Source organism: Acidiphilium sp. JA12-A1, assembly GCF_000724705.2.
Lineage (GTDB): Bacteria > Pseudomonadota > Alphaproteobacteria > Acetobacterales > Acetobacteraceae > Acidiphilium > Acidiphilium multivorum.
In genome coordinates, this window is the sequence record NZ_JFHO01000048.1 from 1 (window position 1) to 56985 (window position 56985).

General features: G+C 66.6%; 50 protein-coding genes, 1 tRNA gene, 1 other RNA gene and 1 pseudogene (1 of these 53 only partly in view). 30 read left to right on the forward strand and 23 right to left on the reverse strand.

Annotated elements, in window-relative coordinates; all coding sequences use genetic code 11:
- Positions 1-469: pseudogene (locus RT91_RS22525) on the reverse strand (helix-turn-helix domain-containing protein); the annotation flags it as partial.
- 336 nt (positions 470-805) lie between these two features.
- Here RT91_RS22525 and RT91_RS09575 point away from each other — a divergent pair.
- The 6 genes from RT91_RS09575 (at position 806) to ssb (ending at position 6453) form a co-directional block, all read left to right on the forward strand.
- A complete protein-coding gene (locus RT91_RS09575; protein ID WP_007424563.1) occupies positions 806-1738 on the forward strand; it encodes a LysR family transcriptional regulator in 933 nt (310 codons plus the stop codon).
- A gap of 38 nt (positions 1739-1776) precedes the next feature.
- Positions 1777-2688, forward strand: a complete 912-nt coding sequence (locus RT91_RS09580) for a bestrophin family protein (RefSeq protein ID WP_012039770.1) — start codon at positions 1777-1779, stop codon at positions 2686-2688.
- Positions 2689-2754: 66 nt separating this feature from the next.
- Complete coding sequence (locus tag RT91_RS09585) at positions 2755-3396, forward strand: GbsR/MarR family transcriptional regulator (protein WP_012039769.1); 642 nt, start codon at positions 2755-2757, stop codon at positions 3394-3396.
- Positions 3393-4811, forward strand: a complete 1419-nt coding sequence (locus RT91_RS09590; RefSeq protein ID WP_013640504.1) for a cytochrome ubiquinol oxidase subunit I — start codon at positions 3393-3395, stop codon at positions 4809-4811. The genes RT91_RS09585 and RT91_RS09590 overlap by 4 nt, the downstream gene beginning before the upstream one ends.
- A gap of 5 nt (positions 4812-4816) precedes the next feature.
- Positions 4817-5842, forward strand: a complete 1026-nt coding sequence (cydB, locus tag RT91_RS09595; protein ID WP_013640503.1) for a cytochrome d ubiquinol oxidase subunit II — start codon at positions 4817-4819, stop codon at positions 5840-5842.
- A gap of 125 nt (positions 5843-5967) precedes the next feature.
- Positions 5968-6453 (forward strand): single-stranded DNA-binding protein, encoded by a 486-nt coding sequence (ssb, locus tag RT91_RS09600; RefSeq protein WP_012039766.1) that lies wholly within the window; start codon positions 5968-5970, stop codon positions 6451-6453.
- Positions 6454-6892: 439 nt separating this feature from the next.
- On the opposite strand, the gene RT91_RS09605 is transcribed toward ssb, so the two are convergent.
- The 6 genes from RT91_RS09605 to dusB form a co-directional block, all read right to left on the reverse strand.
- Positions 6893-9370 (reverse strand): TonB-dependent receptor, encoded by a 2478-nt coding sequence (locus RT91_RS09605; protein WP_035187046.1) that lies wholly within the window; start codon positions 9368-9370, stop codon positions 6893-6895.
- Positions 9371-9560: 190 nt separating this feature from the next.
- Complete coding sequence (locus RT91_RS09610; RefSeq protein WP_007424570.1) at positions 9561-10958, reverse strand: sigma-54 dependent transcriptional regulator; 1398 nt, start codon at positions 10956-10958, stop codon at positions 9561-9563.
- 7 nt (positions 10959-10965) lie between these two features.
- Entirely contained in the window at positions 10966-13188 is a 2223-nt protein-coding gene (locus RT91_RS09615; RefSeq protein WP_035187049.1) for a PAS domain-containing sensor histidine kinase, read from the reverse strand.
- Between the two features lie 7 nt (positions 13189-13195).
- Entirely contained in the window at positions 13196-14659 is a 1464-nt protein-coding gene (gene ntrC / locus RT91_RS09620) for a nitrogen regulation protein NR(I) (protein WP_013640501.1), read from the reverse strand.
- Complete coding sequence (locus tag RT91_RS09625) at positions 14656-15801, reverse strand: nitrogen regulation protein NR(II) (RefSeq protein WP_007424574.1); 1146 nt, start codon at positions 15799-15801, stop codon at positions 14656-14658. Before RT91_RS09625 ends, ntrC begins: the two co-directional genes overlap by 4 nt.
- Entirely contained in the window at positions 15798-16847 is a 1050-nt protein-coding gene (gene dusB / locus RT91_RS09630; protein WP_240314251.1) for a tRNA dihydrouridine synthase DusB, read from the reverse strand. The genes RT91_RS09625 and dusB overlap by 4 nt, the downstream gene beginning before the upstream one ends.
- A gap of 118 nt (positions 16848-16965) precedes the next feature.
- On the opposite strand from dusB, the gene ispF reads away from it, so the two are divergent.
- Positions 16966-17484 carry a 2-C-methyl-D-erythritol 2,4-cyclodiphosphate synthase gene (gene ispF, locus RT91_RS09635; RefSeq protein ID WP_007424575.1) on the forward strand — a complete coding sequence of 173 codons (519 nt, stop codon included), beginning with the start codon at positions 16966-16968 and terminating at the stop codon, positions 17482-17484.
- 19 nt (positions 17485-17503) lie between these two features.
- Here the strand turns inward: ispF and RT91_RS09640 are convergent, their stop codons facing one another.
- Positions 17504-18973 carry a DHA2 family efflux MFS transporter permease subunit gene (locus tag RT91_RS09640; protein ID WP_231295419.1) on the reverse strand — a complete coding sequence of 490 codons (1470 nt, stop codon included), beginning with the start codon at positions 18971-18973 and terminating at the stop codon, positions 17504-17506.
- Between the two features lie 298 nt (positions 18974-19271).
- Between RT91_RS09640 and RT91_RS09645 the strand changes: the two genes are divergently transcribed.
- Positions 19272-20735 carry an NADP-dependent isocitrate dehydrogenase gene (locus tag RT91_RS09645; RefSeq protein WP_007424577.1) on the forward strand — a complete coding sequence of 488 codons (1464 nt, stop codon included), beginning with the start codon at positions 19272-19274 and terminating at the stop codon, positions 20733-20735.
- Positions 20736-20741: 6 nt separating this feature from the next.
- Here RT91_RS09645 and RT91_RS09650 read toward each other — a convergent pair whose 3' ends face one another.
- On the reverse strand, positions 20742-21158 hold the full coding sequence (locus tag RT91_RS09650) for a DUF2177 family protein (protein WP_012039762.1): 417 nt from the start codon (positions 21156-21158) through the stop codon (positions 20742-20744).
- 190 nt (positions 21159-21348) lie between these two features.
- Here RT91_RS09650 and RT91_RS09655 point away from each other — a divergent pair, with 190 nt between their 5' ends.
- Positions 21349-22188 carry an N-acetylmuramoyl-L-alanine amidase gene (locus RT91_RS09655; protein ID WP_007424579.1) on the forward strand — a complete coding sequence of 280 codons (840 nt, stop codon included), beginning with the start codon at positions 21349-21351 and terminating at the stop codon, positions 22186-22188.
- A gap of 10 nt (positions 22189-22198) precedes the next feature.
- On the opposite strand, the gene RT91_RS09660 is transcribed toward RT91_RS09655, so the two are convergent.
- The 4 genes from RT91_RS09660 to RT91_RS09675 all read right to left on the reverse strand — a co-directional run bounded on the left by RT91_RS09660 (position 22199) and on the right by RT91_RS09675 (position 24662).
- Entirely contained in the window at positions 22199-22672 is a 474-nt protein-coding gene (locus RT91_RS09660) for a hypothetical protein (RefSeq protein WP_231295253.1), read from the reverse strand.
- Positions 22673-22780: 108 nt separating this feature from the next.
- Positions 22781-23734: a glutathione synthase gene (gene gshB, locus RT91_RS09665; RefSeq protein WP_013640495.1), complete on the reverse strand. Its 954-nt coding sequence runs from the start codon at positions 23732-23734 to the stop codon at positions 22781-22783.
- A 71-nt stretch (positions 23735-23805) separates the two neighbouring features.
- On the reverse strand, positions 23806-24153 hold the full coding sequence (locus RT91_RS09670) for a hypothetical protein (protein ID WP_007424582.1): 348 nt from the start codon (positions 24151-24153) through the stop codon (positions 23806-23808).
- A gap of 38 nt (positions 24154-24191) precedes the next feature.
- Positions 24192-24662: a polymer-forming cytoskeletal protein gene (locus RT91_RS09675; RefSeq protein ID WP_007424583.1), complete on the reverse strand. Its 471-nt coding sequence runs from the start codon at positions 24660-24662 to the stop codon at positions 24192-24194.
- Between the two features lie 404 nt (positions 24663-25066).
- Here RT91_RS09675 and RT91_RS09680 point away from each other — a divergent pair, with 404 nt between their 5' ends.
- From RT91_RS09680 to hpf, 9 genes are all read left to right on the forward strand, one after another.
- A complete protein-coding gene (locus RT91_RS09680; RefSeq protein WP_012039759.1) occupies positions 25067-26059 on the forward strand; it encodes an adenosine kinase in 993 nt (330 codons plus the stop codon).
- A gap of 185 nt (positions 26060-26244) precedes the next feature.
- Positions 26245-26451 (forward strand): Flp family type IVb pilin, encoded by a 207-nt coding sequence (locus tag RT91_RS09685; protein WP_051788238.1) that lies wholly within the window; start codon positions 26245-26247, stop codon positions 26449-26451.
- 162 nt (positions 26452-26613) lie between these two features.
- Entirely contained in the window at positions 26614-27441 is an 828-nt protein-coding gene (cpaB, locus tag RT91_RS09690) for a Flp pilus assembly protein CpaB (protein ID WP_012039757.1), read from the forward strand.
- The gene (locus RT91_RS09695; RefSeq protein WP_240314252.1) at positions 27438-28640 is read left to right on the forward strand and encodes a pilus assembly protein CpaE; all 1203 of its coding nucleotides are present in this window, start codon (positions 27438-27440) and stop codon (positions 28638-28640) included. Before cpaB ends, RT91_RS09695 begins: the two co-directional genes overlap by 4 nt.
- Positions 28637-29974: a CpaF family protein gene (locus tag RT91_RS09700; protein WP_007424588.1), complete on the forward strand. Its 1338-nt coding sequence runs from the start codon at positions 28637-28639 to the stop codon at positions 29972-29974. Before RT91_RS09695 ends, RT91_RS09700 begins: the two co-directional genes overlap by 4 nt.
- Before the next feature lie 74 nt (positions 29975-30048).
- Positions 30049-30930 (forward strand): type II secretion system F family protein, encoded by an 882-nt coding sequence (locus RT91_RS09705; RefSeq protein ID WP_240314253.1) that lies wholly within the window; start codon positions 30049-30051, stop codon positions 30928-30930.
- Between the two features lies 1 nt (position 30931).
- Complete coding sequence (locus RT91_RS09710) at positions 30932-31855, forward strand: type II secretion system F family protein (RefSeq protein WP_007424590.1); 924 nt, start codon at positions 30932-30934, stop codon at positions 31853-31855.
- Between the two features lie 122 nt (positions 31856-31977).
- The gene (gene rpoN, locus RT91_RS09715) at positions 31978-33450 is read left to right on the forward strand and encodes an RNA polymerase factor sigma-54 (RefSeq protein ID WP_007424591.1); all 1473 of its coding nucleotides are present in this window, start codon (positions 31978-31980) and stop codon (positions 33448-33450) included.
- A gap of 131 nt (positions 33451-33581) precedes the next feature.
- On the forward strand, positions 33582-34181 hold the full coding sequence (gene hpf, locus RT91_RS09720; protein ID WP_007424592.1) for a ribosome hibernation-promoting factor, HPF/YfiA family: 600 nt from the start codon (positions 33582-33584) through the stop codon (positions 34179-34181).
- A gap of 24 nt (positions 34182-34205) precedes the next feature.
- On the opposite strand, the gene RT91_RS09725 is transcribed toward hpf, so the two are convergent.
- Positions 34206-36590 (reverse strand): 1-deoxy-D-xylulose-5-phosphate synthase N-terminal domain-containing protein, encoded by a 2385-nt coding sequence (locus tag RT91_RS09725; protein ID WP_007424593.1) that lies wholly within the window; start codon positions 36588-36590, stop codon positions 34206-34208.
- Between the two features lie 372 nt (positions 36591-36962).
- Positions 36963-37036: transfer RNA gene (locus RT91_RS09730), tRNA-Gln, on the reverse strand.
- Between the two features lie 144 nt (positions 37037-37180).
- On the opposite strand from RT91_RS09730, the gene RT91_RS09735 reads away from it, so the two are divergent.
- Positions 37181-38275 carry a Ppx/GppA phosphatase family protein gene (locus RT91_RS09735; RefSeq protein ID WP_035187058.1) on the forward strand — a complete coding sequence of 365 codons (1095 nt, stop codon included), beginning with the start codon at positions 37181-37183 and terminating at the stop codon, positions 38273-38275.
- Positions 38272-38949, forward strand: a complete 678-nt coding sequence (locus RT91_RS09740; RefSeq protein ID WP_007424595.1) for an RlmE family RNA methyltransferase — start codon at positions 38272-38274, stop codon at positions 38947-38949. The genes RT91_RS09735 and RT91_RS09740 overlap by 4 nt, the downstream gene beginning before the upstream one ends.
- Here RT91_RS09740 and RT91_RS09745 read toward each other — a convergent pair.
- The 3 genes from RT91_RS09745 to RT91_RS09755 all read right to left on the reverse strand — a co-directional run bounded on the left by RT91_RS09745 (position 38928) and on the right by RT91_RS09755 (position 41460).
- Complete coding sequence (locus tag RT91_RS09745; RefSeq protein WP_007424596.1) at positions 38928-40097, reverse strand: CCA tRNA nucleotidyltransferase; 1170 nt, start codon at positions 40095-40097, stop codon at positions 38928-38930. The two genes, RT91_RS09740 and RT91_RS09745, sit on opposite strands and share 22 nt — an antisense overlap.
- A 93-nt stretch (positions 40098-40190) precedes the next feature.
- Positions 40191-40784, reverse strand: a complete 594-nt coding sequence (locus RT91_RS09750; RefSeq protein WP_007424597.1) for a CoA pyrophosphatase — start codon at positions 40782-40784, stop codon at positions 40191-40193.
- Between the two features lie 4 nt (positions 40785-40788).
- The gene (locus tag RT91_RS09755) at positions 40789-41460 is read right to left on the reverse strand and encodes a DUF1285 domain-containing protein (RefSeq protein WP_013640488.1); all 672 of its coding nucleotides are present in this window, start codon (positions 41458-41460) and stop codon (positions 40789-40791) included.
- Positions 41461-41543: 83 nt separating this feature from the next.
- Between RT91_RS09755 and RT91_RS09760 the strand changes: the two genes are divergently transcribed.
- From RT91_RS09760 to RT91_RS09775, 4 genes are read left to right on the forward strand one after another with little or no spacing between them, the layout of a single operon-like run.
- Positions 41544-42572, forward strand: a complete 1029-nt coding sequence (locus RT91_RS09760) for a MoxR family ATPase (RefSeq protein ID WP_035187059.1) — start codon at positions 41544-41546, stop codon at positions 42570-42572.
- A complete protein-coding gene (locus RT91_RS09765; RefSeq protein ID WP_231295252.1) occupies positions 42565-43416 on the forward strand; it encodes a DUF58 domain-containing protein in 852 nt (283 codons plus the stop codon). Before RT91_RS09760 ends, RT91_RS09765 begins: the two co-directional genes overlap by 8 nt.
- Positions 43413-46091, forward strand: a complete 2679-nt coding sequence (locus tag RT91_RS09770) for a DUF4159 domain-containing protein (RefSeq protein ID WP_035187060.1) — start codon at positions 43413-43415, stop codon at positions 46089-46091. Before RT91_RS09765 ends, RT91_RS09770 begins: the two co-directional genes overlap by 4 nt.
- Before the next feature lie 35 nt (positions 46092-46126).
- Complete coding sequence (locus RT91_RS09775) at positions 46127-48109, forward strand: hypothetical protein (protein WP_240314255.1); 1983 nt, start codon at positions 46127-46129, stop codon at positions 48107-48109.
- A gap of 18 nt (positions 48110-48127) precedes the next feature.
- On the opposite strand, the gene RT91_RS09780 is transcribed toward RT91_RS09775, so the two are convergent.
- The 3 genes from RT91_RS09780 to nudC form a co-directional block, all read right to left on the reverse strand.
- A complete protein-coding gene (locus RT91_RS09780) occupies positions 48128-49057 on the reverse strand; it encodes a tartrate-resistant acid phosphatase type 5 family protein (protein ID WP_007421995.1) in 930 nt (309 codons plus the stop codon).
- A 110-nt stretch (positions 49058-49167) separates the two neighbouring features.
- Positions 49168-49767, reverse strand: coding sequence for an NAD(P)H:quinone oxidoreductase (gene wrbA, locus RT91_RS09785; RefSeq protein ID WP_012039745.1), 600 nt, complete (start codon positions 49765-49767; stop codon positions 49168-49170).
- Between the two features lie 89 nt (positions 49768-49856).
- Positions 49857-50768 (reverse strand): NAD(+) diphosphatase, encoded by a 912-nt coding sequence (gene nudC, locus RT91_RS09790; RefSeq protein ID WP_035187063.1) that lies wholly within the window; start codon positions 50766-50768, stop codon positions 49857-49859.
- A 78-nt stretch (positions 50769-50846) separates the two neighbouring features.
- Here nudC and ffs point away from each other — a divergent pair.
- From ffs to RT91_RS09815, 6 genes are all read left to right on the forward strand, one after another.
- Positions 50847-50944, forward strand: an RNA gene (ffs, locus tag RT91_RS20520) — signal recognition particle sRNA small type.
- A gap of 31 nt (positions 50945-50975) precedes the next feature.
- Entirely contained in the window at positions 50976-52820 is a 1845-nt protein-coding gene (locus RT91_RS09795; RefSeq protein ID WP_035187064.1) for a DNA polymerase III subunit gamma/tau, read from the forward strand.
- Complete coding sequence (locus RT91_RS09800) at positions 52820-53143, forward strand: YbaB/EbfC family nucleoid-associated protein (RefSeq protein ID WP_007421991.1); 324 nt, start codon at positions 52820-52822, stop codon at positions 53141-53143. Before RT91_RS09795 ends, RT91_RS09800 begins: the two co-directional genes overlap by 1 nt.
- Positions 53144-53168: 25 nt before the next feature.
- The gene (recR, locus tag RT91_RS09805) at positions 53169-53759 is read left to right on the forward strand and encodes a recombination mediator RecR (protein WP_007421990.1); all 591 of its coding nucleotides are present in this window, start codon (positions 53169-53171) and stop codon (positions 53757-53759) included.
- Positions 53759-54862: an OpgC domain-containing protein gene (locus tag RT91_RS09810; protein ID WP_007421989.1), complete on the forward strand. Its 1104-nt coding sequence runs from the start codon at positions 53759-53761 to the stop codon at positions 54860-54862. The genes recR and RT91_RS09810 overlap by 1 nt, the downstream gene beginning before the upstream one ends.
- Complete coding sequence (locus tag RT91_RS09815; protein WP_012039739.1) at positions 54840-55556, forward strand: SGNH/GDSL hydrolase family protein; 717 nt, start codon at positions 54840-54842, stop codon at positions 55554-55556. Before RT91_RS09810 ends, RT91_RS09815 begins: the two co-directional genes overlap by 23 nt.
- A gap of 3 nt (positions 55557-55559) precedes the next feature.
- On the opposite strand, the gene RT91_RS09820 is transcribed toward RT91_RS09815, so the two are convergent.
- Both RT91_RS09820 and secF read right to left on the reverse strand, forming a co-directional pair.
- A complete protein-coding gene (locus RT91_RS09820; RefSeq protein WP_035187066.1) occupies positions 55560-56030 on the reverse strand; it encodes a DUF3775 domain-containing protein in 471 nt (156 codons plus the stop codon).
- A 79-nt stretch (positions 56031-56109) separates the two neighbouring features.
- Positions 56110-56985 carry the 3' portion of a protein translocase subunit SecF gene (gene secF, locus RT91_RS09825; protein ID WP_035187071.1) on the reverse strand. The gene runs 105 nt beyond the window's last position, so 876 of the gene's 981 nt are visible here — the last part of the coding sequence; its start codon lies beyond the right edge, outside the window; the stop codon is at positions 56110-56112.

The following is a 56985-nucleotide window of genomic DNA, read 5'->3' on the forward strand; positions in this document are numbered from 1 at the left end:
CCTCAGTTCGGCAAGGTCGAGCCGATCCAGTGCCTGCCCGACGTAATGCCCGATGATTCGCCAGAGCCGCTGGTCGGTGATAGCCATTTGCCGTGCCGCGCCTGTACCGGCATTTCGCGCGCCAGCATCAGCGCCACCTGCTCGAACAGCAGCGTGAAGCCGCTGCCTTCCCGCGCCCACGGTACCCGCACCCGCTTCACCCCGTGTTCCGGGCAGTCCGCGCGGGGCACCCGTGCAAGGATAATGCAGTGGTGCTGGAAGAAATTCAGATGCCGCCAGCGGAACTCGGCAAAGTCCATGTGCCTTGCAGACCCGACCGCATTCCGGGCAGGCAAACAGAGAACCCCCGATCCGCCTCCAGCCGCAGATGCAGCTCGTGTGGATGCTTCCCCGTCTCCAGATGCTGACCTGCCAGACGCCATGGCGGCGTAACTCCAAGACCCAGCGCCAGAACCTGTTCCGCATCCATCGCAGCCTCCCAAAACCTAAAGGGAGGCTATCCCATCAGACCAAAGCATTCAGCCCATTTCCATTCGTCGCGTCGAGGAGCCTTAAAGCATCGTTACCGGACCGGACGATTCCATCCGGGCGGGTGACGCTCCAGGCTGGCCGCGCCGGCCCGGATGCCGGGCGCGTCCCGCACGTGACGCCGCGGGCCGGCCTCCGCAACCCCTCGGGCGGCAAAACTCCTGTGCAGGGCGGGGCAGGGCGCGCGGCCCCGCCGCCCCTTGCGGTGCGGCGGCGTATGGCCGACATCAGGGCACCGGCGCCGCGTGCGGGCGCCGCCCCTGCCGGAGGTCGGAACGTGGATTACCTGGGAGCCCTGCGCCTGTTCGGCCGCGCGGTCGAGCTTGGCAGTTTCTCGAAGGCGGCCGAGGCGCAGGGGGCCAAGGTCTCGACCGTCTCGCGCGCCGTCGCCGCGCTCGAGGCGGATCTCGGCGTCGCCCTGTTCCACCGCTCGACCCGCCGCCTGCACCTCACCGAGCCGGGCGAGCAGTTCTATGCCCAGGTGCAGGCCATCCTCCGCAATCTCGACGAGGCGCGCGATTCGGTCGCGGCGATGCAGGCGCGGCCGCAGGGACTGCTGCGGCTCAACCTGCCCGGCGCCTTCGGCCGCCGCCATGTCGTGCCCTTCATTCCCGACTTCCTGAAGCTCTATCCCGGCCTCAGGCTCGAACTCTCCTTCACCGACGTGCGGATGGACCTGCTGGCCAGCGGCGCCGACCTCGCCATCCGCATCGGCCCGCTGATCGACTCGACGCTGATCGCCCGCAAGCTCGCCGGCCACCGCCGCGTCGTCTGCGCGAGCCCGTCCTACCTCGCCGGCGCCCCGCCGCTCGCCGCGCCGCGCGACCTGCTGCGGCACAACGCGCTGATCTACACGCTGCAGCCGACCGACCGCTGGTTCTTCCGCCGCGGCACCGAGGCGGGCGAGCCGGAGGAGGAGGTGCCGATCGCCGGCATTCTCCGCTCGGATGATTCCGAGGCGCTGCTCGACGCCGCACTCGCCGGCGTCGGCATCGCCCTGCTGCCGGTCTGGCTGGTCGGCGAGGATATCGCGCGCGGCCGGCTGGTCCGCCTGCTGCCCGACTGGTTCTCGATGATCTCGACCCGGCCCGGCGGGATCTATGGCATCTATCCGCCGCATGCGCGGATTTCCCCCAAGGTGCGCGCCTTTCTCGATTTCATCGAGACCAGGTTCGGCCGCCCGCCCTACTGGGATGCCGGCACCGGCTGAATGCCGCCCCGTCAACCGCACAAAGGACAAAGCCCGCGATGATCGTCCGCGATCGTGCCGATACGCTGACCCTGCTGACCACCCTGCGCGGATCGATCCTGCTGCGCGTCGCGCCGCGGCTGCTGGCCGTCTTTGTCCTCGCGCTCGGCGTGACGCTCGCCCATGCCGCCTATCCGCTCCCGCGCTGGCCGTTGGCGACGCTGCCCTTCACCCTGCTCGGCCTCGCCCTTTCGATCTTTCTCGGCTTCCGCAACAGCGCCTGCTACGACCGGTGGTGGGAGGGGCGGCGGCAATGGGGCGCGCTGATCGCGGAATCGCGCGCCCTGATCAGGGAGGTCGGCGCGCTCCTGCCGGAGGACGCGGCGCTGGCGCATCGCCTCGGCGGCCGCATCGTCGCCTTCGCCCATCTGCTGCGCGACCATCTGCGCGGCGAGGCGGGGGCGGGGTGGGAAGACTGGATCGCGCCCGCCGAGCGGGACTGGCTGGCCGGCCGGCAGAACCGGCCCGATGCCGCGCTGCGCCGGCTTTCGGGCGAACTCGCCGCCCTGGTCGCGGCCGGAAGGCTGAGCGACATGCTCTACCGCATTCTCGCCGAGCGGATTGCCGCGATGACCGGCATCCAGGCCGCGTGCGAGCGGCTGCGGGCCACGCCGCCACCCTTCACCTATTCCCTGCTGCTGCACCGCACCGCATGGCTGTTCTGCATCTTCCTTCCCTTCGGCTTCGTGCAGACCCTTGGCCTTGCGACCCCCGTCGTCACCGTGATCCTGGCCTATGCGTTCTTCGGCCTCGATGCGCTTGGCGACGAGCTCGAGGAGCCTTTCGCGCTGTCGCAGAACGCGCTGCCGCTCAACGCCTTCGTGCGGACGATCGAGATCGGGGTGCTCGAGGCGCTCGGCGCGGCCGACCTGCCGCCGCCGCTCCTGCCGGTCGATCACGTCCTGACCTGACCGCCCGCCTTGACAGGGCTGGATCAATGTCTACTTGGATTTCAGAAATTTCTGAAAGTTCAGGCAATGCCGTTATCCCCCCTCACCGAGGCCTTCGTGCTGCATTTCGGCGAAATGGGCAGCCATTGGGGCATCAACCGCACGGTGGGGCAGATCTATGCGTTGCTTTATGTCTCCGACCGCCCGCTGCCGGCCGACGAGATCGCCGAAACCCTGGGCTTCTCGCGCTCGAACGTGTCGATGGGGTTGAAGGAGCTGCAATCCTGGCGCCTGGTGCGGCTGCAGCATCTGCCGGGTGACCGGCGGGAGCATTTCTCCACCCCCGACGATATCTGGCAGATCGTCCGCACCCTCGCCGAGGAGCGGCGCCGCCGCGAGATCGACCCCACCCTCACCGTGCTGCGCGACCTGCTGATGGAGGCCCCCCGCTCGGAGGCCGACCGCCGCGCCCAGCGCCGCCTCGCCGAGATGCACGACCTGATCGAGCTGCTGATGCGCTGGTCGGAAGACGTGCAGAAGCTCGACAACAAGGATCTGGTCCAGCTCCTCCGCCTCGGCGGCCGCGTGGTCGCGCTGCTGGAACTGAAGAACCGTCTGCCGCTGCTCGGGCGCGGCAAGGCTGGCCGCTCCCGGCCCGAGACCACCGAAGCCGACACCCTCGCCGGCGCCGACGACAACCACAACAACGACGATACGGACAGAGAATGACAAGCTTGCATGCCGGCGGACTGGCGCTCGTGCTCGCGCGCGCCCAGTTCGGGTTTACCATCGCCTTTCACATCATGTTCCCGGCCTTCTCGATCGGGCTCGCCGCCTATCTCGCGGTGCTCGAGCTGATGTGGCTGGTCACCAAGCGCCCGGTCTATCTCGACGCCTACCGCTACTGGCTGAAGATCTTCGCCGTGATCTTCGCGATCGGCGTCGTCTCCGGCCTGGTGATGGCCTACGAGGTCGGCGCCAACTGGGCGGGTTATTCGGCCAAGGTCGGGCCGATCCTCGGGCCGCTGCTCGCCTGGGAGACGATGTCGGCCTTCTTCCTCGAGGCCGGCTTCCTCGGCATCATGCTGTTCGGGATGTCGCGCGTCGGCCCGAAGCTGCATTTCGCGGCGACCGCGCTGGTCTCGATCGGCACGCTGATCTCGGCCTCGTGGATCCTCGCCGCGAATTCGTGGATGCAGACGCCGCGCGGCTACGCCCTTGCCCCGGATGGCGCCTTCATCCCGAAGAACTGGCTCGCCATCATCTTCAACCCGACCTTCCCCTATATGTGGCTGCACATGGTGCTCGCCGCCTTCATCGCGACGGCGCTCGCCGTCGGCGCGGTCGGCGCGTTCCACCTGCTGCGCAACCCGAAGAACCCGGTCAGCCGGCTGATGTTCTCGATGGCGATGTGGCTGCTGACCATCGCCGTGCCGGTGCAGGGCTTCGTCGGCGACGAATCCGGCCGGGCGACGATGACCGACCAGCCGCTGAAGCTCGCCGCGATGGAGGGCGACTTCCACACCCGCGCCGGCCAGGCGCTGCACCTGTTCGGCTGGCCGAGCCGCAGCCTCGGCCGCCTGCTCTATGACGTGAAGATCCCCGATCTCGGCTCGCTGATCATCACCCACAAGCTGCATGGCGTGGTGCAGGGGCTGGATGCCTTTCCGAAGTCCGACTGGCCGGTGCTGATCCCCACCTTCTGGGGCTTCCGCGTCATGGTCGGGCTGTGGTCGCTGATGCTGTTGCTCGCCCTCGGCGCGCTGGCCCTGCGCCGCGGCGGCCGGCTCTACGAGAACGCCTGGTTCAAGCGCTTCGCGGTGGCGATGGGCCCGGCCGGCTTCCTTACCATCATCGCCGGCTGGGTGGTCACCGAAACCGGCCGCCAGCCCTGGACGGTCTATGGCGTGCTGCGCACGGTGCAGAGCGCCTCGCCGCTCACCCTGGGCGAGATCGTCTGGTCGTTCGGCATCATCATCGTGCTCTACACGCTCGTCTTCGGCGTCGGCATCCGCTACGTGCTCGGCCTGATGGCGCATGAGCCGACGGTGGGCGAACCGCCGCTGCGCGACGACAAGCCGCTGCGCAGCCACGGCCCGCACCGCCTGCACGATCCCGCGCCGGCCCCGAGCCCGGCGGAGTGATGGCCATGCTCAACGCCCATACCCTGCCGATCATCTGGGGCTGCATCATGGCCTTCGTGATCTTCGCCTATGTCGTGCTCGACGGGTTCGATCTCGGCGTCGGCATCCTGTTCGCGGCCGAGCGCGGCCGCGCCGAGCGCGACATCATGGTCAATTCCATCGCCCCGGTCTGGGATGGCAACGAAACCTGGCTCGTGCTCGGCGGCTCCGGCCTCTACGGCGCCTTCCCCGAGGCCTACAGCGTGATCCTGCCGGCGGTCTACCCGCTGGTGATCACCATGCTGATCGGCCTCATCCTGCGCGGCGTCGCCTTCGAGTTCCGCTTCCGCGCCCATACCGAGCGGCACCGGCTCAACTGGGATTACGGGTTCTGGTTCGGCTCGGTCATCGCCGCGTTCTGCCAGGGGGCGATCCTCGGCGCCGTGCTGCACGGCACCAAGGTCGCCGGCGGCCAGTTCGCCGGCGGGCCCTTCGCCTGGTTCTCCGCCTTCTCGGTGTTCACCGGCCTTGCGGTGGTCTGCGGCTACGCGCTGCTCGGCGCCGCCTGGCTGGTCTGGCGCACCGAGGGCGGGCTGCAGTTGCGGATGCGCCGCGAAGCCGCCCGGCTCACGGTGGGGATGCTCGCGGGCATCCTCGCCGTCAGCGTCTGGACCCCGCTGCTCGACCACGCCTATGCCGTGCGCTGGTTCACCTGGCCGGGCCTCGCCGTCACCGGCCTCGCCCCGCTCGCGGTGGCGGCGCTGGCCTTCTTCCTGTTCCGCGCCCTGCGCCACGGCGGCGCGGTGCATGACAGCACCGCCTTCCTCTGCGCGCTCGGCCTGTTCCTCGCCAGCTTTCTCGGCCTCGGCTTCTCGCTGTTCCCGCACATCATCCCGCCCGGCGTGACGATCTGGCAGGCCGCATCCCCCGTCGGCTCGCAGGAATTCCTGCTTGTCGGCGCGGTCGTCCTCATTCCGGTCATCATCGCCTACAACGCCTTTGCCTACACCATCTTCCACGGCAAGGTTGATCACGCGGCGTTCGATCATTGAGCCCGCTCCCGCCGGTCCGCCACCGGACCGGCGGGATGGCTGGACAGCATGTCCAAGCCGTGTTGATACCATAGCCGCAGGCAGCCACTCGCTGCCGCGCGGTTCCGGATGCAAAGGGGAAGACGATGGCGGGTAGTGTGAACAAGGTGATCCTGGTTGGAAATCTCGGGCGGGATCCTGAAATGCGGACGACCCAGTCCGGCATGAAGATCGTCAATCTCGCGGTCGCGACCTCGGAAACCTGGAACGACAAGATGAGCGGCGAGCGGCAGGAGCGCACCGAGTGGCACCGCGTCGTCATCATGAACGACCGGCTGGCCGACGTGGCGGAGCGCTTCCTGAAGAAGGGCTCGAAGATCTATCTCGAGGGCAAGTTGCAGACCCGCAAATGGACCGACCAGTCGGGCCAGGAGAAATACACCACCGAAATCATGTTGGGCCGGATCGGCGCCGAGCTGGTGCTGCTCGACCGTGCTGGCGCCGGGGCGGGCGGTGACGACATGCCGCGCCCGGCATCGCGGCCCTCCGGCGGCGGCGGTGCGCCGCGTGCCGGCGGATGGGATGCCGGGCGGGCCGGCGGCGGCGAACTCGACGACGAAATTCCGTTCTAGAGCACTTTCCGATCCTTTCGGATCGGATGTAGTGCTCTATCATATTGATAAACAGAGCATCTTTATCCGATCAGATGACTCCATCTGATCGGATGATGCTCTAGTGTCCTGCCCCTGAAATTCGTGGGTGAATTTCAGGGACAAGCAGGCCACTAAACTATTGTTTTTTCCCAGTGTCCACTTTGAATCTGAAATCCGATGGATTTCAGATTCGGGAGACTAGAGCACTTTCCGATCCTGTCGGATCGGATGTCGGGCTCTATCATGTTGATCACCAGAGCATCCTGATCCGGTCAGATGGAGCCGTCTGACCGGATGATGTTCCGGTTCGAATAAACTTCCGTGGTCGAGCCCACCTCCGTGGTCCAGCCCAGGGGGTTCACTCCAGGTCCGCATCGGTCGCTGGGCCGCGCACTTTCAATATTCGACGGCCGGCGCATCAGAATTTGACACGGACACCGGCATACCCCCCGATTGGCGCCGCGACCGAATAGGCCCGGGGATTGTTATAGCCGGAACCGAGGGTCAGCGCCTCGCCGGCGGGGCTGGAGAATCCGCCGAACTCGTAATATTTGGCGTCAGTGAGGTTGTCGACCTCGCCAAACACGGTGACGCGAGGCGTCACCTTGTAGCTCGTGTTGAAATTCAGCGTCACAAAGCCAGGCAACGGCGGCTGTTGATTGGACTGGTCGCCGTGCAGATAGGTATAGGTCTGCGCGTTGCCAGCCAGTCCGACCGTCCATTGTGGCGTGATCTTGTAGTCGGCGCCGAATTTAAAGATGTTCTTCGGAATGGCGGGCAGGAAGTCGCCTGGCTGGACAGTGATGACGCCGCCGACCGCCGAGGGATTGTGCGAACTGACCAGAAAGCCGCTCTGGTAAGTGGCCTGAATGCGCGAGTAGGTGAAATACGCGTCCCAGCGCCGTTCGTTGAGCTTCAGCGCCAGATCGACGCCCTGTCGCAGAACGCTGCCGATATTGGCAAAATATCCCGTATATTGGCCGAGATAGGGCGACTGGAGAAACTCGATGTCGTTGTTTGCGACGGCATGATAGTAATCGACGTTATAGGTTAGCGTGCCATTGTCCGGCACCAGGAAGGCGCCGCGCAGACCGGCTTCGAACGTGTGGGCAACGACCTGTTTCAGGTTCGGATCCGTCGCGATGAAGTTCGCCAGCGTGCACGAAGCGGTGGGGGACGCACAGGACAGTTCCGCAGGTGTCGGCACCGCGTTCGCCTCCGAATAGCTGCCATAGAGCGTGGCGAGCGGCGTCAGCTTGTAGGCGAAGCCGATATCCGGATTGAAGTGCTTGTAATAGTGCCGCGCGTTGAGCCCCTGCCTGCCGACATATTGATCCGGCGGATTGTGATTGTGCAGGGCGATGTTCGCGATGTTGAACCGGCCGCCGAGCGTCAGGGTCAATCGTCTGGTGAGGTCCAGCGTGTCGAGCAGGTAGAGGCCGTAATACGCGTTGCGCACCACGATTCCGACGGGGACGGCTCCCGCCTCGTCCGATTTGTAGCCCGGATAGGCGATCCCCGGCGGCGGCGCGTAGACGCGCTCGGCATTGAGAATGCCGTCGTAACTTGCCGCCGTGTAGTTCGTGAAACCTCCGTCGAAGCTGACGCCGGCGACAATGTGGTTTCGCAGTCCGAACACGCGCTGCTTGCGGGTGAGCTGCAGCGAGGCGCCATAGCCGTTTGTGTTGGTGGTGTTGACGGCGAGCGATCCGTAACGGCCGGTCGGAGACGCATAATACGGGACGTAGCCGCCACCCGCGAGCGTGGCGGGTGGATTGCCATCGGCATATGAGCCACCCTGACACATGTTGCCGCCATACGGGCCGGCGCCGCAGGGAAGATCGTTCGGCCCGTTGCCGTTGATCAGATGCTCCCAGAGATTGTCGTAGTACAGAACGGCCTGCAGCGATGTCCTGGCATTGATCCGGTCCGTCAGCGTGGCTGACAGCTTGGCGTATTTGTCCTCGATGGAATTGGGGCCGGTATATTCGGCATTCGGGTTGACGGCGAGGAGCTGAACGGGCGTCGCGGCCGGGCCGTTCAGGAACGAATGTCCCAGCGTGGCGTTGACGTGCAATTCCGCGCCGGGCCCGCGCCAGCCAAGATCGCCGTAGAAGCTTTCGAGCGCCGAGGATTGCGCATCGCGCCAGCCTGAACTCCGCGCTCCCTGGATCGCGGCGTAGGCGGCCACGTTGCCGTGCTGCACGCCGTATTGCGCGTTGCCGCGGAACGTGCCGAACGATCCGCCCGAGGCCTCGACCTCCGCGCCATGATAGGTGAAGCCGTTCTTCATCTGAACGTCGAGCGCGCCGCCAAGGGCGTTGAGGCCGAATAACGGGTTGGCGTCCTGCACGCTGATGGACCGGATGGCGACCTGGGGCAGCACGCTCCATAGCGCGAGGTCGCCGAACGGCACGTTGAACCGGGCGCCGTTCACGTAGACGCTGATGCCCTCCGGCGTTCCCTGGATCGGCGAGAGCGTGAACCCGTGATAAATGATGTCCGGCTGATACGGATTGGCCTGGCTGTTCTGCAGGTTCACGCCCGAGGCGGAGCGGTCCAGCGCCGAAACCACGCTCGGGTTGCCGTTCCGGTTGATCTGCCTGCTGCCGAACTGCTGGATCGCCGCCGGCCATTTTCCTGCATTGATCTCGGCGCCGCCAAGCGGCGCCACATTCACGCGGATCGTGCGGATCCCGATCGGGGATTTCGATGATGCGGCCTTGGCCGGCGGCGTTTCGGCACCGGCTGCAGGCGCGACCACGATCGGGTTCTGGGCCGGCGGGACGACCTGCCCGTCGGCGATGCCGGCACTTGCCGCCAGACCGGCCGATACGGCCATGGCGCAAAATGAAAACGAGCGCATTCCGCCGCTCGGGAAATCCCGCTTTTCCATCCCTGTTTCCTCCGCGGCTGAGCCAGCTACAAATGCTTATCGTCGAATCGGTGCAAGGAAAAAATGTACGGTCACCCACATTTTTGCCCCTCTTACCGAATATTTATCTTAAACTGCAAGTGGTGTATCGGGAAAAAATCCCGAATCGACCGCGCGCCGGGGAATAAGATCGTGAGGCGAGCCCGCCCTCTCATCCGCCGCTGGAACGGTCTTCCGCACCGATGCCGAGCTGTTTCAGCTTGCGATGCAGCGCGCTGCGCTCCATGCCGACGAAATGGGCGGTCCTGCTGATATTGCCGCCGAACCTCAGCAATTGCGCCTGCAGATACTGGGTTTCGAAAACGTCCCGTGCCTCGCGCAGGGGCAGGGCCATGATGTCGGCAAGCGGATCGATCGCCAGCGCGCGGGGGGCGTGCGCGCCGATCTCCGCGGGCAGATGCTCTGCGCGGAACGGTTCGCCGGACTCGCCGGGATGCATGATCATCAGCCAGTCCATCACGTTGCGCAACTGGCGCACATTGCCTGGCCAGTCATGCACCTGCAACGCCGCCAGCGCTTCCGAGGACAGGGAGCGCAGCGGCAGGCCCGAGGTTTCGGCCGCGCGGTTGAGAAAATGCCGCGCGAGCGCGGGGATGTCCTCGCGTCGTTCCCGTAGCGACGGGACGCGCAGCGGAACCACCGCGAGCCGATAATAGAGATCCTGCCTGAACTTGCCGGCTCCGATCGCGGTTTGCAGGTCGCGCGCGGTACTCGCGATGATCCGCACGTCCACCTTCACCCGCGTCGAACCGCCGATGCGCTCGAAGCTCTGGTCTTGCAGCACGCGAACGATCTTGCCCTGCGTTTCCAGCGGCATGTCGGCGATTTCGTCAAGCAGGAGCGTGCCGCCATGCGCGCGTTCCAGCACGCCCGCACGCCGCGGCGGCGCCTTGGGATCGGCGCTGGCCTCGGTGCCGAAAAGCTCCACCTCGAATCGCTCGGGGGCGAGGGTCGCGCAGTTCAGCACCACGAAAGGCTGGTCGGCGCGTTTCGAGCGCGCATGGATCATCCGCGCCACCACTTCCTTTCCCGATCCCGCCGCGCCCGAAAGCAGCACGCGCGAGCCGGTGGGCGCGACCTTCTCGATCGCATGGCGCAGGCCGGTGACCGCGGCGCTCTCGCCCGTCAGGTTCGTTTCCGTGCCGGCCCGCAAGCGGAGTTCGGCGTTTTCCGCGGCAAGGCGGGCGGCTTCCAGGGCCCGCTGGATCACGAGGAGCAGGCGGTCGGACTTGAAGGGCTTTTCGATGAAGTCGTAGGCACCGTGCTGGATCGCGTTCACCGCCATCTCGATCGTGCCATGGCCGGAGATGATGACCACGGGGACGTCTTCCGCCTCGGCCTTCATCACCTTCAGCAGGTCGATCCCGTCGAGCGGGGAATTCTGCAGCCACACATCCAGCACGACGAGCGACGGCCGGCGGTCCCGAAAGGCGGCGAGCGCCTCATCCGAATTGCCGGCATTGCGCGTCGTGTAGCCTTCATCCTGCAGGATGGCCTCGACCAGAAGCCGGATGTCGGGTTCGTCATCGATGATCAGAATCTCGGACATTTGTCTCCTAACCCGCCTTCAGCACCAGCGTTACGGTGGCGCCCGGCCCGTCCTCGCGGTCGGCAAGCTCGAGCCTGCCGTGGTGATCTTCCATGATCTTGCGCACGATGGCGAGGCCGAGGCCGGTGCCCTTCGGCTTCTGCGTTATATATGGTTCCGCAAGCCTTGTGCGATCCTGCACCGGCAACCCGATTCCGTCATCCGTCACCGCCAGGCGGAATTCATCGCCATGCGGGTCGATCCGCAGCCTCACATGGCCCCGGGCCGCTTCGCGCCCGGCATTATCCGGGCGCATCGCGATGGCATCCGCGGCATTCTGCAACAGGTTCGTCAGTGCCTGGCCGATCAGCCGGGCGTCGCACGCGGCGCGCGGCGCGGGATCGGGGCATTCGACCGACCACTCGATTCCAGGATGTGCCGCGCGTTGCAGGATCACGGCCTCGCGCGCGATCCGGCCGAGGTCTTCGGGCTTGATGATCGGCTGCGGCATCCGCGCGAAGGCGGAGAACTCGTCCACCATTCGGCCGATGTCGCCGACATGGCGCACGATCGTGTCGGCGCATTGGGTGAAACTGTCCTTGTCCGAGGTGATTTCCCGGGCGAAGCGCCGTTTCAGCCGCTCGGCGGAAAGCTGGATCGGGGTCAGGGGGTTCTTGATCTCATGGGCGATGCGCCGCGCCACGTCGGCCCAGGCGGCCTTGCGCTGGGCGGATTGCAGTTCGGTGATGTCATCGAAGGTGACGACAAAGCCGGTCGGCCGCTCGCCCTTCAGGTCAGCGCCGATCCGGACCAGGAACACGCGCCGCTCGGAACCCTTCGCATAGTCGACCTCCCCGGTCGCCGGCCGGCTCGGGGTGTCCCGCGCCTGGTCGAGCAGCGGGGCGAAATCCGGCACGATTCCGGCCAGCTCTCCTCCGAGATGGTTCAGCAGGTCGATGCCGAGCAGTTCCGACGCCGCGCGATTCGGCAATTCGATCCGCCCTCGCGGGTCGAGGCCGATCACGCCGGCCGAAACGCCGGCCAGCACCGTTTCGGTGAAGCGGCGGCGTTCGTCGATCTGGCCGTAGGCGTTCATCAGTTCGGCGCGTTGCTCGGCGATCTGCCCGGTCATCCGGTTGAAGGCCCGGGACAGCCCGGCGACGTCGTCTCCCGTGTCGCCTTCCGGCACGCGGACATGATAGTCGCCGCCACGAACCCGCTCGGCCGCCTCGATCAGGTAGGAGATCGGCCGGGCGATCTGGTTGGCGAACAGCAGCCCGATCAGCGAGGCGCCGGAGAGCACCAGCAGGGCGACGGTCGCGAAGATCAGCGCGAAGAACAGCTCGAACTGGGCGCGATGGTGTTCGAGCCGGTTGTATTCGGCAACGGCCTGGCGGGTGCGGTCGACATGGGCGAGGATGGACGGGTCGATCGGCCGCTCGACCATCAGCATGAGCGTCGGCGTCGCCTCCAGTTCGACGACGGCGCGCTCGAGCATGGAGTTGGGCGTGCTCCATACCGCGACCTGGTGCTTCTCCGCTTCGGCGATGATGCGGTCGGGGGGCAGCGTCACGCCTTCCGAGGAGAACAGCCCGGCCGAGGCGACCACCTTGTTGGTCAGGGGCTCGAATATCGCCGACTGGGTCAGGCCGTGCAGGGCGGTCTGCGCGACCAGCACGTTCAGGAAGCCCTGATCGAAGAAGTTCTGCGGATTGCCGAAGAAGATCGGCCCGTTCTGGTTGAGCTGGTTGGCGATGGCCAGGGCATCGAGCCGGATGCTGTTCTTCTTGGCGTCGAGATATCCCTCGGCCACCTGCTGGCTTTCGGCCAGCGCCGTGCGCACCCGCTGGTTGAACCAGGCCTGGATGCCGAGATTGAAGAACACGGCGGCGAAGATCGCGACCAGGATGGCCGGCACCGCGGCCACGCCGCCGAACAGCAGCACGAGCCGCACATGCAGCCGCGCGCCCGCCGCGCCGCGGCGGCTTTCCATCAGCACCCGCGTGACGCTCGCCACCAGCACGGTGATCAGCAGCAGGAGGATCGCGATGTCGCCGATCGCGAGGCCGACGGCCGCACCCGAATGCAATTCGAGCTTGATGCCGCCGGCGAGATAGGCGAACGAACCGATCCCGAGCAGCAGGGCGAGGGTCGCCAGGATCAGGGTCGAGACCCGGCCAAGCAGGAAATCCAGCGGTCCGCTCCGGCGCGGCCTCGCCGGCAGTTTCAGAAGTTCGGCCTGCGGTTCCACGTTGCCCTCAGCCCACCCGGCGCGTGACGCCGATTTCGTGCTCTCGGATCTTCTTGCGCAGCGTGTTGCGGTTGAGGCCGAGCAGGGCCGCGGCGCGAATCTGGTTGCCGCGCGTCTCCCCGAGCACGAGGCGGATCAGCGGCGCCTCGAAGGCGGCGAGCACGCGGTCGTAGAGCACGCCGTCCTCGCCCGCTTCGCGCGCCTCGGTCATCAGCCGGGCGACATGCCGCTCGATGACGCGCTCAAGCGCCTGCGGCGTATCCGGCGTCGGCTCGGCCCCGGCAGGGGGTGGGGCATCCTCGATCGCGCGATCCGAAAGTTCGGCCTCGATGATCTCCTCGCTGATCGTCGACTGCGGCACCAGCGCGGACAGGCGGCGCATCAGGTTTTCCAGTTCGCGCACATTGCCCGGCCAGCGATACTGCGACAGCCGGACCATGGCCTCGGGGGCAAGGGTCTTGGATGGCAACCCTTCGGCTTGCGCGCGGTTCAGGAAATGCTGCGCGAGCAGCGGAATGTCGCCCGGCCGTTCGCGCAGGGATGGCAGGCGGATCGGCACGACATTGAGGCGGTAGAACAGGTCTTCGCGGAACTGGCCCGAGCGGATCAGCACCCGCAGGTCGCGATGGGTCGCGGCGACGATGCGGGCATTCGCGCGGATCGGCTGGCGGCCGCCGACCGTCGTGAACTCGCCTTCCTGCAAGACACGCAGCAGGCGGGTCTGCGCCTCCGGCGGCATGTCGCCGATCTCGTCGAGGAACAGCGTCCCGCCGGCGGCCTGCTCGAAGCGGCCGACATGCCGGTTGGCGGCACCGGTGAAGGCGCCGCGCTCGTGGCCGAACAGCTCGCTTTCGATCAGCTCGCGCGGGATGGCGGCCATGTTGATCGCAACGAACGGCCCCTGCCGCCGGCGTCCGTAATCGTGCAGGGCGCGGGCGACGAGCTCCTTGCCCGAGCCCGATTCGCCGGTGATCATCACGGTGAGGTCGGTCGTCGTCAGCCGGGCGATGACGCGGTAGATCTCCTGCATGGCGGCCGAACGGCCGATCAGCGGGAGATTGTCCTCCGGCGCGCCGGAAGGTTCGGCCGGCGCCTGCATCGCCGGCTGCTTCAGGGCGCGATCGACGATTGCGAGCAGCTCGCCGAGATCGAACGGCTTCGGGAGATATTCGAAGGCGCCCCGCTGGGTGGACTGCACGGCCGTCAGGATGGTCGACTGCGCGCTCATCACCAGCACCGGCATTTCCGGCCGGATGCGCTTGATCCGGGGAACGAGGTCGAGCCCGTTTTCGTCGGGCATCACCACATCGGTGATGACGAGGTCGCCCTCGCCATCCTCGACCCAGCGCCAGAGCGTTGCGGCGGAGGAGGTGGTGCGGACCTGGTATCCCGAACGTCCGAGCGCCTGGGTCAGCACCGTGCGGATCGAGCGGTCGTCATCGGCGATCAGGATGGTCGGCAGGGTGGTCATGGCGGGCCCTCGGCGCGATCTTCGAACTGCGGCAGATGGATACGGAATTCGGTGCGGCCGGGCCGGCTGTCGACATTGATGAGCCCGCCGTGATCGGCCACGATCTTGGCGACCAGCGCGAGGCCGAGGCCGGAGCCGGCCGCCTTGGTGCTGACGAAGGGCTCGAAGAGGTGGCGGCGGATATCCTCGGGGATTCCCGCGCCGTTGTCGCGCACGGAAATGAAGATCGGCAGGTTGCGCTGGCCGCGGGCAGGGGAGGCGGCGAGCCGCACGCCATGCTGGAAGCCGGTGGCCAGCGTGATCTCGCCATCCGGCCGTTCCGTCTCGCTGATCGCCTCGGCCGCGTTCTTCATGAGATTCAGCAGAACCTGGACGAGCTGGTCGCGATTGCCGAGCACCGGCGGCAGTGACGGATCATAGGCCTCGACGAAGCGGATCCGCGCGCCGAAGCCGGACTGGGCCAGGCGCCTGACATGCTCGAGCACCCGGTGAATGTTTACGGCCGTCACATCGATCGGCTTGTCGCTGAACACCTCGATGCGTTCGACGAGTTCGCGGATGCGGTCGACCTCGTCGCGGATCAGCACGGCGAGTTCGCGGTCCTCGGGCGCCGCGTTGGCCTCGAGCAGCTGCGCGGCGCCGCGGATGCCCGACAAGGGATTCTTCACCTCGTGCGCGAGAACGGCGGCCATGCCGGTGATGCTGCGGGCCGCGTTGCGGGCCGAAAGCTGCTGGTCGAGCGCCCGGGCGGCCGAACTGTCCTGCATCGTGACCGCGAGATGGCCCGGCGCATCCACGATCGCGGCAACCTGCATCGACACGCCGCGCCGGGCGAAGCGCGGGCCTTCGAGCACGAGGTCGTGTTCGGCGATCGGCGCTTCGTCGCGTCGGGCGCGGTCGAGCAGGATGAAGATGGGATGGTCGGCCGGGATGAATTCGTGCAGCGGCTTGCCGGCAAGGAAGGCCTGCGACGAGCCGAACATTTCCTCCGCCGCGTAATTCGCGAAGAGGAACCGGTCGTCCGCGTCGAGTTCGATGACGGCGAGAGGCAGCGCCGCCAGCAACTGGCGGGAATCGATCGGCGGTTCCGGCTGCCTCGTCACCGCCCCCCGGCGCCGGAATGCGCCGCGCAGGCCGCTCATGCGGCCGCCTGCACCGGTGCGTCCGTCTCGCCCATCGCCCGCGCGTAGATGTCGTGGATCATCGCCTCGACGGCGGCGGAATCGTCTTGCCGGTTGACGGCCGCACGGAATTCGGCGGCGCCCGGCAGGCCGCGCACATACCACCCGATATGCTTGCGCGCCACGCGCAGCCCGGGCTGTTCGCCGTAATGCGCCCGCATCGCGCGGTAATGGCCGATGAGCACATCGCGCCGCATTTCCATGTCCGGCGCCGGCAGCTTCTGGCCGGTGGCGAGATACCGCGCCACCTGGGCGAGAAACCAGGGGCGTCCGTAGGCGCCGCGGCCGATCATCACGCCGTCGGCCTGCGAGCGGCGCAGCGCTTCCTCGGCCTCGTCCTCGGTCGTGATGTCGCCGTTGGCGATCACGGGGATGGCGACGGCCGCCTTCACCGAGGCGATGAAATCCCAGTCCGCCGTACCTTCGTAGAATTGCTGGCGGGTGCGGCCATGCACCGTGACCATGGCGATGCCGCTTTCCTGGGCGATCCGCGCGAGGGTGGGCGCGTTCAGGCTCTGCCGGTCCCAGCCCATGCGCATCTTCAGCGTCACCGGCACGTCGACCGCCTTCGCCGTGGCTTCGAGGATGCGGCCGGCCTGCACCTCGTCGCGCATCAGCGCCGAGCCTGCCATCTGTCCCACCGCCACCTTCTTCACCGGGCAGCCGAAATTGATGTCGACCAGATCGGCGCCGCCGGCGACGGCGATGCGCGCGGCTTCCGCCATCGCAGCCGGGTCGCAGCCGGCGAGCTGAACCGAGTTCGGCCCCGTGCCCTCGTCGACCGAGGCCATGCGAAGTGTCGCCGCGTTCTCGCGGATCATCGCCCAGGAGGCGATCATCTCCGACACCACGAGCCCGGCACCCATCGACTTGACCAGCCGCCGGAACGGCAGGTCGGTGACGCCGGACATCGGCGCCAGGATCACCGGCGTCTCGATCGTCACGTCGCGCGCGGCGCCGCCCGGCGCCTTGAGCCGGATCGGGTGCAATTTCGGGAAGCTTCTCATCTCGTTGCCCATGAATTAAGCACTACAGGCCCGGGCATTGACGCGCAATCGTCCAGTTGCCAAAGCCGCGCTGTTCCTGCGCACATTGTGCCTGCAAGCCAACTGGAGAACCCGGCCCATGGATATCAAGACCCTTCTCGCCAGCGGCGCGCTGCCCCGCGTGGGCACCGGCTACGACGTGCATGTGCTGGCCGAGGGACGGAAACTGATGCTGTGCGGCATCGAGGTGCCGCACGAAAAGGGGCTCGCCGGGCATTCCGACGCCGATGTGGCGCTGCATGCGCTCTGCGATGCGATCTACGGCGCGATGGCCGAGGGCGATATCGGCCGGCATTTCCCGCCCTCCGAAGCGACGTGGAAGGATGCCGATTCGGCGCGCTTCCTGCGGCATGCCGCGGGCCTCGTCGCGGAAAAGGGCGGGGCGATCGCGAATATCGACATCACCATCATCTGCGAGCGCCCCAAAATCACCCCGCATGCGCTGGCGATGCGCACCCGCGTGGCCGGGCTTGCCGGCGTGCCGCTCGATCGTGTGTCCGTGAAGGCGACGACCTCGGAACGCCTCGGCTTCACCGGTCGGGGCGAGGGGATCGCCGCCCAGGCCGCGGTGCTGCTGCTGATGCCGTTCGCCGCGTGAGCGGGAACGGCCTGCGGGGCTAGCCGCCCTGCGGGCGAGGCTTCTTGAGCACGACAAGCGAGACCGCCGCGGCCCCGAGGCAGATCCAGGCGGAGAGACGGAGCGCGTCGTCGAGGCTCCAGGTGCTCGCATCGAGTTGCAACCGGCCGGCGATCATCGCCATGGTCTGCGCGTGGGACATGCCGTCCTGCCGCGCGTGGGCGAGCGCCTGGCGAACCAGCGACTCGCTCATGGCGCTGCGGGTCAGCGCCGCGACGGATTCGGTGTGCCGCTGCCATAGCGTCTGCAACATGGTGACCCCGACGATGTCGCTGGCAAGGCGGATGAAATTGCTCGTCGTCGAGGCCGCGGCCAGATCGTCCGCCGGGATCTCCGACAGGATGATCATCGTGAGCGGCACGAACAGCATGCCCACGGCAATGCCTTGCAGCAATTCGCTCGGCACCGTCGCCGCGAGGCCGATCTCGGGATTGTAGACCGCCATCGCGAAGGCGATCGCGAAAAGCAGGAAACACAGTGCCGCGAGCATGCGCAGGCTGACATGCCGGGCGATGCGCCCCATGGCGGAGGCCACCGGGATCGCGGTCAGCGCCAGCGGGATCAGCAACACGCCGCCCCACCAGCCATTGTAGCCGAGATCGACCTCGGTCCAGAGCGGGAGGATCGAACTCCAGCCGACGAAGATCGACCAGCCGAGGCACAGCAGCAGCAGGCCGAACCCGAAATTCCGGTTGGTCACGAAGCGCAGTTCGAGCAGCGGCGCCTCGCTCGTCAGTTCCCAGATGATGAAGCAGCCGAGCAACAGGATCGCGGCGACCGTGTAGCGCTGGATGAAGGGCGAGCCGAACCAGCCGAACTGCTCGCCCTGGTTCAGCACGATCTGCAGCGCGATCAGCCCGAGCCAGAGCAGGGCGAGGCCGACAAGATCGAAGGGCGGCGGCGGCGCCGTCGGGCGGTCTTCCGGCAGGGAGACGCGGATCAGCACGAAGGCGAGCAGGGCGAAGGGGATGACCAGCCAGAATAGGTCGATCCAGTCGTAATTCACCGCCAGCCAGCCGCCGAAGGCCGGGCCGAAGAAGAACGGCACCAGCATCGAATTGCTCCAGAGCGCCGTCGCCAGCGTGTGATGGCGCTTCGGGAAATGGCGCAGCAGCAGCGTCTGCACCAGCGGCACCAGCAGGCCGGACGAAATGCCCTGCACGCCGCGCGCGACCAGCATCGTCATCAGCGAATGGGACAGGATTCCCATCCCCGCGCCGATCGCCAGCATGATCATGCTGGCGAGGAACAGTCGCTTGAAGCCGAGCTTGCGGGCGAACCAGGGCATCAGCGCGATGCCGAGGGCCCAGTGAATGAGGAAGTAGGTGAGCGTCCACAGCGCGTGATCGCTGCTGGTCGCCAGCCGGCCGGCGACATAGGGGTAGATGCTCTGCAGCGAGCCGCCGCAGAATGAGCCCGCGGCAAGGCCGAGGCAGGCGCCGATCGTCATCGGCACCAGGGCGACCTCGTTCTTCCGGCCCGCGCGCGAGCGGGCATCAAGTTCGCGTGTGGATGATGAGACAGACATACTGCCCGAAAATAGAAAAGCCGCCGTCCATGTCCAGATGGCGCGGCGGGGTTCAGCCCTGCGAAAACGGGAACATGCGCCAGCCTGGCGCAGATTTCGTTAACCGTTTCGTGCAAGGATCCCGGCATTCCGTCGGGGCTGCCATTTGTTGCGCTGCGGTAGCATCGGCGGACCGGCAGGCGTATACGCGCAACCACAACCAGACCATGGGGGATCAACGATGATCGCAACCTCGCCCGCCCTCGCCAAGACCCTTGTCACCGCCCTGCCGGGCGATGGGATCGGCCCCGAAGTCTTCGAGGCGACGCGCCGCATCTTCGAGGCCGCCGAAGCGCCGGTCGAGTGGGAGGTTGCCGAAGCCGGCGCCGCCGTGTTCAGGAAGGGCATCGCCTCCGGCGCGCCGCGCGAAACCCTCGATTCCATCGCGCGCAACCGCATCGCCCTCAAGGGGCCGCTGGAAACGCCGGTCGGCTACGGCAACAAGTCGGCCAACGTCACCCTGCGCAAGCATTTCGAGCTCTATGCCAATATCCGCCCGGTCCGCGAGCTGCCCGGGGTGAAGACGCCGTTCACCGGGCGCGGGATCGACATGGTCATCGTCCGCGAGAACGTGGAGGACGTCTATGCCGGCATCGAGCACATGCAGACTCCGGATGTCGCCCAGTGCCTCAAGCTGATGACGCGGCCGGGCTGCGAGCGCATCATCCGCGCCGCCTTCGGCCTTGCCCAGGCGGAGGACCGCCGGAAGCTGACCTGTGCCACCAAGGCGAACATCATGAAGCTCACCGAGGGCATGATGAAGCGCGTCTTCGAGGAAGTCGGTCCCGATTATCCGGATATCGCGCAGGATCACATCATCATCGACAACTGCGCCCATCAGCTCGTCATCGCCCCCGAGCAGTTCGACGTGATCGTGACCTCGAACATGAATGGCGACATCATTTCCGATCTCGCCGCCGGGCTGGTCGGTGGCCTCGGCATCGCGCCATCCTCCAATCTCGGCGATCACGCGGCGATCTTCGAGGCGGTGCACGGCTCGGCGCCGGCCATCGCCGGCAAGGGGCTCGCCAACCCGACCGCGCTGCTGTCCGCCGCGATCATGATGCTCCGCCATATCGGCGCCTTCGAGACGGCCGAGACGATCGAGCAGGCGCTGTTCATCACCCTCGCCGAGGGGGAGAACCTGACCGGCGACCTCTCGCCGCGCGGCCATGGCGTCGGCACCGACAAGTTCGTCGGCCAGGTCATCGAGAATCTCGGCCGCACGAGCAATCTCCCGTCGCGCGCCTACCGGCCGCTCGAGCTCAAGGCGTGGCCCGACCGCACCGCCCATACGGAGCCCGCAAGCCGCGAACTGATTGGCGTCGACATCTTTCTGGAAAGCAGCCTTTCCGCGGCCGAGCTGGGCGCCTCCCTCACCGCGATTGCCGAGGGCAGTGCGCTCCGCCTCGACTCGATCTCGAATCGCGGCGTCCAGGTATGGCCGGCGACCGGCGGCAGGACCTTCCTCGTCGACCATTTCGATTGCCGCTTCATGCTCAATGAACCCGCGGCCGGAAACGGGCCGCAGGGCATTTCCGACCTCGTGAAGGCGATCGGACAGAAGCATTCCTGGATGCATGTCGAGAAGCTGCAACGGTTCGATGGCAAGGACGCCTTCGAACGGCCCCAGGGCGAAAGCTGATCGGCGCTATTTGAAGATGCGCTGGCGGACGAAGCGTCGTGCCGCCAGCCAGCCGCACAGCGAGGCGAGACCGGAAACCACACCACCCCAGACAATGTCGGTCAGGCTCAGCCCGAGAGTCCAGTATTTCAAGGTGGCGAGATTGGTAAGGTCGTAGAGGCCGTAGGTGAACACGCCGAAGCAGAACCCGTATCCAAAGGCTGCGGCCCGGCCGGCCGCGACGGCGCGCGGCCGCACGAACATCGTGAGCCCGAGCACTTGCAGCAGATAGACGGCAAGGGCTGGCGCAGGCCTGAACCCCGGGATCATGATGCCCCCGAGAGAGGCGCGATAGATGGCGTTCGCGGTCAGGCCCAGCCAGACCGCATCGAGAAGCAGATACGCCAGCAGGCAGGCCGTATAGAACACGATGATTGCGCGCATGGGGATCTCCCGGACCGTTCTGGCGGATATGCGCGGTTTGCGATCATTCACAAGCCGCATTGCGATAGGGTGGATTCCGCCGCTCGATCAACCTTCTGTCAATCTCAATGATTTAACGTGCATTCCTGATACCATGGTGGCACTTCATGCCGGAAGCCAGTCTTAAAGGTTGACAGAAAGGAGGCTTGCGATGCGTCTCTCCCGTCGCTTCCTGCTCGATTCGGGGGTCAAGGCCACGATCACCCTGCCGCTCTGGATGCAGTCGGCGCTGGCGCGTGCTGTTCCCGGCCCTGCGCCGCGCCTGAGCCGGGCCGCCTGGCGCGAGGCCACCGGCAGGCGTCTCGTGGTCATCGATCCCGGTCATGGCGGCCACGATCCGGGCTGCATCGGTCAAGGCGACATTTACGAAAAGACGGTCGTGCTCTCCACGGCATACGACCTGCGGCACGCGCTCGAGCGTGCCGGCTATGACGTGGTGATGACGCGTTCGCGCGATATCTTCATCCCGTTGCAGACGAGGGTGGATATTGCCGAGCGGCATAAGGCGGCGCTCTTCCTCTCGATCCACGCGAACTCGGTGGCGCACGATCCCGCGGTGCGGGGCGCCAGCGTCTATACGTTCTCGAACCATGCCTCCGATGCGCTCGCCGCCAAAATCGCGCGTTCGGAGAACAGCGTCGAGCGGATATCGAACCCCAATTTCCGCGGCGTTTCGCCCCAGGTGGCAAAAATCCTGTTCGCGCTGATGGCGCACAGCACCAAGATCGAGTCGCATCTTCTGCAGCAGAAAATGGTCGGCGCGCTTGGCCAGCATGTGCCGTTGCTGCCGAATCCGGCCCGCCACGCAACCTTCGCGGTGCTCCAGTCCTCGGCAATTCCGAGTGTTCTCGTCGAGACGGCCTTCCTGTCGAATCCGCAGGACGAGGCGGAACTGCGCACGCCCGTCTTCCGTCGCCGCGTTGCGCAGTCGATGAAGTCGGCGGTCGATGCCTGGTTCCTCGCCCGGCAGCACGCCGTCGCAAACTTGTAGGAGTATATCCCTACGGCGGCGATGATGTCCGCATCCGGAAATAGGGCGGACTCTCGACCGGCTTGCCGCCTCGAAAGGTGAGGATCGCCGCGGCGCGGACGATTGTTGGATCGACGAGGGGCGCACCCGGCGCGTAGTAGGGCCCGGCAAGGCGAACCTCGCCATGCCCGATCGCGACATCCAGCGCGCACGGGTTCCGGACCGTGACGAGTTCGCCGCGTGAACCGACGAGCCCAACGGTTCCTTCGCCGCAATCCGCGCCGGTGTTGTGCTCGGCAACAATCGCGAAGCGCCGTCCGCCAAGCACGGCGATGCCGGCCAGATGCGCGCGCTGCTGCGGAAACCAGCGCGGCGCGCCGGCCGGCCGGACAAGGCGCGGGATCAGCTGTGCGGGATCACCAGGACTTGAAAAGATGACCCTTCCGTTGTTCCGGACGGAGAGAAAATACTGGAAATTTCCCGGCCCGCGGGGAGAGCGGCGCAATGTTGCCGAGAGCGGTCCGGATGCGGCGTGCCCGACGGGTTCCGATCCTTGCCCCGTCGAACAGGCAACCAGCAAGACTGCGAGCGCGGGAAGCGCTGCCCGCACCGGTCAGTGGCCAGAAGCTCGGCGAGCCTCGATCCGATCCCAGATCGTTGCTTCCAGATGCAGGCCGTTGAAGCGCGCGACCTGTTGCAGCCCGGTCGGGGAGGTGACGTTGATCTCGGTGAGGTAGTCGCCGATCACGTCGATCCCGGCAAAAAGCAGTCCGCGCTCCTTGAGCGTCGGTCCGATCCGCGCGCAGATCTCACGGTCGCGCGCCGTCATTTCGGTGGGTGCGGCGATGCCGCCCGCGTGCATGTTGGATCGGGCGTCTCCCTCCGCCGGCACACGGTTGATCGCGCCCAGCGGCTCGCCATCGATCAGGATGATCCGCTTGTCGCCGGCCCGCACGGCCGGCTCGTAGCGCTGCACCATCAGCGGTTCGCGCGAACCGGCGAAATGCGTGTCGAGCAGGGCGCCGAGATTCTCGTCATCCGGCTTGATGCGGAAGATGCCCATGCCGCCATTGCCGTAGAGCGGCTTGACGATGATGTCCTTGTGACGGGCGCGGAATTCGCGGATGGCGGTGCGGTCCCAGGCAATCAGCGTGGGCGGCATCAGGTCCGGAAAGTCCGTCACCAGCAGCTTTTCCGGTGCGTTGCGCACCGCGGCGGGATCGTTGACGACGAGCGTCCGCGGATGGATGTGCTCGAGCAGGTGCGTCGCCGTGATGTAGCCCATGTCGAACGGTGGATCCTGGCGCATCAGCACCACGTCCATCACCGCGAGATCCATCGTTTCCGCGGGGCCGAACGCGAAGTGGTTGCCGGCTTCGCGCCGCACCGTCACCGGCCGGAGCCGCGCGTTGAGCGCGCCGTTCTCGAGCCACATGTCGCGCACGGTATAGTGCCAGAGCGCATGGCCCCGGCGTTGTGCCTCGAGCATCAGAACAAAGGTCGAATCACCGTCGATATCGACGCTTTCCATCGGATCCATCTGGACCGCGACCCGCAAACCGCTCATGCGCCCTCCCGTGATCTTCGGCCGCCGGTTCGCGCCACGTGAACCGCTCCGCCTTGTCGGCTTGCTGGATATCAGGAGGCGCGCTGCTGTTCCAGACTGGCAACGCAGGTCGCATCCGCGACGCCGCGAGGGGCCGCCCGCGCAAGGCGCACGACGGGCGCGCCTTTTGCGCCGCGGTACAGAATCACGTCGAGCCTGCAGATCGGCGAATGATAGAGCCAGACCTCGGCAGGTCCGTCGACGCGGAGAAGGGATGGTTCGCCAAGATCAGCCTTCAATGTTTCCGGCGTTGCCCCGATCAGCCTGGCCGAGGCGGGCTTGGGCCCGGTATCGGCCAGACCGGTCTTCGGGTTGTGCGGTGCGGCACAACCCGCCAGCGCGCCGGAGGCGAGCAAGATCAGAACGCGGCTGCGTTTCATTCGGAGGCGGTGTCTCCCGTCGCAGGACGGTCAGCAACTCAGTCGGTGGAGGAAGCGCCCGCGTTGCCTTCGGTGATCATTTCGATCCGGCCGGTGATCTGTCCGCCATCCTCGACTTGCAGCCGCCGGCAGCGCGCGGTGCCGAGAACCCGCCCCGTCGCGCGCACGATGAGCGAATGGCGGGCTGTCAGCGTGCCATCGATCACGCCGGCGACTTCCGCCTCCTCGACCTCGACCTCGCCCTTGAACACGCCGCCCTGGCTGATCGACAACTCGGTTGCCTTGATCATCGTGGCCTCGACGGTGCCTTCGACGACGAGACGCTCGGCATCCTGCACCACCCCCTGCAGGCTGATCCCGCGCCCCACCACCAGCGTGCGGCGCTCGGCGGCCTCCGGGTTGCGCATGGTCGGCCGGAAGCTGGCGCCAGAGGCCGGTGCGACGGCCGGCGCGCCGCCGGTTGACGGAGCGGCCGAGGGCTGGTTGGGCGAGAAGGGGGTTCGGGCCATAGGTATCTCCTTAGCCGTTGCGTCTCCCGCCTGGTGCGGGGCAGATTCGGAGGAAGCGGGGCGGAAGGGCGGCATGCTCAGACCGTCATCGGTGGCGCCGTCCTGTCGTGCAGGGGTCAGTCGCGATTTGGTCTCCGCCGCCTGCTCGTCGCGTTTTCTGAAGCTGATCACGAAACCTCCACACCATTCACGTCATGTCCGCTAGCACGCTGCGTGGCCTGCGGACAATCGGCTTGCTGACAAAAATCGCGCATTTTCCCCAAGGTTCCGCAATGCCATCATCTCTCCGCGAGGTAATCCGGCGTTCATGCTCAAGGCGGCATTTGGCACCGGCCCGTGCTGATGATACGCGGGCGCGTGAATACCACGAATGGCTAACAGGACGGGACTGGCAGGAGAGACGCATGAACTCAACCCGGTACGACATCATCGGCATCGGCAATGCGATCGTCGATGTAATCGCCCGCACCGACGACATGTTCCTTGACCGGCATGACATGCGCAAGGGGGCGATGCGTCTGATCGATGCCGAGGCGGCCGAACGGATCCTTACGGCGATGCCGCCTGGCCAGATCGCTTCTGGCGGATCGGTCGCGAACAGTTGTGCCGTCGCTGCGGGACTCGGCGCCCGCACCGCCTTTCTCGGCAAGGTGGCGCGGGACGAGCTTGGCGTGGCCTTCGCCGCCGATCTCCGGGCGATTGGGGTCGACTTTCCGCATGCGCCGCTTCCCGAAGGTGCGCCCACCGCGCGTTGTCTCATCCTTGTGACGCCTGATGGCCAGCGCACCATGAACACCTATCTCGGGGCCTGCATCGATTTCGATCACACCGATCTCGACGCGGAGGCGATCCGCGACTCGTCGATCCTCTACCTTGAGGGCTATCTCTTCGATCCGCCGCGCGCCCAGCACGCGTTCCGCGAAGCGGCGCGAATTGCCCGCGCCGCGGGCCGTCGGGTCGCGCTGTCCCTTTCGGATGCGTTCTGCGTCGATCGCCACCGCTCCGGCTTCCTCGACCTGATTGCGTCCGGCAATGTCGATATCCTGTTTGCGAACGAAGCCGAAATCTGCTCGCTTTTCGAGCAGAACACCTTCGAGAGCGCGGCAACGGAGGCGGCTCATGTCGTTCCGCTTGCCGTGCTCACGCGCAGCGAGGCGGGCAGCGTGATCGTCTCGGGGGCCGAGCGGCATGTCGCCGCCGCGCTGCCGGTCGATGTCGTTGATACGACCGGTGCGGGCGATGCCTATGCCGCGGGCTTCATGGTCGGCTTCTCGCGCAATGCGCCGCTCGCCGAATGTGCCGCCCTTGGCAGCCGCGTCGCCGCCGCCGTCATCGGGCGGATTGGTGCGCGCCCCGATTTGGCGACGCTGGCTGCCCTCGCGCCCGCTGTTGCCTGACCCGCCGGGCGAAGAATCGGTAGATCCTGATATATTAACGTTTTGGAAAGCTTGTTTTGGTTTGATGGCGCCGTGAATTTCCGGCCCGTGCGCTGACGCCGCGGGCCGTCTGCCAGCAAAATTCTGGCGCCGTCATCATCATCGCCGCGCAGGTAGTTGCCATGCGGCGGACAGGAGACCTGACAATGCTTGACTATGCAAAGACCTGGCTCGCGCTGCGCGGCCTGACATTCGCGAAGGACAATCGCGGCGTGACCGCGATGGAATATGGCCTGATTGCCGCGCTGATGGCGGTTGTCATCATTGCGGCGTTTGGGGTGCTTGGAAATGGGTTGGAGAATGTTGTTAATGCGATAGGTACCGAGCTATCGGGCAAATCGGGCAGTGTTTAAAAACTGATAACTTGAATTGAATTTCTGACCCTGACGCCAGAACGATACTTGGCGTCGGGGGACCTGTTCAGTGTGACGACGTCATGCTTGCGTGTCGTAACTCCCCCCCTCGTCAGCCGGCGCGGCCTATGCGTCCAGGCGCTTCTTCCGAGATGTGTCGTAATGCTGCTGCGTATTGCCCTGTTCATTCTCCTCGCATTGGGACTTGCCGGGTTCGGAACCGTCGCGTGGCTCGACATGCATCCGTCGCACCCTCATGCAAAGGCGCCGAAAATGGTGGCGTTGCTCGCGACTGGGCGGCCGCTGGCGCCGGGCACGTTGCTGCAGCCCGCGGATTTCGTCGCTGAAAACCGTCCGCCGTCGAAAGTGCCGGCGGACGCCGTCCCCGACACGCCGGCGAACCGGGCGGCCTACACGGGGGCGATGGTCCGTCACCGGCTCAGCGCGGGAGACTTGCTGGCAACCGACATTGTCATCCGGCCCGGTGATCACGGCTTTCTCGCGGCGGTGCTGCAACCCGGCATGCGCGCCGTATCTGTCGGTGTCGATGCGATCACGGGGGCGGCCGGTCTGATCTGGCCCGGCGATCATGTCGACCTGCTTCTGACCCAGCACCTGACCGGCGCCAATCTCCTGCCCACCCAGCGCGTTGCGGCGGAGACGGTGTTGTCCGATGTCCGCGTGATCGCGATTGATCAGCGATTGGTGCAGGGGGCGAGCGGTACCCATCCGGCTGCCAAGAACACTGCCCGGACCGTAACCCTTGAAGTGACGCCCGAACAGGCCGAGCGGGTCGAGGTCGCGGCACATCTCGGGCCTCTTTCGCTGATTGTCCGCCCGAGCGAGGCCGCGCGCGGTCCGACTCCGAAGCCGCCGCCCGTGTTCAGCGGTCAGGTTTCCCCTGCTCTTGCCGCCCTGAATGTGCCCGGCCAGACGGGAATCACCGTGTTTCAGGGTGACAAAGGCACGACAGAGTATCATCCTCAATGAACGAACTGGCGCTTCCTGGCCCGGCAGAGCCCATCTCGCGGCACCATAGCGAACGGGGCGGCGGACGACCGGCCTTCATGGGCTTCGTGCGGGACGATGCCAGCCTGCAGGTCATCCGCTCGGCACTGGCTTCGGCTTTTCCGACCGGCGTGCCGTTGCAGCGCGTATCCTTCGCCGAGACGCTGGACTATCTCGCCCGCGTCGACACCCCACGAACGGTTCTGATCGACATTTCCGGTGAAGAGCAGCCGATGAGCGCCGTGCATCGGCTCGAGCCGGTGATCGATCCGGGAACCAGGGTGCTGATCATCGGCGAGGAACGGAGTATCGGCTTCTACCGCAGCCTTACGCGCACGCTCGGGGTCAGCGAATATCTCTCCAAGCCGCTCGACGCGGCGCTGGTCAGCCGGGAATTGGCGCCCTGGGCGGTTGGCGAGGTTCCCGCCTTCGAGACGTCCCGCGGCGGATCGATGGTGGCGGTATGCGGTGCTGCGGGCGGGGTTGGCGCCACCACCATCGCAACCGGCCTCGCTTGGCTTATCGGCGGCGAAATCCGGCGTCACACAATCCTGCTCGATGCGGATTTGCAGCGCGGCAGTGCGGCGCTTGCATCCAATGCCCCACCCAGCACCGGCCTGCGCAACGCACTGGACACTCCTGACCGCATTGACCCATTGCTGATCGAGCGCGCGGCGCAGCCCTCGATCGGCCGGCTTCATGTCCTGGGCGCGGAGGAACCGCTCACCGAACCCTGGGAATATCATCCCGGTGGCGGGCGCGCGCTGCTCAATGCCCTGCGCCAGCGCTACAATCTCGTGGTTGCCGACATACCTGCTCGCCCGACGGGCTTTGCTGCCGAACTGCTCGCCCTTGCGCATATGCGGGTGATCGTGACGACCGGGGCCCCCCGAAGTCTCGGCAACGCCGCCCGGTGGCTGGCTCTTCCCCCGGGCCAGATGCAGACGTCGGCGCCGATCGTGGTTCTCAATCGCTACCAGCGCAAGCGCTGCCCCCCGATCAGCACAATCGCTTCGACCCTCGGCACCGAAATCGCCGTCGTTGTGCCAGAACTTCGGACCATCGTTGCGAAGGGCAGCGACTTGGGCGAACCTCCCGTCGCGCGCAAGGGGCCATTTCGAAAGGTGCTCCTCGATCTTGCCGGCCGGCTCGGCGTCGGCACCGCGGCGCTGGCAACATGATGGACGCCCTGCCCGTGTTCGGCCGACGTGCCGTCGAACCTTCCGCCCCGGTCCAGCAGACGATCCGGTTACGGCTGGAAGACGTCGAGATGATCCGCGCGCTCTGCCTGTCGAATATCGACGCTTCGTCGATCGCCGGGTTGACCCATGCGCGGCTGTTGCAGCGCGTCGAGGGCATGGTCGCTGAACTCGCCACCGAGCACAGGATCCAGCTGAACCGGAACGAGCAGAACCAGATTGCCGCCGAGCTTGTGGACGACATGCTTGGCCTGGGACCGCTCGAGCCGCTGCTGGAGGACGAAACGATCACCGACATCATGGTGAACGGTCCGGAACGGGTTTTCGTGGAGCGGCGCGGCCGGCTTGAGCAGCTTGCGGTGCGCTTCCGTGACTCCGCCCATCTCGCGAACATCTGCCAGCGGATCGCCGCCTCTGTCGGCCGGCGCGTCGACGAATCGAGCCCGATGGTCGATGCCCGGCTCAAGGATGGCTCGCGCGTGAATATCGTGCTGCCTCCGCTTTCGATCGACGGCCCCTGCCTGTCGATCCGCAAATTCGCCAAAAAGCCGATCAATTTCGGCAAGCTGATCGAGTATGGCTCGCTCACGCCGCCCGTTGCCCGGCTGCTGGAAATTGCATCCCGTTGCCGGCTCAACGTCATCATTTCCGGGGGCACCGGCTCGGGCAAGACCACGATGATGAACGCGATGAGCAGCTTCATCGATCCGACCGAGCGGGTTGTCACCGTCGAGGATGCCGCGGAACTGCAACTCCAGCAGCCGCACGTGGTCCGGCTTGAGACCCGCCCGATGAATCTCGAGGGCAAGGGAGAGATTACCCAGCGCGATCTCGTTCGCAACGCGCTGCGCATGCGGCCCGACCGGATCATCATCGGGGAGGTGCGTGGCCCCGAGGCATTCGACATGCTGCAAGCGATGAACACCGGCCATGACGGATCGATGTCGACGATCCACGCCAACAATACGCGGGATGCGCTGGCCCGCATCGAAAACATGGTGCAGATGGCCAGCATGGGTCTTTCGCCGCGTGCGATCCGGATGCAGGTCGTCTCGGCCGTCAACCTGATCGTCCAGGTCGAGCGCCAGCGCGACGGCGGCCGGCGCCTCGTGCAACTCACCGAGATCGCCGGAATCGAAGGGGAAACGCCTCTTCTCAACGACATCTTCAAGTTCGAAGTGCTGGGCGAAGATGCGACGGGCCGGATCATCGGTCGCTATGCGATTTCCCATACGCGGGCGAGCTTCCACGAACGACTCAATTATTTCGGCCTGCTTCGTGCCTGGAAGGCCGCACTGGAAGAGGCAGCGGCATGACCGGCCTCCTCTCGCTCATCCTGCCGCTTTCCGCAGTCATGGCCAGCGCACTCGTGCTGCTCGGATTGAATTTCGTGCGGGCCGACCGGATGCAAAAGGCGCTCGACGCGAGGCTGGCGCGGGTTTCCGGACGACGGCTGGTCGTCAGTTCCCAGGATGCGGCTGCTGCGAGCGATCCCCTGGCGCGATTTCGCCGGCCGCTCAATTCCGCCCTGTTGCTTCTGGGGGTCGATCTGGTGCGGGCTCCGGACTACCCGATGCCCTGGTGGGCGATTGTCATTGCCGCTGCGGTGATATCCCGCGGCATTGCCTATCTCGTCGGTGCCCTCATCCCCGGGCTCGGCTGGATCGTCTGGCCGCCGCTGTTTCTTCTTGCTTCACGTCTCGCCTTTGGCGCCGTTCATGCGCGGCGGGCGACTGCGTTGCTGAACCAGTTCCCCGATGCGCTGGCGACGATCGTGCGCTGTGTTCGCGTTGGCATTCCGGTGCAGGAGGCCCTGCGCGTGGTCTCGCAAGACATGCCAGCGCCGACCAGCAGGGAATTCGGCCGGATTGCGGACCAGGTGGCGATCGGCACGCCGCTCGAACTGGCGCTTCGTCAGATGGCGGACCGGGCGCATCTTGCGGAATATGGTTTTTTTGCCACGGCAATCAGCCTGCAGGCCCGGTATGGCGGTGGCCTCGCGCAGACGCTGGAGGGCCTGGCCGAAGTCATCCGCAAGCGGGTGGCGATGAAGGCACGCGGTTATGCCCTGGCGTCGGAAGCGCGGACCAGCGCTCTCATCCTCGGCATCATTCCGCTCGTTGCCGCCCTCGCCATCGAGGTTATCCAGCCGGCTTATCTCCGCGTCCTGTTCGTGACCCATGGCGGCAATATCGTGCTGGCGGCCGCGGTGGGGCTCCTCGCTGGCGGAGCGTTGGTCATGCGTGAAATCATCCGTCGCAGTCTGAACTGACATGAGAGCCGCCATCCTCTGGGTTCCCGCCCTGTTCCTGCTGGTATCCGTCACGGCGGTGCTGATGCTTCGGCTCGTTATCGTCGAGGAAAAGCTCCAGCGGCGGATCGATCGTGCGGCAGGCACGGCGTCCGGGGCGGCGGAAAAGGGGGGTGAACCTGCTCAGCCCATCCATGTGCGGATCGTCATGGGTCTCGGTCTCGCGGTGGCGCGCAGCGGCCTGCTCAGTCCCCGCACCCTCGAGGAATTGCGGCATACACTGCGCATGGCCGGTATTCGCGACAAGGGAGCGCTTGCCCTGTTCGTCGGCACCAAGCTTCTTTCATTGACCGGCTTGTCTGTCCTGTCCCTGCTCATGTCCCGGTTCTTGCACATGACCGCGGGCCATGCCGTGATAGCTGCCGTGGTGGGAGCCATCGGGGGGCTGCTGTTGCCCGACATTATCATCCAGCAGCGGCGCAAGCGCTTCATCCAGAAGGTCGAGGGGGGGCTCGCCGATGCGCTCGACCTGATGGTGATCTGCGCTGATGCTGGCTTGAGTCTCGAATCGGCGCTGGTTCGCGTTGCCGGTGAATTGCAGTTGACCCATCCGGCTGTGGCGCAGGAGTTCACTCTGACGGCCCAGGAAATGCGGATCGGCGGCAATATTCGTGATTCGCTGAACGCCCTGGGTGTTCGGACGGGTCTCGACAGTCTGAAACGTCTGGCGTCGACTCTGATCCAGACCCTGCAATACGGCACGCCACTGACGCAGGCCCTGCGCACCCTGTCATCGGAATTGCGGCAGGAACAGCTGACCCGGTTCGAGGAGCGCGCGGCACGCCTGCCCGTACTGCTGACGCTGCCGATGATCATCTTCATCCTGCCCTGCGTGTTCCTGGTGGTGGGCGGACCCGCGGTGCTCAAATTGCTGGCGTCTTTCTGATCCAAAAGGCCTGTCGCGTTTTTGTTGCGCGCCGCTACAGTGGCAACAATTCTTGATGCAAAAAGCGCACCATGCGCGTTCTGCCCGTTCCGCATTGCTGATGGCTTTGGTATGATCCATGCATGGCAATAGGACCTCGTCTCGATCTGCGACATACTCAGTCGCTGGTGATGACGCCTCAGCTGCGGCAGGCGATCCAGTTGCTGCAGTTCACGAATGCCGAGGTCAGCCAGTTCATCGAGGATGAACTTCTCAAGAACCCGCTGCTCGAACGGGTGGAGCCCGAAGCCGACGCGGCGCTGCCCGTGCCGAGGAACGACGCTGCTTCCACCGAGAAGCCGACGGGCGATATTGGCGCGGAACATGTGGTCGATCCGGATCCCTCCGGCGCGAGCACGCCGCTCGATGTCGATTTTTCGAATGTCTATGACGCTGGCGGCGTGGGTGATGGAACCGGTTCCGGCCTTTCGCCGGAGCGGGATGACTGGATCGGCCAGATTGCCGACCGGCCGCCGGGGTTGCGGGAAAGCCTCGATCAGCAGGCGAGGCTCGCCTTTGCCGACCCGGTGCGCCGCAGGATTGCGTTCGCACTCATCATGGCGCTCGACCCTGCCGGACGCCTGGCCGACCCGCCCGAGCAGATCGCCGAACGTCTTGCAGTCGCCCCCGATATGCTGGAGGCGGTGCGTCAGACAATGATGCGTTTCGACCCGACCGGCATGTTTGCCCGCGATCTGGCCGAATGTCTCGCGGTTCAGCTCGACGAGCGCAATCGGCTGGACCCTGCCATGCGCGCGCTGCTTGCCAATCTCGAACTTCTTGCCAGACGCGATCTTCGGTCACTGATGGAGATCTGCGGCGTCGATGCCGAAGATCTGCGCGACATGATTGCCGAAATCCGCCGCCTCAACCCCAAGCCGGGGGCGACCTTCGATGTCACCCCCATGACGCCGTTGATCCCTGATGTCCTGATGCGCCCGGGGCCGGATGGCGACTATTTTCTCGAACTGAACCCCGAGACCATGCCCCGCGTGCTCATCCGCCGAGGGTTCCACGCCCAAATCGTCGCTCGTGCGTCCCGCGAGACGCGGCAATTTCTTTCCGAACGCGTACAAAGCGCGAACTGGCTGGTACGTGCCCTCGAGTCCCGCGCGGAGACGATCCTGCGCGTCGCCGGCGAGATTGTGCGACACCAGGACGCCTTCTTTCGCCATGGGATCGGGTTTCTCCGGCCATTGACCCTGCGCGAAATTGCCGCCGCTCTCGAGATACATGAAAGTACGGTTAGCCGTGTCACGTCGAACAAGGTGATCGCCACACCGCGCGGCATTTTCGAGATGAAATTTTTCTTCACGACCGCGCTTGCGGGCGCGAATGGCGAAAGCCACAGCGCCGAGGCGGTGCGCCATCGCATCTCGACGCTGATCGAGGGTGAGGCGGCGAACCGAATCCTCTCCGACGATGCGCTTGCCAGATTGTTACAAAAGGAAGGCATAGACATAGCCCGCCGAACTGTGGCCAAATACAGGGAAGCGTTGCGCATTCCCGGCTCGGCGCAACGCAAGCGCGAAAAAGGGCTTCTGGCAGGAGGCTGAAGCGCGTCGCGCGAGGGCCGGCGTCATAAAGACTTGTCGATTATTGAGACGTATCCGTGCCGACGTAAACGCCCGCTTCACCTGGCGGCCCTACAATGCTCGGGTAAGGCTCTAACAAAAAGGATCTCGCTATGCAGATCACGGTCTCCGGCAAACAGGTTGACCTCTCAGACGCGCTGCGCGTCCATGTTGCGAACCAGCTCGACACCATCACCAACAAGTATTTCGATCACGCGCTCGAAGCGAATGTCACCTTCAGTCGTGCCAGAAGCTTCTTCACGTGTGACATCAACGTCCATGCCGGGCGAGGCCTGACCCTGCGCGGGGAAGGCGAGGCGGCCGATGCTCATGCTGCGTTCGACGATGCCGCCGAGCACATTGCCAAGCGGCTCCGGCGCTATCGGCGCCGGGTGAACGACCATGCCCGCGAGAGCGCCACACGTGATCGCCCGGAAACCGCGCGCCAATACGTCCTCCAAGAGGTTTCCGAACAAGCCGAGGTTCCGAAAGGCAACGGGTCGGGTGAGCCGGATGCCGGGCCTTACGCGGCGGTCGTCGCGGAAACGCCGGCTGAAATCGCTTTTCTTTCGGTCAGCGAGGCTGTGATGCGGATGGACCTCGCGGACCAGCCGGTGCTGATGTTCCGCAACTCCGCCAATCGGGCGTTGAACGTTGTCTACCGTCGCAGTGACGGCAATATCGGCTGGATCGACAGTTCCGCGGCGAGTTGAACCTGATTTGCGTGCCTGCGCGGATCAGCCCAACAGGGCCGCCGCGCAGGCATTGAGGATCGAGTCCGCGTCGATGCCATAAATCCTATAAAGGTCAGGGATGTCGCCCGATTGGCCGAACCGGTCGACCCCCAGTGTCTGCACCCGCTGGCCGCGCACGCCGCCGATCCAGGCGTGCGTTCCAGGGTGTCCGTCCAGCACCGTCACGAGAGAGGCATCCGCCGCAAGCGGGGCGAGCAAGCGTTCGATATGCGAGGTGGCGTCGGCCCTGCCGCTTTGCCGGGCCTGCTGCGCCACCCGCCAGTCGGCGAACAGGCGGTCCGGGCTGGTCAGGGCGAGAAGACCGGCACCGGGCACATCCTCCAGCAGCGCGGCATGGGCGGCCTCCGCCTCCGGCGCCACCGCTCCCTGGTAGACAATCGCGATCCGCGTCCCCGGTTCGGGTGGACAGACCCAGTGGCCGCCGGCGATTACGTCCGCTGGCTCGATCCGCCGGTCCGGCTGGCAGATCGCACGGGTCGAGAGGCGGAACCAGATCGACGACCCCTCCGGCCGCTGCATCCAGTCGAAGCCGTAGCGCATCAGGAGAAGAAGCTCGTCGCAATAGGCCGGTTCGAATGCAGCGATGCCGTCCTGCACCATGCCGAGCAACGGCGTGTTGTTCGACTGGTGCTGCCCGCCCTCCGGGGCGATGCTGATGCCTGACGGGGTTGCAACCAGCATGAACCGCGCATCCTGATAGCAACCATAAACCAGGGCATCATGACCGCGATTGACAAAGGGGTCGTACACGGTGCCGACCGGCAGAATGCGCGCGCCATAAAGTGGCGCCGCAAGCCCGGCCGCGGCCAGTAATAGGAATAAATTCTGCTCAGCGATGCCGAGCTCGATATGCTGACCTTCGGGGCTCATGCCCCAGCGCTGCGCCGAGGCGAGTTTCGAGTCGCGGAAGACATCGTTGCGGGTGTGCCGATCAAAGATGCCCCGACGATTGACCCATGGGCCGAGGCTGGTGGTAACGGTCACATCCGGGCTCATGGTGACGACGTGCCGTGCCAGTTCGGCCGCCTCACCGGCGCCACGGCCGATTTCGGACAGGATTTCACCGAAGCCGCCCTGCGTCGATAGCCGCCGTCCGGCGAAGGGCGTGTGCGGCAGGGTGGCCGGCACATGTATTCGCGGCGCCTCAAGCATGCGCCCTGCCGGTGTCAATGGCGTCGCGTAGGGTACGCCGGCGATGAACCGGGCCACTCCGTCAGGATCGTCGAGCCCCTCGAAAGGGTCCCATTCATGACCTTCGCGGATCCGCATCTGGCGGCGGAATGCCTCCATCTGCTCCGCGTTCATCAGTCCCGAATGATTGTCCTTGTGCCCCGCGAAAGGCAGGTTGGCCCCCTTGGTCGTATAGGTCAGAAAACAGGTGGGCTGGTCCGACTGAGCCGCTTTCCCGAACACCTCGACAAGTGTGGGCAGGTCGTGACCGGCAAGATTGGTCATCAGCGACGCCAGGGCCTGGTCGCTCATCGGGTCGATGATCGCGCGAACCCCCCGCGAGCGCCCGAGGTCCGTGACCAGCGCCTGCCGCCATGCCGCTCCTCCCTGGAAGGTGAGGGCGGAGTAGAGGCTGTTAGGGCAATCGTCGATCCACGCACGCAGCGCCGCCCCGCCCGGCTGGCGAAAGGCGGCCTCGAGGGCCTTGCCATATTTCAGGCTGACGACGTTCCAGCCCATATCGCGGAACAGGCCTTCGAAGCGGCCGAACAGCCGGTCGGGCATCACCGAGTCGAGGCTCTGGCGATTATAATCCACCACCCACCAGACATCGCGGATATCGTGTTTCCAGCCCTCGAGCAGCGCCTCGTAGATGTTGCCTTCGTCCAGCTCGGCGTCGCCCGCGACCGCAATGTGGCGTGACGCAATCCGGTTCTGTCCGACCATGCCATGCGCCCGCAGGTAATCCTGAACCAGGGCCGCAAATGACGTGATGGCGACGCCAAGTCCGACCGAACCAGTCGAAAAGTCGATTTCGGACCCGTCCTTGCTGCGTGACGGATAGGCCTGGGCCCCGCCGAGGCTGCGCAGCCTGGCCATCTTCTCGACCGTCTGCCGACCGAACATGTAGTTGATCGCGTGCAAAACCGGCCCTGCATGTGGCTTTACCGCGACACGGTCCTGCGGCCGCAGCACATGGAAATAGAGCGCGGTCATGATGGTGACGGCGGACGCGCAGGAGGCCTGATGACCGCCGACTTTCAGTCCGTCGCGATTGGGCCGGATATTGTTTGCATGGTGGATCATCCAGGCTGAAAGCCAGAGCAGCTTGCGTTCAATCTGACGCAGGGCCGCATAGTCGGCGATGCCCGCAATGTTGCTGCCCGACCGTTCGCCGGGAGCGAGCAACTCATTCATGCCTGAATCCCGTCCTGTCCGTTTCCTTGATCCGTATAACCAAAAATCAGGCGCGCTTCATGCGCTTTGTGGCCGGCGTGACCTCAATCACGTTTCGTTTTCGTGTAAATCGGCTAACAGAAAACCACACAAGGTGGTATTCACGACAAAAGCAGACTCGAAGAGGTTCCCGCCTCCCTGATTTGATCGACCCATAATCGGCAAGGCGTGCCGACAGAACAAAGCGCCGCGCTTTCCACGCATCCGCGGATCGCCGGAATTACCCGGCGCCCATGTCCGCGGATGCGATCAACTTTGAAATCCAGAAAGGTGAATGGAAAATAATTTTATGACCAAACGCCACCGGTCGCAACCGGGATCTGCCTGATTGTGTGGCTGGGGGACCTGGATTCGAACCAAGGCTGCCCGGGTCAGAGCCGGGAGTTCTACCGCTAAACTATCCCCCATGCAGATCGTCAGCGATGTCTTGTCGGGCCTTTAGCACCCTCGGCGATATGAGGCAATCACCGACTGGCCGCGTTGTCGGTCCCCGAGGTGCGTGCAAATCTGTCTTGCTCTCAGCCCATGGGTCTGCCCATTATATCAATGTCATGGCAACCAACGCCGCCGTTCCGCGCTTGTCCGACCCAACGCCCGCCGGTGCAGAACGGCGCGGTGAAGGGCGTGGCGCGCCCGATCGCCGGGCGCGGCCGCCGGCTTTCGCGGCGATTGATCTCGGCACCAATAACTGCCGGATGCTCATCGGCGTGCCGAGCGGCGGCGGTTTCCACGTTCTGGACAGTTTCAGCCGGGTCGTTCGTCTGGGCGAGGGCTTGTATCGCACTGGCATGCTCTCGGATGCGGCGATGGACCGCGCTATCGAGGCCCTCTCCATCTGTGCGGACCGGCAGCGCCGCTGGCAGGTGAGCGCCACCAGGGCGATCGCCACCGAGGCGTGTCGTCAGGCCGAGAATGGCCATGCCTTCATCGCCCGGGCGCGTACCGAAACCGGCCTGCCGATCGAGACGATCTCTCCGCGTGAAGAAATCTGCCTTGCCATGGAGAGCTGCGCCTCGCTCATCACCCAGGCGGAACGGAGGGCTCTCCTGTTCGATATCGGCGGCGGATCCACCGAGATCGCATGGGTCCGCGTGCCCGCCGCGCATGGTGGGTCCGACCGCGTAACGCCTCAATTGATCGGGTACCACACAATTCCCGTCGGAGTCGTCACGCTCTCGGAGCGCTGCGCTGGCTGGTGCGAGACGGAAGCCGGATTCGCCGGCGTGGTGGACGAAGTCAAGGCGCTGCTCCGCCCGTTCGAGGAAACCCACCGCATCAGCCAGGAAATCCGCATGGGCGGTGTCCGTCTGGTCGGCACCAGCGGCACCGTGACCACTATCGCGGGAATTGCCCTCAATCTCGACCGATATCGCCGTGGCGCGATCGACGGCACGGTGCTGCCGCACGATGTCGTCGCCGCCGGTCTCGAGTCGATCCGCGCAATGGGCCGGGCCCGCCTGACCGAGCATCCCTGCATCGGCGCCGACCGGGTGGATTTCGTCCTTCCCGGTTGCGCGATCTTCGCGGCGATCGAGGAGATGTGGCCGGCCGCCGATCTCGCTGTGGCCGACCGCGGCCTGCGCGAGGGGATGCTGATGCGCCTCATCCGCAACGCGCGTTCACGTCCGCGCCGCTGCCAGGCATGACCGAGGAAACCATCGGCTCGCGCCGCCGCGCCGCCGTGCGGCTCAAGGCCGCGCGCAAGCACAAGCCCTCGTCGCAGAAATGGCTGCTCCGCCAGTTGAACGACCCTTATGTCGCCGCGGCGAAGGAGCGGGGGTTCCGTTCCCGAGCGGCGTTCAAGCTCATCGAGCTCGACGAGAAATTCGGACTGATCGGCAAGGGGGCGCGGGTGGTGGATCTCGGCGCCGCTCCCGGCGGCTGGACGCAGGTCGCACTTGAGCGCGGCGCGTCACGCGTCGTCGGCATCGACCTGCTGGACATCGACCCGATCGCGGGGGCAACCCTGATCAAGGGTGATTTCCAGGACGAATCGATGGAGACGGCACTTGCCGAGATACTGGGCGGACCTGCCGATGTCGTGATGTCCGACATGGCGCCCAACACCACCGGCCATACCGCGACCGACCATCTCAGGATCATGGGCCTCGCCGAACTCGCGCTCGATTTCGCCTTCAAGCATCTCGCGCCTGGCGGTGCCTTCGTGACCAAGCTGTTTCAGGGTGGGGCGCAGGGCGACATGCTGAACCTGCTCAAGCGCCGCTTCGCCCAGGTGCGCCATGCGAAGCCCGAGGCGAGCCGCAAGGATAGCCGCGAGCTTTACCTCGTCGCCACCGGTTACCGCCCCGACGCATCCTGAGACGCGAGATGCCGCCGCAGTTCCGCGCGGCACGCATCCCCGTCCGGCAGACAATCGTGCGCCATCCACCATCTGCGCACCGCGGCGAGCGCGGCGCCGATCGCGGGGCCTGGGGCAACACCGATGGCTACCGCATCCCGTCCCTTGAGCGGAAAGACCGGACGCTCCATCGTCGCAAGGCGTGCCCGCAGCGCCGAGCGATCGGCATCGTCCGCCGCCAGCCAGCTTCGATCGATCAGCGTTTCCGCCGGCCAGTCGGCCAACGCGTGGCGTAGCACGGCCTCGCCCGCATCAGCGGCGAGGTCCGGTGCCGTGGCAATCGCCTCCAGCCGCGCGCGTTCGGCTTCGGCGAGCCTGAGGCGGCGGGCCAACGGCCGCACCGCCCCACCGATCAGCGCCGCGACCCTGAGCAACGGATCGGCCGGTGCGCCGCGTGTCTGGAGCCGTTGGAGCGCCATGATCCCGGCCGCTTCCGGCAGAACGACTTGCAGCACGCCTGTCTCCGCCATCAGGTTGAGCGCCGCCAGCGGGTCGGGCGCTGCGAGGATGCGCTTGATTTCCTGCCACACCCGTTCCGCCGAGAGCCGGGCAAGTCCGCCCTTCAACGCCCGGATCGCCGCGACCGCCGCCTGGTCTGGAGGACCCGCCTCGTATCTCGCGTGGAAGCGGAAGAACCGCAAGATTCTGAGAAAATCTTCCTGTATCCGTGTCGTTGGGTCGCCCACGAAGCGAACGATGCCGGCGGCGAGATCGTCCCGCCCGCCGAAATAGTCGTGGATCGTGCCGTCCCGCGCCATCGACATGGCGTTGATGGTGAAATCGCGCCGTGCCGCATCCTCCCGCCAGTCATCGGTGAAGGCGACGACGGCGTGGCGGCCGTCCGTCTCGAGATCCCGCCGCAGGGTGGTGATCTCGAAATGCCGTCCGTCGAGAACCGCGGTGATTGTGCCGTGATCGAGACCGGTGGGCACCGCACGGATACCGGCTTTCGCAAGCCGCGTCGCGACCGCCTCCGGTGGTAGCGGGCTCGCGAGATCGATGTCGCTGATCGGCCGTCCGGCGAGCCGGTCGCGCACCGCGCCGCCAACCACCCGCGCCTCGGGCAAGACGGTCCACAGCCGTTCGAGCTGCGGATCGTCGGCGATCATGGGATTCGGTTCCTGCTCCACGCGCTCTGTCCGCTTGACCATGCGCGCATCTCTACTCGATCGGATGGCGCGTTTGCAGGGCGAGTCGTCCGCTCAGGCGCTGGCCGCTTCGGCGGCGGCGGCGGAGACACCTTCGCGCAGTGTGAGGGCGAGCTGATAGAGAATCCACGCTGTCGCGCCCCAGATCACATGGTCCGGGTGCGGCCAGACGGGGAACTCCCGCGTGCCGCCGTGCCAGGTGCCCTTGCGCCACTCCGGCAGGGCCGGATCGAGGAGATGTTCAAGACGGAGCGGGAACACCGCCACCACCTCGTCCGGCGCCATGCGAAACTCCGGTGTGCCGTGGATCAGCGCGGTGACCGGGGTAATGTGAAATCCGGTGCCGGTTCCGAAATCGTCGAGTCGGCCCAGTAGCTCGACGGCGCCGGGATCGAGGCCGATCTCCTCCTCGGCTTCGCGCAGCGCCGCCGCTTCCGGCGATGCGTCGGACGGATCGACAGTGCCGCCCGGCAGTGCCACCTGTCCCGCATGATGGACGAGATGCGCGGAGCGCCGGGTCAGCCAGACGCCGCGCGCCGGCTCGATTCCGACCAGCACCGCAGCGGCGCGTGCCGTTCCCGGCCCCGCGCTCCGCCGCGCCTTGCGCTCGCGCAGCAGGCGGCGCAGCGTGGTCTCGTCGATCGTCACCGGATCACTCGACCGGATGGGCGATCTCGCCCAGCGAGAAGAACGCACTCTGGCTCCAGACCCCCAGCACCCGCTTGCCGAACTGCACCCCCGGCTCCGCCAGCGCGACGAGTTCGTAGTAGACCGAGCGGCTGACCCGCGCCTCGATCGGGAAGGGACCCTGGCCGGCACGCACGACCACATACGGTGTTGGCTCGCAGGTCAGCAGGTCGTGCGCCACGCGCAGCGGATGGTCCGGTCCGATCGCGATCGTCTCGTCGACATTGGTCCGAAGATAGAGAACCTGGTCGCGCCCCTGGCCATGCCAGTCGAGCTCGACAGCGACGAACGGCGCATCCTCCACCTCGATCCGGCCGCGCTCCACCGGTGTTTCGAGAAGGAAGGCGCCTGTCGGGTCCCGCTTCAGCACGCTGGCGAACAGGCAGACCATGGATTTGCGCCCGATCGGGCTACCGCGATAGAGCCAGGTTCCGTCACGCCTGATCAGGAACGGCAGATCGCCGCAATCCACCGGCGTGCGGGTTCTGGCCGGAGCCGTGACCCCGTCGCAACCGGGCGGACGCAAGGGCACGATGCCGCCGCCGGTTATCGCATTCACGTCGCTGGCAGGACTTCGCAGGGCCGCGGAGGCCGCTTTCGAAGATATTCCCGCCACGTGTCGAGGATCGTCCACCACTAGCCCCTATCCAACATCCTCATATGCAATACATTGGATATAGGCAGCGCGCCGTTCCGGGAAAACCACGCAGGCGATCACAAATGACGGGAATGTTGCAGAACGATGGGCGGGTTGTAAGTTCGACACACCAGGGTGACATCCTTGCCGCTTTCGCCGCCGCCGCGGCGCGGCTCGGTGATGCGCGGGAGCAGGTGCGCCGCATCATCATCGGGCAGGACGTCGTGATCGACCAGTGTCTCGCCGCCATTCTCGCCGGCGGCCATGCGCTCATCGTCGGCGTGCCGGGGCTTGGCAAGACCCGTCTTGTCGAAGCGCTTGCCGCCGCTCTCGGCCTGTCCACGCGGCGGATCCAGTGCACGCCGGATTTGATGCCAGGCGATATCCTGGGCAGCGAAGTGCTCGAAACGGGTGCTGACGGCGCCCGTGCCTTCCGCTTCATCGAAGGGCCGGTGTTTACCGAGCTGCTGATGGCGGATGAAATCAACCGCGCCAGCCCGCGCACCCAGTCGGCCCTGCTACAGGCGATGGCGGAGCGCCGGGTCGCAGTGGCCGGGCTCAACCGCCAGCTGCCCGATCCGTTTCACGTGCTCGCCACCCAGAACCCGCTGGAACAGGAAGGCACCTACCCGCTGCCCGAGGCCCAGCTCGACCGGTTTCTGTTCGAGATCCGCATTGAATATCCCTCGGTGGCGGATGAGCGGCGCATGCTGTTGGCGACGACCGGGCTCGATCAGACGGAGGTTGAACCGGTGCTCGACCCTGAAGGACTGCGCGCGGCCCAGCATGTGGTCCGCGCCATGCCGGTGGGGGCGAAGGTGGTTGATGCCATCCTGGCGCTGGTGCGGGGCGCGCGCCCGGAAACGGCGGGTGATCCGAAGATCGCCGCTGCGCTTGCCTGGGGGCCCGGCCCTCGCGCGGCGCAGGCGCTGATGCTCGCGAGCCGTGCCCGCGCCCTGCTGGATGGGCGCGAAGCGCCGAGCCTTGACGATGTCGCGGCGCTGGCGGCGCCGGTGCTACGGCACCGTATGGGGCTTTCCTTCGCCGCCCGGGCCGAGGGTGAGAGCGTCGAGGCGCTGATCGGTCTCGCCGTTGCGCGGATCCTTGGCTGAAGCGGATGCCCGCGCCGCGGCGGTCGCGGCGGCCGCTGCACTGGCCGCGCGGCTACCGGCCCTGGTGCTCGCCGCGCGGCGCCTGGCCGCGGGAGTGGCGCCGGGCCGGCATGGCCGCCGCCGTGCGGGGGCGGGCGAGCAGTTCTGGCAATATCGCGAACTCCACGAGGCCGACTCCGCCCGCAGCATCGACTGGCGGCGCAGCGCACGCGGCGAACGGCTGTATGTCCGCGAGCGGGAGTGGGAAACCATCGAAACGCTGATGCTGGATATCGCCGATCATCCCGGCATGGCGTTCCACTCCGCCGGCGCGAGCGAACCGAAATTCGACCGCGCGCTGGTGCTCGGTCTCGCCCTGGCCGCGCTCGCGCTCGATGGCGGCGAACGCGTCGCTGCCTGGCGCCGCACGGCACCGCTTGGCGGACCCGGGGCGCTTGAACGCCTCGCTGCCGGCTTTCTGCTGCCGAAGACAGTCGCGCCCGGCCCCGGCCGCCTTGCGCTGATCGGAGACTTCCTCGATCCTCCGGAGGAGGTCGCGGCCGCGCTGTCGGCCATGGGGGCCAGTCTGCGGGGTGGCGTCCTGCTTCAGGTGCTTGATCCCGCCGAATGCGATTTTCCGTTCCGCGGTCGTGTGCTGTTCGAGGATCCGGCGGGGGGGCGTCCGGAAGATGTCGCTTCTGCCGAGGATGTTGCCGTCGCCTATCGCGCGCGCCTGGCCGCGCAACGTGCCGCCGTCGTCCGTGCCGCCGAAACGGCGCGGCTGCGTCCGTTGTTCCACCGCACCGACACTCCTGCCGGCCCGGCGCTCGCCGCCCTGCGGTCTGCGCTTGAACCGGCGCGATGATCGGCCCGGTCAGTTTCGCTGCTCCTGCCGTCCTCGCCGGGTTACTGCTGCTCCCGGGACTATATTTCATCCTTCGTGCGACCCCGCCGGCGCCGCCCCGGCAGCTGTTTCCGGCGATCCGACTGCTGCGCGACGTCCCGCCCACCGCCCGGAGCCCGGCGCGCATGCCGCTCTGGCTGCTGCTTCTGCGACTGGTTGCGGCTGCCGCAATCATCATCGGCTTCGCCGGCCCGCAGATCGTACCGCCTCCAATCCTTGGCGGCGCAGGCCCGGTTCTGCTGGCGATCGACAATGGCTGGGCCAGCGCGGCCGACTTTCCGGCGCGGCAGGAGGCGGCGCGGCGCATCGTCGATCAATCGGGCCGGCGCGGCGTGATCGTGCTGCCGACGGCACGAGATGCCGCGGGGCATCTGCCTCGCGCCAGCGCCCTGCTGGACCGCTCCGCCGCGCTGGCCGCGATCGGCGGGCTTCGTCCCGAGGCCTGGCCGACGGACCGTGCCGCCGCTGCGGCCGCTGTCCGCGCGGTGCGGCGCGCGCATCCTGATCTTACCGCCGTATACGTCGCCGACGGTCTGGCCGCGCAAGGCCTTCGCGGTTTTGTTGCCGCACTCCGCCCGGCGCGAATCGTTGCCGCATCGCCCGCGCGGCTTCGACTGCTGGAGCCGCCGGGCCTCTTGCCGGACGGATCTCTCCTTGCCCGGGTCGGCGTCGTGCCGCAGGCGGCAGCGGTCTCGGTTCCCGTCCTCGCCGAAGACGGCGCAGGGAGCGCGCTCGCCCGCGTGGACATAAAGGTGCAACCTGGAACGTCTGAAGGTGCAGCCCGGATCGACCTGCCGGTTGCACTTCAGGCGCGGGTGAGGCGCCTCGTCATTCCCGGCATTGCCGGGCCAGCGGCGGTCGCCCTGCTGGACGGCGCGTCGAAGGGGCTGCTGGTCGGGCTTGTGGCGGGCGGCGCGGCCGATGCCGAGCAGCGCTTCACCGGCGCACTCTATTACGTGCGCCGGGCTCTCCCCAATGGAACGAAAGTGGTCGCCGGATCGTTCAGCAGTGTGGAGGGGGCTGATCCCGGCGCGCTCATCCTGGCGGATGTGAACCTGCATCCGCGCGAGATCGCGTGGCTGCGGCGCTTCATGTCGGCGGGCGGGGTCGTCATCCGCTTTGCCGGGCCGCTCACCGCATCAAGGCCCGATTCGCTGAATCCAGATCCGCTTCTGCCCGGCGTTCGCGACCTGGCGGGTGCCCTGGCCGGCGGACACCCGGAGGCCATCGCGTCCTTCGCGCCGGATTCGCCGCTGGCAGGAATTGCCTTGCCGCGCGATGCGCGCGTCCGCCGCCAGAGCCTCGCGGACCCGGCGCGGCTCGATCCGGCAACCGTCTGGGCCAGTCTGGCCGATGGCACGCCGATCATACTCGGCAGGCGCGAAGGGCGCGGTGCCTTGGTCGATGTGTTGACGGCCGCCAATCCGGGCTGGTCGGATCTGCCGCTTGCTGCCGATTTTCCCGCGCTGATTCGCCGCCTGGTCCGTCTCGGGGCGGGTCGTGTGCCGAAATCCGGTCAACTCACGCCGGTTCGCGTGCTTGACGGCGAAGGCCGGCTGGTGCCGCCCGGCGCAGCCGCGCGGCCGCTGGATGCGGCGAAACTGGGCAACATCATGGTTTCGCCCGCTCATCCACCAGGATTGTGGGGCAATGCCCGCGGTTCGGCGGCACTCGATCTCGGCGGTCATGTGCCGGCACTCGCCGCGGCCTCGTGGCCTGCACTGGTGCCGGTGACCGGGCTCGATGCCTTGCCGCGAGCGCGCCGCTTCGGCCCCGACCTGCTGGCCGCCGCGATGGCCCTGCTGCTCGTCGACATGGTGGCGACGCTGCTGCTCCGTGGCGCCCTTCAGCTGCGTGTTCTGGCCGGCGCGGCCGGTCTTTGCATGCTTGTCCCGGCGCCGCATGCGCGCGCGGCGCCACCGGCGGCGGCGCTGACCGCATCGCTCGCCTATGTCCGCACCGGCGATCCGGCAACCGACGCCATCGTGCGTGCCGGACTGACGGCGCTCTCCACCCAGGTCAACGAGGAGACCGCCGCCGTGCTCGGCACACCGCAGGGCGTGGTGCCGGGGCAGGGCAATCTCAATCTCTATCCGCTGCTCTATTGGATGGTGACGTCTGCGACCCGTCCGCCAGATCCGGCTGCCTGTGCGGCGCTCGACGCGTTCATGCGCGGCGGTGGCCTGCTGGTGATCGACACCGATGGCGGCAATCCCGGAAGCGCCGGTTCGGGTGCCGGGTTCGACCCGGGCGCCGGCGCCGCACTGCGCCGGGCGACGGCCTGTCTCTCCCTGCCGCCCCTCAGACCGCTGACCGACCGTGACACCCTGGCGCACACCTTCTTTCTCACGCGCAGTTTTCCCGGCCGTTTCGACGGAGCGCCGGTCTACATTGCCGCGCCAGGCGGCCGCGACGCCGACGGCGTGAGCCCGGTGGTGATCGGCGCGAATGACTGGGCCGGTGCCTGGGCACTCGACCAGGCCGGCAATCCCTTGCAGGCTCTTCTGCCCGGAACCCCCGGCCAGCGCGACAAGGCCGGCAGGTTCGGCGTCAATCTGGTGATGTATGCGCTGACCGGCACCTATAAGGCGGATCAGTTGCAGATCCCCGCCATTCTCCGAAGACTCGGCGAATGACGATACCCGTCGTCTTTGCGCCGCTKGYGCCGCTGGTGCCTTGGCCTCTGATTGCGGGACTGGCCGCGATTGCGCTCGCGTTCGGCGGCATCGGCCTGCTTCGCCGGGCGCGCGGCGCCTGGCTGCGACTCGCCGGCCTTCTCTTCCTGCTTGCCGTGCTGGCCGGACCGCGCTGGCAGGTGCGCACGACCGCGCCCTTGCCGGACACGATCGTGGTCATTCGCGACCGCTCACCCTCGATGGCGATCGGGCGGCGCGCGGCGCTTGCCGCTGCCGCCTATCGGCATCTTGCTGCCACGGTGCCGAAAGGTGTCACCCTCCGCACCGTTGCCGTCGCCGGCGACGGGCATGATGGAACGCCGCTTTTCTCCGCGCTGAAGGCGGCGCTCTCCGGAATTCCGCCCGGGGAACTCGCGGGCATCGTCGCCATCACCGATGGCGAAGCCACCGACGCACCGCCGAGCCGACTGCCCGACGGCGTGCCTGTCTCGGCATTGATCCCCGCCGCGCCGGGCCAGACGGATCGGGCGCTGAGCCTGATTTCAGCACCGCGCTACGGGCTGGTCGGCCACAAGGTGACGCTGCGTTTCGTCGTCCGGGACCATGGCGTCGAGGATCGCGGCACCGCGGTTCCGGTCGGCATCTCGGTCGATGGGCACACGGTCCATGTGGTCAGCGCACGGGTGGGACAGACGGAGACAGTGCCGCTCGACGTCTCGCATGCCGGGCGCGCGGTCGTTGCGGTGTCGGCGGCGCCGCTGGCGGGTGAGGTGTCCCGCACCAATGACCAGGCGGTGTTCCATCTCGATGGCGTGCGGCGGCGGCTGACGGTGCTGCTGATCGCCGGCCGGCCCAATCCGGGGCTGCGGGCCTGGCGGCTGCTGCTGAAATCCGATCCCGCCGTGCGGCTGGTGAATTTCACCATCCTCCGCCTGCCCGACGAGCCGATGCCGGCGCCGCTGCGGGACATGGCGCTGATTCCCTTTCCGGTGGACCAGTTGTTCGACCGGGATATCGGAAAGTTCGACCTGATCATTCTCGACCAGTTCGCGAATGATGATCTGTTGCTGCCGCCCTATCTCGCGAATATCGCGCGCCATGTCCGCGCCGGCGGCGCGCTGCTGGTCGAGGCCGGGCCGGAATTCGAAGGGAACCGGTCGATCGCCGATTCGCCGCTCGGGCCGATCCTCCCGGTGCGCCCCTATGGTGCCGGCACGGTGACTGGCGCCTTCACGCCCCAGCTCACGCGTGAAGGGCTGCGCGACCCGGTGACCGCCCGTTTCGCGCGTGATTCACTCGGTCCCTGGTATCGCTACGAAACGGTGCAGCGGCGCCGCGGCGTGACGCTGCTTCGCGTGCCGGGCGTGGCGGCGCCGCTGCTCGTTCTTGCGCATGAGGGCAAGGGGCGGGTCGCAATGCTGCTTTCCGATCAATTCTGGCTTTGGGCACGCGGCGCGCTGGCGGGCGATGCGGCGATGCGCGGGCCGGCGGCGGCGCTGCTTGGTCGCACGGTCCACTGGCTGCTCGGCGATCCGTCACTTGCGGCGCGTCAGTTGCATGCGTCCATTGCGGCGGGGCGGCTGAGCATACGCCGGATCGGGCCGGATGGCCCCCCAGGTTCGGTGACGGTGACGGCGCCGGACGGCCGGACCATGACCATCGCGCTGCACCGCACTGCGCCCGGGAGGTTTGCGGCCTCCCTGTCGGCCGGCGGGCCCGGTGTGTGGCGGGTTGCCGGCGGCGGCCGCACCGCCTATGCCGCCGCCGCGGACGAGGATCCGGCAGAGCAGCGGGATCTGGCCGCGAGCAGCCGGATTTTCGCGCCGCTCGCGCGCCGCAGCGGCGGGCGGATCGTCTGGCTCGCACATGACCCGGCGCCAGGCTGGCAGGGGCTGTACCGGCGACGCCATGCCAGCATCGTGACCGGTGAGCGTGATGTGAAACTGCCACCGGCAATTCCGGGCGTGCTTCTTGGACTTCTGCTGATTGTCGCCGGCTGGTGGCGCGAGCGCGCGTGAGCCGGCGGCGCGACGACCTCAGGCCGAGATGGACTTCGCGAAACGCGTCTTGCCGTCCATGTCGATGAAGGCGAACGCAATCGCCTCGCGTGTGACTGACGTCGTCAGAAAGCCATGTGCGCCAAGGCAGAATCCCGCGCGGCTCGGCGTGCCTGGATCGTAGATTTCCGATCCGACGCCGTTGGTCACGTAGGAAACTCCGCCCATCTCGACATATTGCATCGAGTGGTCATGGCCGTTGATGTAGAGCTTCACGCCATGGCGGCGCAGGACCGGTTCGAGTGCCGCGATCAGGTCGGGCTGGTCGTGGCCGGGTCCGCCAAGGGCGGTGTAGAGCGGATGATGCCCCACCACGATCTTCCAGCGGGCGGCTGATCGACCGAGCGCATCATCGAGCCAGGCGCGCTGGGCGTGCGGGTCCTGCCCGGAAATATCGGTGACTGTGCCAACATATTTGCGGATGAAGGGCGAGGTGTCGAGGAAGAAGATCTCCGCCTCGCCGCCGCCGGGCAGCGTTTCGGTGTGGGTGTAGTAGCGGGCCGGCAACTGCCAGCGCTTCGAGCGTTTCGAATATTCGATCTGCGCGGGCACGTTGCCGCGATAATCATGGTTGCCGAGGATTACTTTCCACGGGCGCTGCAGCGAGGCCTGATCGTAGACGTCCTCGAAGCTGGTTTTCCACTGCGGATCGTTGACGGATTTCACACCGGATTCATAAAAATTGTCGCCAAGCGAAAGGATGAAGCGCGGCGAATCGGCGGCGGCCCGATCAGCCATGGCCTGGGCGACGTTGCGCTGATGATGCGCGCCGTCGCGGCCCCAGTCACCGATCGAGAGGAAGCGAAATGCATCGGCCGTTCCGGCATGCGCGGCCGGCGCGGCGGCAAGCAGGGAGGCGGCCGTGAGTTCGGCGCCGGTGCCCAGAAAACCGCGGCGGGATATTGTCATGCGGGACCTCCATCGATCAATTCGGCCCCCGTCTACCCCGCTGTCTCGGTGAAGTCATATGACAAGACGGGGACAAAGGGCGGCCCTTGCGGCGCCGCCCGTTCGTCCGTTTAGCCGGCGAGCTTTGCGGCGATCCCGGCGACATGCTTGCCCTGCGCGCGGGCAATGGCGAGTTCGTTGGCGCTCGGCTGGCGGGAACCGTCGGCGCCGGCCAGTGTGGTTGCGCCATACGGCGTGCCGCCGGTGATCTCGTTCATGTTGGTCAGCTCCGGGTTGGAATACGGAACGCCGACCACGATCATGCCGTGATGGAACAGCGTGGTATGGAACGAGGTGATGGTGGTTTCCTGGCCGCCATGCTGCGTGCCGGTCGAGGCGAAGACCGAGCCGACCTTGCCGATCAGCGCGCCCTTGGCCCAGAGGCCGCCGGTCTGGTCGAGGAAATTGCGCATCTGGCCGCACATGTTGCCGAAGCGCGTGGGCGTGCCGAAAATGATCGCGTCGTAGTCGGCGAGTTCCGCCGGCGTTGCGACCGGCGCGTCCTGGTCGGTCTTTGCGTGGATCGCCTTCGCGGTGTCTTCCGGCATGGTCTCCGGCACGCGCTTCAGCGTCACCTCCGCTCCGGCGGCCTTCGCCCCTTCCGCCACGGCCTTGGCCATCGTCTCAACATGGCCCCAGGTGCTGTAGTAGAGCACAAGAACTTTCGCCATTTCGACTCTCCGTCAGGTTGTGATGCGCCCGCTATACGACGCAATTCGTTCGATATCAAACGTTATCTGATGACAATTCGGTGTCTGGTTCAATGCTCCTCGGCAATCCAGTCCTCGATCAGCTTGCGCGCGATCGAATCCCGTGGCGGCAGGTTGAAGCCCGCCTCGCGGCGGTTCGCGAGATCCGCACGGGTGAACCACGCGGCGGCGCGCATTTCCTCGGCGTCGAGCGTGATCGCCTCGCTCACCGCTTCGGCACGGAAACCCAGCATCAGTGAGGCCGGAAACGGCCAGGGCTGGCTGCCGGTATAGGAAACCGTTCCCACGTGAACGCCGACCTCTTCAAGGGTTTCGCGGCGCACCGCATCTTCGAGACTTTCGCCCGGTTCAACGAAGCCGGCGAGGGTCGAGAACATGTTCCGCTCGGGCGGAAATTTCTGTGACTGGCCGAGCAGCACGCGGTCGCCTTTCGCAACCAGCATGATCACCGCGGGGTCGGTGCGCGGGAAATGCTCGGTGCCGCATTGCGCGCAGCGCATGGTGTGGCCGCCGCGTTCGGGAGCACAGGCGCCGCCGCAGACGCCGCAGAATTTGTGGCGGGATTGCCAGTAGAGCAGGCCGCGCGCTGTGGCGAGCAGCCCGGCCTCCTCGGCCGGCAGCGTTGCAGTCAGCCCGCGCAGTTCGAGAAACGCGCCGCGCGGACGGTGCAAAGCATCGAGCGGCGCGTCATGTGCCGAAAGATCGACGGCGAAGACCGGGCTGCCGTTCATCAGCCCGAGAAAGACGCCTTCCCCCGCGTCCTCGCGCGGCGGGGCATCGAGCACGGCGCGGGGTTCCGGTTCGGGAGCGATCAGCAGCTTGCCGCGCCAGTAGGCGACGAAGCCGGCGCCCGTATCGGCGCGGGCCGCGGCCAGCCAGTCGGCATCGGTGCGGCGGTGGCTGGCGCGGTCGAGCCGGGCGGAGCTGTAGAGCAGGGCGGAAGGGAGCGAAATATCGTGCATGGCGGGAAGGTGGCACCGGTCCACGGTGCCGGCAAGCCGGCCTTGCAAAGAGGCTTCAAAGGATAGATATGGAAAGCGGGAGGCCGGTCGCGGACGGGCGCCTCGCCAACCCGGTCAGGGCCGGAAGGCAGCAGCCGCAACGAGTTTCCGCACGGGTCGCGGTTCCGGTCTCCCACCTCTCAATCCAGCCCAGCTCATCGGAGGCGCATGGCCGGTCTGTTCGACGACGACGAGACGGACGATCAGCCCAGGTCCGAGCCGCCGCCGCCGGGACCGTCGCTGTTCGGCGACGACGAATTGCCCGAGGCCGCCGCCCCGGTCCATGCCGAGTCCTACCGCGTCCTCGCCCGCAAATACCGCCCGACCACCTTCGACGACCTGATCGGCCAGGACGGGCTGGTCCGCACCCTGCGCAACGCCTTCGCGATGAACCGCATCGCCCACGCCTTCATGCTCACCGGCGTGCGCGGTGTGGGCAAGACGACGACGGCGCGGATCCTCGCCCGCGCGCTGAACTGCACCGGGGCGGACGGGCAGGGCGGTCCCACGCCCGATCCCTGCGGCGTGTGCGACAACTGCGTCGCGATCCTTGCCGACCGCCACCCCGACGTGGTGGAGATGGACGCGGCCTCGAACACCGGGGTCGACGACGTGCGCGAGATCATCGAGGCGACGCGCTTCCGCCCGATGATCGCCCGCACCAAGGTGTTCATCGTCGACGAGGTCCACATGCTCTCGCGCAACGCGTTCAACGCGCTGCTCAAGACGCTGGAGGAACCGCCGCCGCACGTGAAATTCGTGTTCGCCACCACGGAAATCCGCAAGGTGCCGATCACCGTGCTCTCGCGCTGCCAGCGTTTCGACCTCAAGCGCGTGCCGGTCGATGTGCTGGCCGCGCATTTTGCCCGCATCGCGGAGAAGGAGGCGGTCGCGGTCGAAGGTGGCGCGCTCGACGCCGTCGCGCGCGCCGCCGACGGGTCGGTGCGCGACGGGCTCTCCCTGCTCGACCAGGCGATCGCCCGGGCCGATGAGGGGGCGCCGGTCACGGCCGAACTGGTGGCCGACATGCTCGGCCTGGCCGGTCGCGGCATGGTCTTCGATCTGCTGGAGGCCGTCGCCGCCGGCGATCCGGCCGGTGCGCTCGGCGTGATGGACCGCGCGCATGAAGCCGGCGCCGATCCGGTATTGGTGATGCAGGATCTGCTCGGCCTCGCCCATACGCTCTCGCGCCTGAAGGCGATCCCGGCTCTGGCCGAGGGCAGCGAATTGCCCGAGCTCGACCGCGCCCGCGGCGCGCCGCTGGCCGCGCGGCTTTCGGTGCCGTTTCTCGGCCGCCTCTGGCAGATGCTGCTCAAGGGCGTCGCCGAGGTGGAGCAGGCGACCGACCGGCGCGCCGCCGCCGACATGATCCTGATCCGCCTCTGCTACGTGTCCGACCTGCCGCCACCCGGCGAACTGGTTCGGCGCCTGTCTGGCGAGGGGACGGTGGCCCGCGGCAATGCCGCGCCCGCGTCCGCGCCCGGCCCGGCCCCAAGGGCGGTGGTGAACGGCGCCCCGGTCGCGCCGGCCGAGACCGCCCCGGCAACGGCCCCGCGCCTTGCCCGGTTCGAGGACGTGATTGCCCTGGCCGGCGAGAAGCGGGACGCCTTGCTCTATGCCCATCTCCGCCACGATGCCCGGCTGGTGCGGTTCGCGCCGCCGGTGATCGAACTGAACCTTACCCCCGAGGCGCCTCGCGATCTTTCGTCCCGCCTCGCCAGGTTTCTCGAGGCGGAAACCGGACGGCGATGGACCATCGCCCTATCCCGCGCCGCCGGCGCACCGAGCATGGTCGAGGCCGAAACCACGGCACGCGAGACGGCGCGCAACGAGGCACTCGACCATCCGCTGGTCAGGGCCATCTTCGAGACGTTTCCTGGGGCGAAGATCGCGAGCGTCGAGGTCGACGCGCCGCCCGCCCTTGCGGAGCCGCCCGTGATGGATGATGACCGCTTCGACGATGTCCCGCCGATTTCCGACGACGATATCGCCGATGCCATGGAGATCGACTGATGAAGAACCTCGCCGGCCTGATGAAGCAGGCCCAGCAGATGCAGCAGAACATGCAGGAGATGCAGGCGCGTCTCGAAGCCATGGAAATCCGGGGCGAGGCCGGCGCCGGCCTGGTGAAGGTCACGCTGTCCGGCAAGGGGGAGATGAAGGGGATCGAGATCGATCCCAAGCTGATCGACCCGAACGATGCCGAGATGCTTCAGGACCTGATCGTCGCCGCCCATCGCGACGCCAAGTCGCGGCTGGAAACCCTCGCTGCCGAGGAAATGCAGAAAGTGACGGGCGGGATTTCGCTGCCGCCCGGCATGAAGCTGCCGTTCTGAGGCTGCATAGGCGGATATTCCTGCGATGATGGGCCCGGAGATCGAGCGGCTGGTCGGGCTGATGGCGCGGCTGCCGGGTCTCGGGCCGCGTTCGGCGCGGCGCATCGTGCTGCGGCTGATGGCCGAGCGCGAGCAGCGCCTGCTGCCGCTGATCGCGGCCCTTGATGCCGCTTGCCAGCGCGTCGCCGTCTGCCCGACCTGCGGCGGACTGGATTCCCAACAACCCTGCATGATCTGCGCCGATGCCGCCCGCGAACCGCTGATCTGCGTGGTCGAGACGGTGGCCGATCAATGGGCGCTGGAACGCGCGGCAGTCTATCGCGGCCGCTATCATGTCCTCGGCGGCCTGTTGTCGGCCATTGCCGGCCATGGCCCCGAAGATCTCGGCATCGACCGACTCGTCGCCCGGCTCGACGGATCGGTGCGCGAGGTGATTCTCGCCCTGCCGGCCACCGTCGATGGCCAGGCCACCGCGCATTATCTCACCGAACGGCTCGCAACCTGTGGCGTGAGCGTTACCCGGCTTGCCCAGGGCGTTCCCGTCGGCGGCAGTATCGAAATCCTCGACGAGGGCACACTCGCCCTCGCGCTTTCCGCCCGCCGCGCTGCCGGATGATGCAACTCGTCCGCGACGGGCGCGACCTCAGGGTCGATTTCTTCCGCGGCATCGCGCTGTTCTGCATCTTTCTCGACCATATCCCGCACGACACGCTGGCCCGCTTCACCGTGCGCAACCTCGCACTGAACGACGCGACGGAAATCTTCATCCTGCTTGCCGGCTTTGCCGCCGCCCTTGTCTATGGCCGCAAGATGGATCGCGCGGGGCCACTTTCCGCCTCGGCCGACATGCTCAAGCGCGCCTGGACGCTCTATATCGCGCATATTTTCCTCTTCGTGCTGTTCGCAGCGCAGGTTGCGCTTGCGGCCATCTGGTTCGCGCGGCCGCAATACATTTCCGGGGTGGGAATCGATCATCTGGTTGCGAAGCCGCTTTCGGCGATCATCGAGGCCGTGCCGCTGCTCTACCAGCCGGCCTATCTGAATGTCCTGCCGCTCTATGTCGCCATCATGGGCGGCATCGCGCCGTTGCTCTTCATGCTGCGCTTTCCGCGCGCACTGCTCGTGCTCAGTTTCGCGCTCTATGCCGGCGCACGGATCTATGGCTGGAACCTGCCGACCCACAGTGGCCACGGCTGGTACTTCAACCCGTTCACCTGGCAGTTGCTCTTCGTCCTCGGCATGCTGTTCTCGCGCTATGGCAAGCCGGATTTGCCCGTTCTCGCGACCGATGCGGTTGCGGTCGTGCTGCTGCTGATCGGCTTCGCGATCCTGCTGACCACATGGATCGAGCCGTCCCTCGCGAAGCACATCCCGCCACTGCTCAAGCCATTCGTGAGCAATATCGACAAGACCGGCCTGCATCCGTACCGGCTGGCCTCCATTCTCTCGCTTGCCTGGCTCGCCTCCCGCCATGTCCGCGCCGAAGGACGGTTTCTGAGCAGCCGCCTCGCCCGCGTCTTCGTCCTGATCGGCCAGTACGGCCTGCCAACCTATTGCGCGAGTATCCTGCTCTCCTATGCCGGTCGCATCGTGATGGACACCGATGACGGCTGGGCGATGCAGATCGTCGTCAATCTCGCCGGTCTCGCCGCGCTGCTCGGCGTCGCCGCGATCGCCGCCTGGTACAGGGTGAAAGATGCCAAACCGTCTGTTTCCTAGTCTCCTGCTGCTTTTCGCATTGGCCGGGACGGCGGCGGCCGCGCCGTCCTGCCCGACCGTGCCGGTGCAATATCTGCGTCTGCCGCATCTGCGGGCCGCGATCCACCAGGGCCAGCCGGTCGTGATCGCGGCGATCGGTTCGTCATCCACCTGGGGGGCGATGGCGCACGACATCGGCGATTCCTATCCCGCGATGTTGCAGGACGACCTTGGCGACCGGTTGCCGGACGCGGAGATCAGCGTGATCAATCGCGGCATCAGCGGCGAGGACGCGCTGCGCGAGGACCGCCGGATGGAGCGCGATGTGCTCGCCCTGCGGCCCGTGCTGGTCATCTGGCAGGTCGGCGCCAATGCGGCGATGCGCGGCGAATCACCGGACCGGTTCACCGCTCTGGTGGAGCAGGGATTGCGCAGACTTCGCGCAGCCAATCTCGATGTGGTGCTGATGGATAACCAGCGGTCGCGCCGCCTGTTGCACTCGCCCGACAATGCGCGGATCAACGCCGCCCTTGCTCATCTGGCCCGGCGCTACCGGGTGGGCCTGTTCTCGCGCGATGTGCTCATGCGCGCCTGGGCGCGCGCCGGCGCCGATCCCTCCGGTTTCCTCGCCGCCGATGGCATGCACATGAACGATCGGGGCTATGCCTGCACCGCGGCGGCGCTGGCCGATTCGATCGTCGCTGCGGTGAAATAGCGTTCAGGCGTCCGGTTCGAGAGCCTCGGGCGCATAGCCGAGCGCGTTCAGCCCTTCCTCGAGCATGTCGCCGAGGCCGGTTTCGCCGAGCAGGTCATCAGCAAGGTTGCCGTTGATCTGCTCCGCCGCCTGGGCGCGGGCGTCGGCCCACTCGTCCCTGCCGAAATCACCGCGGCCGACAAGAAAGAGAGCCAGCAGGTCGGTCGCGGCCTCGTCGGACAGAAGGTCGATGGCCTCCCGCAACTCCGTCTCGCTTTCATCGCCGGCCTGCTCGTCGAGCATATCGGTCTCCTCCTCGGGCGGAGGCGTGCCCGCTTCGGGCTCTTCCTCCGGCTCGACCGGCGGCAGATGGGCCTCGACGGCGCGTGCCTTGAGGATAATGAAGGCGACATGCTCGGGCGCGATTTCGAGCGGAACCGGCTCGGGTTCCTCGGTGTCGATCACGCGTTTCCTGTCACGATCCGGATCGGCCATGGCGGGGTCTCCTCATCGGTGCGACTCCGGATCTGTGCATTGCGCCTTTGGGTTTGAAGTCCTCCGGAAGGCGAGTCTCTCAGCGCGAGGCGCGGGCCGTGTCCTTCGCGACGGTCGGATCGTCGGCGACTTTCGGGTTGCCCCGGCGCAACCGGTGCTCGCCGAGCAGCAGCAGGATCGGCGCCGCGATATAGATCGACGACGAGGTGCCGACGACGATGCCGAACAGCATCACCCAGGCGAAGCCGGAGAGCGAGGCGCCGCCGAACAGGGCAAGCGGCAGGGCGGCGAGGAACACCGTGCTGGATGTGCCGAGCGTGCGGTTGAGGGTTTCGTTGATCGACAGGTCGATCAGCTCGCGCAGCGGCATGGTCTTGTATTTGCGCAGGTTTTCCCGCATCCGGTCATAGACTACGACCTTGTCGTTGGTCGAATAGCCGATCACGGTCAGGATCGCGGCGATGGTGACCAGGTCGAAGGGCAGGCGGGTGATGACCATGAAGCCGATCGTCTTGGTCACGTCGAGGATCAGCGTCGCCACCGCGCCGACGGCGAACTGCCACTCGAAGCGGAACCAGATGTAGACCAGGATCATCAGGAAGCTGATCCCGAGCGCGATCAGCCCCTGCTGGAACAGCGTCGCCGAGACCGAGGCGCCGATCGCCTGGGTCGAGAGGATCTTCGCACCGGGCAGGTTCTGCTTCACCACCCCTTCCGCGGCGGCGAGGGATTTCTGCGTATCCTTCGCATTGTCCTGGGATTCGAGGCTGATCAGCACGCCCTTGTCGCCGCCGAAGCTCTGCAGCGAGGCACCGGGGAGGTGAACGGCCGCGAGTTCCGTGCGCAGCCTGGTGAAGTCCGGCTTCTGCGGCGTTGCCACCTGAATGACGACGCCGCCCCGGAAATCGAGGCCGAGATTGAGGCCGGGATGAAAGAACAGGATCACCGACGCGGT

Bases quoted from the DNA above. Each gene is read 5' to 3' on its own strand.
- RT91_RS09580 (WP_012039770.1), top strand. From the start codon at position 1,777: ATGATCGTCCGCGATCGTGCCGATACGCTGACCCTGCTGACCACCCTG.
- RT91_RS09585 (WP_012039769.1), top strand. From the start codon at position 2,755: ATGCCGTTATCCCCCCTCACCGAGGCCTTCGTGCTGCATTTCGGCGAA.
- RT91_RS09590 (WP_013640504.1), top strand. From the start codon at position 3,393: ATGACAAGCTTGCATGCCGGCGGACTGGCGCTCGTGCTCGCGCGCGCC.
- cydB (WP_013640503.1), top strand. From the start codon at position 4,817: ATGCTCAACGCCCATACCCTGCCGATCATCTGGGGCTGCATCATGGCC.
- ssb (WP_012039766.1), top strand. From the start codon at position 5,968: ATGGCGGGTAGTGTGAACAAGGTGATCCTGGTTGGAAATCTCGGGCGG.
- RT91_RS09605 (WP_035187046.1), bottom strand. From the start codon at position 9,370: ATGGAAAAGCGGGATTTCCCGAGCGGCGGAATGCGCTCGTTTTCATTT.
- RT91_RS09610 (WP_007424570.1), bottom strand. From the start codon at position 10,958: ATGTCCGAGATTCTGATCATCGATGACGAACCCGACATCCGGCTTCTG.
- ntrC (WP_013640501.1), bottom strand. From the start codon at position 14,659: ATGACCACCCTGCCGACCATCCTGATCGCCGATGACGACCGCTCGATC.
- RT91_RS09625 (WP_007424574.1), bottom strand. From the start codon at position 15,801: ATGAGCGGCCTGCGCGGCGCATTCCGGCGCCGGGGGGCGGTGACGAGG.
- dusB (WP_240314251.1), bottom strand. From the start codon at position 16,847: ATGAGAAGCTTCCCGAAATTGCACCCGATCCGGCTCAAGGCGCCGGGC.
- ispF (WP_007424575.1), top strand. From the start codon at position 16,966: ATGGATATCAAGACCCTTCTCGCCAGCGGCGCGCTGCCCCGCGTGGGC.
- RT91_RS09640 (WP_231295419.1), bottom strand. From the start codon at position 18,973: ATGACGATCGGCGCCTGCCTCGGCCTTGCCGCGGGCTCATTCTGCGGC.
- RT91_RS09645 (WP_007424577.1), top strand. From the start codon at position 19,272: ATGATCGCAACCTCGCCCGCCCTCGCCAAGACCCTTGTCACCGCCCTG.
- RT91_RS09650 (WP_012039762.1), bottom strand. From the start codon at position 21,158: ATGCGCGCAATCATCGTGTTCTATACGGCCTGCCTGCTGGCGTATCTG.
- RT91_RS09655 (WP_007424579.1), top strand. From the start codon at position 21,349: ATGCGTCTCTCCCGTCGCTTCCTGCTCGATTCGGGGGTCAAGGCCACG.
- gshB (WP_013640495.1), bottom strand. From the start codon at position 23,734: ATGAGCGGTTTGCGGGTCGCGGTCCAGATGGATCCGATGGAAAGCGTC.
- RT91_RS09670 (WP_007424582.1), bottom strand. From the start codon at position 24,153: ATGAAACGCAGCCGCGTTCTGATCTTGCTCGCCTCCGGCGCGCTGGCG.
- RT91_RS09675 (WP_007424583.1), bottom strand. From the start codon at position 24,662: ATGGCCCGAACCCCCTTCTCGCCCAACCAGCCCTCGGCCGCTCCGTCA.
- RT91_RS09680 (WP_012039759.1), top strand. From the start codon at position 25,067: ATGAACTCAACCCGGTACGACATCATCGGCATCGGCAATGCGATCGTC.
- RT91_RS09685 (WP_051788238.1), top strand. From the start codon at position 26,245: ATGCTTGACTATGCAAAGACCTGGCTCGCGCTGCGCGGCCTGACATTC.
- cpaB (WP_012039757.1), top strand. From the start codon at position 26,614: ATGCTGCTGCGTATTGCCCTGTTCATTCTCCTCGCATTGGGACTTGCC.
- RT91_RS09695 (WP_240314252.1), top strand. From the start codon at position 27,438: ATGAACGAACTGGCGCTTCCTGGCCCGGCAGAGCCCATCTCGCGGCAC.
- RT91_RS09700 (WP_007424588.1), top strand. From the start codon at position 28,637: ATGATGGACGCCCTGCCCGTGTTCGGCCGACGTGCCGTCGAACCTTCC.
- RT91_RS09710 (WP_007424590.1), top strand. From the start codon at position 30,932: ATGAGAGCCGCCATCCTCTGGGTTCCCGCCCTGTTCCTGCTGGTATCC.
- rpoN (WP_007424591.1), top strand. From the start codon at position 31,978: ATGGCAATAGGACCTCGTCTCGATCTGCGACATACTCAGTCGCTGGTG.
- hpf (WP_007424592.1), top strand. From the start codon at position 33,582: ATGCAGATCACGGTCTCCGGCAAACAGGTTGACCTCTCAGACGCGCTG.
- RT91_RS09725 (WP_007424593.1), bottom strand. From the start codon at position 36,590: ATGAATGAGTTGCTCGCTCCCGGCGAACGGTCGGGCAGCAACATTGCG.
- RT91_RS09735 (WP_035187058.1), top strand. From the start codon at position 37,181: ATGGCAACCAACGCCGCCGTTCCGCGCTTGTCCGACCCAACGCCCGCC.
- RT91_RS09740 (WP_007424595.1), top strand. From the start codon at position 38,272: ATGACCGAGGAAACCATCGGCTCGCGCCGCCGCGCCGCCGTGCGGCTC.
- RT91_RS09745 (WP_007424596.1), bottom strand. From the start codon at position 40,097: ATGATCGCCGACGATCCGCAGCTCGAACGGCTGTGGACCGTCTTGCCC.
- RT91_RS09760 (WP_035187059.1), top strand. From the start codon at position 41,544: ATGACGGGAATGTTGCAGAACGATGGGCGGGTTGTAAGTTCGACACAC.
- RT91_RS09770 (WP_035187060.1), top strand. From the start codon at position 43,413: ATGATCGGCCCGGTCAGTTTCGCTGCTCCTGCCGTCCTCGCCGGGTTA.
- RT91_RS09780 (WP_007421995.1), bottom strand. From the start codon at position 49,057: ATGACAATATCCCGCCGCGGTTTTCTGGGCACCGGCGCCGAACTCACG.
- wrbA (WP_012039745.1), bottom strand. From the start codon at position 49,767: ATGGCGAAAGTTCTTGTGCTCTACTACAGCACCTGGGGCCATGTTGAG.
- nudC (WP_035187063.1), bottom strand. From the start codon at position 50,768: ATGCACGATATTTCGCTCCCTTCCGCCCTGCTCTACAGCTCCGCCCGG.
- RT91_RS09795 (WP_035187064.1), top strand. From the start codon at position 50,976: ATGGCCGGTCTGTTCGACGACGACGAGACGGACGATCAGCCCAGGTCC.
- RT91_RS09800 (WP_007421991.1), top strand. From the start codon at position 52,820: ATGAAGAACCTCGCCGGCCTGATGAAGCAGGCCCAGCAGATGCAGCAG.
- recR (WP_007421990.1), top strand. From the start codon at position 53,169: ATGATGGGCCCGGAGATCGAGCGGCTGGTCGGGCTGATGGCGCGGCTG.
- RT91_RS09810 (WP_007421989.1), top strand. From the start codon at position 53,759: ATGCAACTCGTCCGCGACGGGCGCGACCTCAGGGTCGATTTCTTCCGC.
- RT91_RS09815 (WP_012039739.1), top strand. From the start codon at position 54,840: ATGCCAAACCGTCTGTTTCCTAGTCTCCTGCTGCTTTTCGCATTGGCC.
- RT91_RS09820 (WP_035187066.1), bottom strand. From the start codon at position 56,030: ATGGCCGATCCGGATCGTGACAGGAAACGCGTGATCGACACCGAGGAA.